Origin of the sequence: Dokdonella koreensis DS-123 (genome assembly GCF_001632775.1) — a bacterium.
Lineage (GTDB): Bacteria > Pseudomonadota > Gammaproteobacteria > Xanthomonadales > Rhodanobacteraceae > Dokdonella > Dokdonella koreensis.
The window spans coordinates 3500462-3556658 of record NZ_CP015249.1 but is presented as its reverse complement, the minus strand read 5'-3'; the positions used below and the strand labels follow the sequence as shown (position 1 = coordinate 3556658).

Below are 56197 nucleotides of genomic sequence, written 5' to 3'. Positions count from 1 at the left end.
AGTTCGTGAAGCTCGCGGCGATCAAGGAAGAGCCGGGCGTCCCGGACTGGCGCGGCATGGTCGAGCAGCTCGTCGACGGCCACGAGACGGCGGCCCGTACCGGCCGCGCCGTGTTCAAGGTGGCCGACAAGGCGGACGACCAGCCGACCGCGGACCTGGTCACGCAGCGGCTCGAGGCGCACGAGAAGACCGCCTGGATGCTGCGCTCGCTGCTCAAGTAGCCAATCGGGCCGGCGGGCGTGTCGTCCGCCGGCCGTCATTCAGCCCGCCGGTTCGAACCGCAGTCCGCCGGCGATCGGCACCGCCAGGTAGTGGTCGGCGAGCAGGAACGCGAACAGCACCATCAGGTAGACGATCGAGTAGTTGAACGTCTTCATCGCGAAGAACTCGTCCGGTGGGTTCAGCAGCACGATCGCGTGCCAGAGGAAGCCGGCGCCGAGCACCAGGGCGCCGCCGAGGTAGAACAGGCCGCTCATGCCGGTCAGGTACGGCAGCACCGTGACCAGGATCAGCAGGATCGTGTAGGCCAGCACGTGCCAGCGCGTGTAGACCACGCCATGGGTCACCGGCAGCATCGGCACCTGCGCCCGGGAGTAGTCGTCGCGGCGGAAGATCGCCAGCGCCCAGAAATGCGGCGGCGTCCAGATGAAGATGATCAGGAACAGCAGCAGCGCATAGGGGTGCACTTCGCCGGTCACCGCGGCCCAGCCCAGGACCGGAGGCGCGGCACCGGCGGCGCCGCCGATGACGATGTTCTGCGGCGTGGCGCGCTTGAGGTAGGCGGTATAGACCACCGCGTATCCGATCAGCGAGGCAAACGTCAGCGCGGCGGTCAGCGGGTTGACCAGGGCGATCAGGATCGCCATCGACAGCGTTCCCAGCGCAACGGCGAAGGCCAGCACCTGTGCCGGCGTCAGCGCGCCGGTCGCCAGGGGGCGGTGGGCGGTGCGCGCCATCAGGCGGTCGATGCGCTGGTCGATCAGGTGATTGATCGCGGCGGCCGATGCGGCCGCCAGCCAGATGCCGATGAAGCCGGCCACCGACTGGCGCAGCGGCGGCAGGCCGGGAACCGCCAGGAACATGCCGATGACCGCAGTGAACACGATCAGCGCGACCACGCGCGGCTTGGTCAGCTCCAGGTATTGGCGGGCGAGGCTGGGCATGCGGATGATCGCGAACGGGAGTGCGGGATGGGGCGGCTCAGGCGGCGGACGCAGGCGACTCGCGCGTGCGCACCAGCAGCGCCAGCAGCGAGAGCAGCAGCAGGGCCGCCACGCCATTGTGCGCCGTTGCGACCGGCAGCGGCAGGTCCAGCAGGACATTGCCGATACCGAGCGCGACCTGCAGGCACAGCAGGCCGCCGACGATCAGGCCCAGCCGGCGCTCGCCGCGGCGTACCGCCAGCCACGCCGTGGCGCCGACATGACCGAGCACGATCAAGGCGCCGATGCGGTGGGTCATCTGGATCGCCGTGCGCGCCGGCCCGTCGAGGATGCCGCCTTCGTAGTTGACGCCGATGCCGCGCCACAGGACGAAACCTTCCCTGAAATCCATCGGCGGCCACCAGCGGCCCTGGCAGGTCGGGAAGTCCAGGCCGCACGAGAGCGCGGCGTAGTTGGCGCTGACCCAGCCGCCCAGCGCGATCTGCGCCGCCAGCAGCACCAGGCCCACGACGACCATCGGCCGCAGCTGCCGTAGCGCCGCCGACGGGGAGGCGGTCCGCGAGACGGCGAGGGCCACGTAGCCGAGCAGGACCAGGGTCAGCAGGCCGCCGAGCAGGTGGGCCATGACGATGACCGGCTTCAGCAGCCAGGTCACCGTCCACATGCCGAGCATGGCCTGGAAGATGATGACCGAGAACGCGACGATGGCGATCCGCCACGGCGCCGGCCGCTCCAGCCGCCAGGCGGCGAGCAGCGGCAGGGCCATGCCGAGCGCCGCCAGCCAGCCGGACAGTTCCACCGCGCCCTGCATGTAGGCGCGTACCGCACAGGCCGCGGCCAGCGCCGCGATGCCGAGAACGGCCACCAGCCGCCACCGCCGCCACGCCGCGACGACCGCCAGGCCGAGCACCAGCAAGCCCAGCGTGCCGGCGATCATCCGGTGGACCTGTTCGCGCCAGGCACGATGCGTCTCGACCGGCCGGTCGAAATTCGCGTTCGCATGGGCGATCTCGTGCTCGTGGCCGGGCCAGGTCGCCTTGCCGTAGCAGGTCGGCCAGTCCGGGCAGGACAGGCCGGCGTTGGAAAGACGCACGAACGCGCCGAACACGATCACGCACAGCGCGAACACGGTGGCGGTCCAGGCGAGGCGGCGCAGCAGGAGGGAGGAGGGCATGTCAGTGCTGGGAGCGAATCAGGCGGGAGAGATCCTTGCGCAGGCCGGTGCCGTCGTAGCCGGCCTTGTAGCGCAGTGCATAGAAGCCGGAGGGGTCGACCAGGGCGGCGGCGACGTCGTCCGGGCCCGGCCGCAGCTCCGCGAACACGGCGTCCGGGTCGCTGCCGGCCATCATCGGTGCCAGCGCGGCGAGCTGATCCGGCGCGAGGGCGGTGTCGAGCACGACCAGGCGCAGGCGCGGGGCATTCTGGTTCAGCGTCAGCCGCGCGCGCCGCAGCTCGTCGAGCCGTTCGAGGCAGTGCCCGGCGCAGGCCGGCCCGGGAACCGCGAGCAGCGTCCAGTGATCGAGCTCGGGTTCCTTCCAGATCAGCGTGGCACCGTCGGCGAGCGTGATCGGATGCCCGCTGATGTCGCGGGCCGGCGTCAGCAGCTCGCCGTGGTTGCGCGTGTGCGACGGCTTCCAGCCGGACAGGAACAGCGCGTAGGAGCCGACGACCGGCACCACGAACAGGGCGGCGATCACGGTCAGCGCCAGGCGCTTGCGCCGTCTGGCCTCGGTCGGAGTAGCGTTCATGAAGATTCCTTGCGCCAGTGCAGGAGGGTGAAGATCGCCAGCGCAGCGACCACGAACGAGAACCACTGGAAGGCGTAGCCGCGATGCCGCTCGGGCGGCATCAGCTCCGGTGTCCAGATGCGCTCGAAGCCGCTGGCGGGATCGGGATCAAGCAGCAGCACGCGATCGTCGAGGGCGCGCCCGATGTCGGCCGCGATCTCGTCGGTGTCGAGGTAGATCGTCTTCTTGGGCCAGGTGGTCTGCCCCGGAAGCGCGTTGCCGCCCAGCCGCAGCCCGCTGCCGGGAACCGGAGCGTACAGCCCGGAGAGCGCGACCGGACCGGTTTCGGCGGCGGGAACCGGCATTTCCCGGTCTTCGCGGCGCGGCAGAAAGCCGCGGTTGACCAGCAGGGCGGGGCCGCCGCCGAGCGGCTCGAACACACCGTAGAGGATCACGCCGGTGCGCTGGCCGCGGATCTGGTCGTCGAGCAGGTAGGCGTGCGCCGTATCGAAACGGCCCTCCACGCGCACATGCGGAAAGTGCTGCGTGCTCGCGGTCCTGCGTGCTTCGGAGAGGCTAACGGGTGCGGTCTGCGCCGTTCGCGCGAAGGCGGCCAGCAGCTGTTCTTTTTCGGCGGCGCGGCGCAGCTGCCAGCTGCCGAGACTCGAGAACAGGGCGACGCCGCAGAGCGTGAGCGCCACGGCGAACCAGCCCGGACGGTGCCAGCGCCTGTTCACGGCAGGACTATACTGCGAGCGTTAGGGGACAGCGTCTGTCCCGTGGAACCCATGCACATGCTATTTGCCAAGATCGTGATCGTCGTCGCGCTGGCCGCGATCGTCTGGAACCTCGGCGCCGGCCTGTACTACATGATGACCGACAAGAGCGGCAGCGATCGCGTCGTCAAGGCGCTGACGCGCCGGATCGCCCTTTCCGTCGGGCTGATCGTGGTGGTCGCGATTCTGATCCTGACCGGGGTCATCCAGCCGCACGGCATCTGAGACGGTGGCGCCCGCCGCCCCGAAGGCGCGGCGGGCGCGGTGTGCCGGTCAGAGAACGTAGACGAACAGGAACAGGCCGAGCCAGACCACGTCGACGAAGTGCCAGTACCAGGCCACCGCTTCGAAGCCGAAGTGGTTGTCGCGGGTGAAATGGCCGCGTGCGCAGCGGAACCAGATGACCGTCAGCATGATCGCGCCGAGCGTGACGTGCAGGCCGTGGAAGCCGGTCAGCATGAAGAACGTCGAGCCGTAGACGCCGCTGCCCAGGGTCAGGTTGAGGTGCTGGTAGGCCTCGATGTACTCGTGGGCCTGGTAGTAGAGGAACACGGCGCCGAGCACGACGGTGGCCGCCAGCCAGACCAGCAGCGACTTGCGGTGCCCCGCGCGCAGCGCGTGATGCGCGATCGTGATCGTGACGCCCGACGCCAGCAGCAGCATCGTGTTCAGCAGCGGCAGGCCCCAGGCGGGAATCGTCTCGAACGTCCCGCCGACGTTGCCGGGGCCGTTGGTCGGCCACGCCGGCGTGAAGCCGTCCCAGATGAATTGGTTGGTCAGCGCGCCGTGGCCCTCGCCGCCGATCCACGGCACCGACAGCATGCGGGCATAGAACAGCGCGCCGAAGAACGCCGCGAAGAACATGATTTCCGAGAAGATGAACCACATCATCCCCATGCGGAACGAGATGTCGACCTGTTTGTTGTAGACGCCCGCCAGCGATTCGCGGATGACCGAGCCGAACCAGCCGAAGAACAGCACGATGAACACGGCGATGCCGGTGAACATCAGCGGCTGGCCCATCAGGCCGGTGGCATCGTTGATCCAGTTCGCCGCGCCGACCGTGGTCAACAGCATCGCCACCGATCCGACGGCGGGCCAGATGCTGTGGTGCGGGACGTAGTAGTGGTCTTGGCTGGTGGTGGCTTCGGACATGGCGTGAACCTCTCAAGAATCCGCCGGTCGACCCGCATCCGACGATGCGGGGACGGTTTCAGCGACCCGCCGGGTCGCCTCGGTGTTTTCGTAGAACGTGTAGGACAGCGTCAGCTCGGTGACGTCGCGGGGCAGTGCCGGATCGACGATGAAGCGTACCGGCATCCGCCGCGCCTCACCGGCGACCAGCAACTGCTCGGTGAAGCAGAAGCACTCGGTCTTGTTGAAGAAGGCCGATGCGGTGTTCGGCGCCACGCTCGGCACCGCGTTGCCGACGATCGGCCCGGCCGAGGTATTGGCCGCGTCGAACCAGACCTCGGTCAGCTCGCCCGGGTGCACGTCGATGCGGTTGAGCTCCGGGACGAAGGTCCAGGGCAGCTTGCTGTTGACGTTGGCGACGAACTGCACGCGGACGCGCCGGCTGGTGTCGACCGCCACGGCCTGCGCCGCCTTGGCCGTGGACGGCCCGCCCTCGAGCTTGATGCCCAGGACGTGCTCGCAGGCGATCCGGTACAGGGGAATCATCGCGAAGCCGAACAGGAACGCGCAGGCGCACACGATCAGCGTCACGCGGATCACGCCGCGCGCGTCGTGCCGGGGCGGGCTGGTCGCGTTCATCGGGCCAGGAACGCCTTGAGCAGCGCGCCGAGGTAGACCAGCAGCGCTACGCCGCCCACCAGCCATGCGGTGCGGCGGGCGCTTCTACGGCGGGCCTCGTCTGGATCGTGCATGGCGGGAGCGGGGTGATGGATCACGGCAGCCTTGGAGGGACCGGCGGTGCCGGTCCCGGATCGGGTCAATGCGAGACGTCGTCGTGGGCGAGCATGCCGGGCTTGAGCACCGGCGGCACCGAGAAGGTGTGGTGCGGCGCCGGCGACGGCACCTCCCACTCCAGTCCCTTGGCGTTCTCCCAGACGCGTGCCGTCGCCCGGACCTTGGAGAAGTACGCGCAGTGGACGATCACGCCGACGAAGATCAGCTGCGACAGGCCGAACCAGAAGCCGCCGATCGAGGAAATCATGTTGAAGTCGGCGAAGGCGACGTTGTAGTCGGGGATTCGCCGCGGCATGCCGGCCAGGCCGAGGAAGTGCTGCGGGAAGAACAGGACGTTGACCGAGATCACGCTCGACCAGAAATGGATCTTGCCCCAGCGCTCGCTGTACATGTTGCCGGTCCACTTCGGCAGCCAGTAGTAGGTCGCCGCCATGATCGAGAACACGGCGCCGGTGACCAGCACGTAGTGGAAGTGGGCGACGACGAAGTAGGTGTCGTGGTACTGGAAGTCCGCCGGAACGATCGCCAGCATGACGCCCGAGAAGCCGCCGATCGTGAACAGGATGACGAAGGCGATCGCGAACAGCATCGGCGTCTCGAAGGTCATCGAGCCTTCCCACATCGTGCTGACCCAGTTGAACACCTTCACGCCGGTGGGAATCGCGATCAGCATCGTCGCGTACATGAAGAACAGCTCGCCGCCGAGCGGCATGCCCACCGTGAACATGTGGTGGGCCCAGACGATGAACGACAGGAACGCGATCGAGGCGGTCGCGTAGACCATCGCCTGGTAGCCGAACAGCGGCTTGCGGGCGAAGGTCGGGATGATCTCGCTGACGATGCCGAACGCCGGCAGGATCATGATGTACACCTCGGGGTGCCCGAAGAACCAGAAGATGTGCTGGTACATCACCGGGTCGCCGCCGCCGGCCGCGTTGAAGAAGCTGGTGCCGAAGTACTTGTCGGTCAGCAGCATCGTGACCGCACCGGCCAGCACCGGCATCACCGCGATCAGCAGGAAGGCGGTGATCAGCCAGGTCCAGACGAAGACCGGCATCTTGAGCAGGTCCATGCCGGGCGCGCGCATGTTGAGGATGGTCGCGATGATGTTGATCGCGCCCATGATCGAGCTGACGCCGGCGACGTGGATCGCCAGGATCGAGAAGGCCACGCCGTTGCCGCCCTGCAGCGACAGCGGCGGATACAGCGTCCAGCCGCCCTGCGGGCCGCCGCCCGGCATGAACAGCGTCGACAGCAGCAGGGTGAACGCCACCGGCAGCAGCCAGAACGACCAGTTGTTCATGCGCGGCAGCGCCATGTCCGGCGCGCCGACCATCAGCGGGATCATCCAGTTGCCGAGGCCGACGAAGGCCGGCATGACCGCGCCGAAGATCATGACCAGGGCGTGCACCGAGGTCATCTCGTTGAAGAAGTGCGGCTCGACCAGCTGCATGCCGGGCTGGAACAGCTCGGCGCGGATGATCATCGCCATCGCGCCGCCGATGAAGAACATCAGCAGCGAGAAGAGCAGGTAGAGCGTGCCGATGTCCTTGTGGTTGGTCGAGAAGAACCAACGGGCGACGAAGCCCTGCGGCTTGTGGTCGTGGTGATCGTCGTGGGCGACGGGATCGTGGGTGGCTGCGTGCGCCATGGCCTTGGAACCTCTCGACTCTATATCCGGTTGATGCGCGTCAACCCTGCGTCTGCGACGCCGGGGCTGCAGTCTGGGCGGTGCCCGCCGAAGCGGCTGCGGCCTTGGCCGCCTGCTGCTCGGCCAGCCAGCGTTCGAACTCGTCCTTGGGCAGGGCCTTGACCACGATCGGCATGAAGCCGTGGTCCTTGCCGCACAGCTCGGCGCACTGCCCGCGGTAGGTGCCCGGCTCGTTGATCATGGCCCAGGCGCTGGTGACCATGCCGGGGATCGCGTCCTGCTTCCAGCCGAGCACCGGCACCCACCAGGAGTGGATCACGTCGTCGGCAGTGATCACGAAGCGGACCTTGACGCCTACCGGCAGCACCAGCGGGTTGTCGACGTCGAGCAGGTAGGTGGACTGGTCGCCGACCTTGACGCTGGCCGGGTCCAGGCCCGAGCCGAGCTGGCGGACGCGGTTGGAGTCGCGGTGCAGGGTCGACATGAAGCCGACGCCCGGGTTCTGCTCGTAGTAGTCGACGTACTCGTAGCGCCACTTCCACTGGTAGCCGGTGACCTTGACCGTCATGTCCGAATCGTCGGTGTGCGCCATGTCCACCAGCAGCCGGGTCGCCGGCCAGGCCATGACGATCAGGATGATGATCGGCGTCACCGTCCAGATCACCTCCAGCTTGGTGCTGTGGCTCCAGGTGGCCGGGACCGCGCCCTTGGATTTGCGGAAGCGGAACATCGCGTAGATCATCGCGCCGAAGACGAGGACGCCGATGCCCACGCAGACCCAGAGGCTGATCATGTGCATCGCGTGCACGCGCTCGGAGGTCGGCGTGACGCCCTTGGTCAGGTTCAGCTGCCACGGCTCCGGATTCGCCAGCGCCGCCACCGGTACCAGGCCGAGAACCGCCAGGCTTGTCGTCACGTAAGCGCGCCGCAGGCGCGCAATCCAGACTGAAATCATCGCCACCATCCCGATCGAGAACTTGTGATCGCCGCGGCGGGTGATCGGCCGCCGGCGGGTCGCCAACCGTATTCGCGAGCGCTGCAAAGGCGCAGCCTGGCATTGCGGGACGACGCCGTGGCGCCCGTTCCCTGCAACCGCCTCAAGTCCCCGATGCGCGACCCGCGAAACCCATGCATGATAGTGGACCCCTTGCGACACGGGCAAGGACGCAGGATGACGCAGCGGCACGCGCATGCGTCAATCGGCCGCAGACGCCGCAGGGGCCGGGCGTCCCGATCGACGCGGCCCTTGGACCCTTGGACGCGTCGTGGACCGGGCACGATCCGGACGGCTGTGTCCTGCCGCGCCGATGGGCCGGCGGACCGAGGCCGCGCCGTCGCCATCACGAGAAGCCCGCCCGGTCGGCTGCCGTGCCCCGCGCGCATCCCCGGGTCCGCCGGCTGCGCGGACGCGATCTGCGGCTCGATGCGCGTCCGGGGCACCTCGGAAAGGGGTGTCGTCCGTCCCTGTTCGGAGCTGGAACGTCGTCCGCAGGCGCCGTGGCCGTCGGCTCCGGCGGCGCTGCGCCAGGCGGCGACGTCCCGGGCCCGGCCCGGGGCCGCTCTCGCCCGTGTCCGGGGCGGCCTTGCCGCTCGGGGATGGACCGGTGTCCAGGTCCTCGTGCTTGCCGGGTCCCGAACGCGGGCGCGGCCTACCCGGGGATCGATGACACGCCCTAGACTATGCGGCTGCCGGTCCGGAACCGGCGCCGTGTCCGCGTTCCGCACCGCTTTCCTGCCCGAGAGTGCCGCCTTGAGCGAAATCCTGACCTCCGAACTCCCCGGCCCGGCCGATCCGGCGCGTGCGCGTATCACCGCCGCCTGGACCCGCGACGAGACCGAAGCCGTCAACGAGCTGCTGGCGCAGGCCAGCCTGCCGCCCGCCGAGCGCGAACTGGTGCTGGCCAGGGCGTCCGAGCTGGTCGCCCGCGTGCGCGCCAAGGCGTCCAACCAGAGCGCGGTGGAATCGTTCATGCGCGAGTACGACCTTTCCAGCGAGGAGGGCGTGCTGCTGATGTGCGTGGCCGAGGCGCTGCTGCGCATCCCCGATGCCGAGACCGCCGACAAGCTGATCCGCGACAAGCTCGGCGAGGCCGATTGGAAGAAGCACGTCGGCGCCAGTGAATCCCTGTTCGTCAATGCCTCGACCTGGGGACTGATGCTGACCGGGCGCCTCGTCGGCCTGGCCGAGGAGACCCGCAGCAACTTCACCGGCGCGCTCAAGCGCCTGATCGGCCGGGCCGGCGAGCCGGTGGTGCGGCTGGCCGTGCGCCAGGCGATGCGCATCATGGGGCACCAGTTCGTCATGGGGCGGACGATCGAGGAGGCCCAGGACCGTTCCGAGCAGAAGGACAATCGCGCCTACCGCTACTCCTACGACATGCTGGGCGAGGCCGCGCTGACCCAGGCCGATGCCGATCGCTACCTGCAGGCCTACCGCGACGCGATCGCCGCGCTCGGGCGGCGCGGACCGTGGCCGGACGTCATCGAGGCGCCGTCGATCTCGGTCAAGCTGTCGGCGATCCATCCGCGCTACGACGTCGCCAACCGGGCCCGCGTGCTGGCCGAGCTGACGCCGCGCGTGCTCGAGCTGGCGCAGCTGGCCAAGGCCAATGCCATCGGCATGACGGTGGACGCCGAGGAGGCCGACCGGCTCGAGCTGTCGCTGGACGTCATCGGCGCGGTGTTCGCCGACGCCTCGCTGGCCGGCTGGAACGGCTTCGGATTGGCCGTGCAGGCCTACCAGAAGCGCGCGCCGCTGGTCATCGACTGGCTCGCCGAGACCGCCCGCAAGGCCGGCCGCCGCTGGTGCGTGCGCCTGGTCAAGGGTGCCTACTGGGATTCGGAGATCAAGCGCGCCCAGGAGCAGGGGCTGTCCGGCTATCCGGTCTACACGCGCAAGCCGAACACCGACGTGTCCTATCTGGCCTGCGCGCGGCAGATGTTCGAGGCCGGTGCCGAGCTGATCTATCCGCAGTTCGCGACCCACAACGCCCACACCATCGCGGCGATCCACCACTACGCGCGCGGGCGGCCGTACGAGCACCAGCGGCTGCACGGCATGGGCGCCGACCTCTACGCCGAGGTCATCGGCTCCGCCAACCTCGGCGTGCCGTGCCGCGTCTATGCGCCGGTCGGCAGCCACGAGGACCTGCTGCCGTACCTGGTGCGCCGCCTGCTCGAGAACGGCGCCAACACCAGCTTCGTCAATCGGGTGGTCGACGAGGACGTATCGATCCGCGATCTGGTCGCCGATCCGTGCGAAGTCGTGCGCCATCTGGACATCAAGCCGCATCCGCGCATTCCCCAGCCGATCGCTCTGTTCGGCGAACAACGGAAGAACTCCATGGGCGCCAATCTCGCCAACGACATCGAACTTCGCACCCTGGCCGATCAGGTCAATGCCGCGCGGCGGCCCTGGATCGCGGCGCCGCTGGTGCCGGGCGCCGCGGCACCCGGACCGGCGAAAGCCGTCACCGATCCGTCCGACCGGCGGCGTGCGATCGGCGAGTACCATCCCGCCGACGCGGCGACGATCGAGAAGGCATTGGCGAACGCCGTCGCCGCACAGCCGGCATGGGATGCGCTGCCGGCGGCGAGCCGCGCCAAGATCCTCGAGCACGCTGCCGACCTGCTCGAGGCACGCCGTGCCGAGTTCATCGCGCTGGCGGTCCGCGAGGCCGGAAAGACGATTCCGGCCGCCGTTTCCGAAGTGCGCGAGGCGGCCGATTTCCTGCGCTACTACGCCGCGATGGCGCGCAAGCTGTTCGGCCAGCCCGAAGTCCTGCCGGGACCGACCGGCGAGTCGAACCAGCTGTTCCTGCACGGGCGCGGCGTGTTCGTCTGCATCAGTCCCTGGAACTTCCCGCTGGCGATCTTCATGGGCCAGGTCGTCGCCGCGCTGGCGGCCGGCAACGCCGTGCTGGCCAAGCCGGCCGAGCAGACGACGCTGATCGGCCATGCGGCGACGCGCCTGCTGCACGAGGCGGGCGTGCCCGAGGACGTGCTGCAGTTCATCCCGGGCAAGGGCTCGACGATCGGCAGCATCCTGCTGACGCGTCCGGAAGTCGCCGGCGTCTGCTTCACCGGCTCCACCGAGACCGCCTGGACGATCAACCGCACGCTCGCCGCCCGCAACGCGCCGATCGCCGCGCTGATCGCCGAGACCGGCGGCCAGAACGCGCTGATCGCCGACTCCTCGGCGCTGCCCGAGCAGCTGGTCAAGGACGTCGTCGCCTCGGCCTTCGATTCGGCCGGCCAGCGCTGCTCGGCGGCGCGCATCCTGTTCGTCCAGGAGGACATCGCCGACAAGGTCAAGACGATGCTGGCCGGCGCGATGCAGGAGCTGGCCGTCGGCGATCCGGGGCTGCTGTCCACCGACGTCGGCCCGGTCATCGACGAGGCCTCGCGCGAGATCCTGGCCGCGCATGCCGAGCGCATGGACCGCGAGGCGACCCCGATCGCCGAGGTGCGCCTGGGTGCCAGCGCCGCGCACGGCACGTTCTTCGCACCGCGCGCCTACGAACTGGCCTCGCTCGACGTCCTGACCCGCGAGGTGTTCGGCCCGATCCTGCACCTGGTGCGCTGGAAGGCCGACCAGCTCGACCAGGTCGTCGACGCGATCAACGCCACCGGCTACGGCCTGACGCTCGGCATCCACAGCCGCATCGACGACACGATCGACCACATCGTCCGGCGCGCGAAGGTCGGCAACTGCTACGTCAACCGCAACCAGATCGGTGCGGTCGTCGGCGTGCAGCCGTTCGGCGGCGAGAACCTGTCCGGCACCGGCCCGAAGGCCGGCGGGCCGCACTACCTGCTGCGTTTCGCGACCGAGCGCACGGTGACCGTCAACACCACTGCCGCCGGCGGCAACGCCTCGCTGCTGACGCTCGGCGAGTGACCCGTCCGCCGCGGCATGCCTCGAAGGCGAGGCGCTGACGGGCACCGGGCGCCCGCCGGACGGATGAAATGACCTTTGGGTCCGCCGGCGTTCCGTGGGTCCTGCTGCCCGGGCTGGACGGCAGCGGCGCCTTGTTCGAGCGGTTCCGCGAGGCGCTCCCGCGCGGGACCCGCTTGCGGATCGTCAGCTATCCGGACCGTTCCGCCTGGACGCTCGACGACTACGTCGAGCATGTCGAGCGATCATTGCCTCCCGGAGAACGGCCCTTGATCGTCGCCGAATCGTTCTCCGGGCCGATCGCGCTGCGCCTCCTGTGCCGGCGCGCCGACCTGGCGGGGCTGGTACTGGTTGCGAGCTTCGACGGGTGCCCGAATCCGCTGCTGGCTGTGGCGAATGCGATCCCGGCCGCGGTCGTCAAGGCAATCGCGACGTCTCCGCATCTGCTGCGCTTCTTCTGCCTCGGCCATGACGTGCCGCCCGAGGGGTTGTGGCCTTGCGTGACAGCATCCGCCGGCTGCCGCCGGCGTGCCTGCGTGGCCGGCTCGGTCTGCTGTGGTCTCTCGAGCCGGTTGGTGACCGGGTGCCGGTGACCCCCATCCTGTGCCTGGAGGCTGATCGCGACCGCCTGGTCGTGGCGCATGCGGCTGCCCATGCGCTTTCGCGTTTCGCGGACGTACGCCGTATCGACGGGCCGCATTTCCTGCTGCAGGCAAGGGCGGCCGAATGCGCCGCGGCGATCGTGGCCTGGCTGGCGGCCCGCGGCGGCGCGGGCCGCTCGCCGGAGTCAGGCCAGTAGCGTCGCGGAGCCCTGCTCGAGGATCACGTGCGGCACGAACCGTGCGCCGTCGCGCGTGATCGGCGAGGCGTCCTCGCGCATGCCGATGCCGCAGGCGCGGTCGCCGACGACCCAGCTGCCGACCAGGGCGTGGCGGCCGTCGAAGCAGGGCAGCGGGTGGAACGCCTGGCGGATCAGCGGGCCGCCGTAGGGGCCGTCCGAGACGGCCCGGCTGCCGTCGGGCAGGTGCATGGCGATGTTGGCGCCCTCGCGTGAATGCAGCGGCTTGCGCACCCAGCCGCGCGGCAGGTCGCCGATGCCGTCGTCGAAATAGGCCGGCAGCAGGTTCGGGTGACCTTCGTGCGCCTCCCACAGCAGCGGCAGGATGCCCTTGTTGCTGAGCACTGCCTTCCACGCCGGCTCGACCAGCAGCAGGCCCGAGGTCGGCAGGTGACGGCCGAAGTCCTCGCGGAACAGGTCCTCCAGCGGATACAGCTTGAACAGCGTGCCGATCACGTTGTCGTCGAGGTCGGTGTAGCGGCCGTCGGCGCTCAGGCCGATGTCCTCCAGTGCCAGGGCCGCGCAGTCGATGCCGGCCTGCAGCGCGCAGTCGCGCAGGTAGTCGCTGGTGCCCTGGTCCTCGACCGCATCGCGCAAGGCGGCGAAGCGGACCGGTCGCGGCAGGCGGCGTGCGATCGTCGCGAACGCCTCGACCAGCGACTCGTAGATGGAGTTGAACTGGTCGGCCATCGCCGGCAGGCGTCCGCCGCGCTGCTGGTCGTCCAGCCATTGCCACTGGAAGAACGCCGCTTCGAACAAGGCGGTCGGTGTGTCGTAGTTGAATTCGTAGAGCTTGGCCGGGCCGCTGCCGTCGTAGGCCAGGTCCATGCGCCCGTACACGTGCGGATCGCGCGCCTGCCAGCTGCGTGCGATCCAGTCCCAGCAGGACTCGGGAATGGCCAGCCGCTGCAGCTGGCTTTCGCTGGCGACGATGTCGCCGACCAGGTCGAGCGCGAGCGCATGCAGGTCCTGCGTCGGGGCCTCGATGTCCTCTTCGATCTGGCGCAGCGTGAACGCGTAGTACGCCGATTCGTCCCAATAGGGCTCGCCGTCGATCGTATGGAAGCGGAAGCCGCTCTCGGCTGCCCGTTCGCGCCAGTTCGCGCGGGCAGGGATCGCCAGGCGACGCATCAGCCGCCGCTGCTGTCGCTGCGCGATCCGAAGCCGCCGCGCGTGACCGTCGGGGCGCGGTCGGGTTGTGCGGTGACCGGCACCATCGCCGAAGCACCCGCGGCGCCGGGGCGGTAGACGCCGCCACCGGCGGCAGGGCCGGGCCGTTGCCAGTTGCCGGCCCGGTCGCGGAACGCCGGGCTGCCGGTCAGGCCGACCGTCTGGCCGCCGCGCAGCATCTGGCCCAGCAAAAAGCCGGTCATCAGCGGCATGAAGTACGAATGGCCGGCACCGTCGCTGCGCTGCTGGCACTGGTCGGCGCCGTGCGCGGCGATGCATTCCTCGCGCGAGGCGTAGCGCGGCGCCGTGGCCTCCGATTGCTGCGTGGCCTGGTCGAAGGCCTGCTGGCACGTGTAGCTGTCGTTGGTCTGCGCGATGCAGGCCTCCACCGAGGTGTAGAGGCCCTCGCTCTGGGTTTCCTGGCTGCACGAGGTCAAGGCCAGCGGGGAAGCGCCCATGATGAGCAGGGCGGCGGTGCGTGATCGCTTCATGGCGGTTTCGTCGAAGGGGTCCGGCAGGGAGCTTGCCTGTTTTCCTGTCGCGAGGGGAAGGGCTCAAAGCGGTGGGGCGGCATCATCGGCGGCCATGATGCCGGCCGGTGGCTGCACGGGCGCGGTCTCGGCCTGGGCCGACCACGCGGCGAACAGCCCCTGGATCTGCCGCTGCTGCTCGGGCTGCCAGTGGCCGGTGCGCTCAGCCAGTCCGCTGGGGCTGCCCCAGGCCGGGTTGGAGCGCACGGCGGTCGCATACCACGCCAGGGCGGTCTCGGCGTCACCGAGGGTCCAGTATGCGAGCGCGTAGGTGTAGGGGACCCAGCCCGGGCGACCGCCGTGCAGGTGTTCGCACAGCGTCCACGAGGTGAGGGCGCCGGTGATGTCGCCCATGTCGTAGAGGGCCCAGCCGTAAGCCCACAGGACTTGCCGGTGCGAGGGACTGCCGTGCTCGGCCAGCGTCAGGGCGTGTTCGAAGTCGCGGCGCGCGTTGGCCTCGTCACCGGCGCGCAGGAACAGATAGGCCCGATGGGACAGCAGGACCGGATGCGGCTGAGCCTGGATACGCTTGTTCAATGCGGCGCGCACTTCGCCCCGGCGTCCCGGCGGCGCCTTGTAGGCGGTGGCGGCGACATCCTCGTCCGGATACGTGTCGGCGGCGGGACCGGCAGCTGCCACCGGCAGGCACGCGAAGACCGAAAATATCAGCGAAACGATCCATCGGCCCATCACAGAACCCCTCATCGTGAATGTCGGCCGGGAAGTGTAGGGCGTATCCCGCTGCGCTCGGCGATCCTTCTCCAGGGATGCACCGACGTGGTGTTCCGGTTTCCACCCCCTCGTCGGCCCCCGTCCGCCACCGGACATTCGCGAACGTCCGCGGGCACCGCCGAACGGCTTTCCGGACGACCATGACTTCCGGACTAGCAACCCAAGTCGTTGTTCGTGCATCTCAATAGCGGCAAGTCACTCGCATGCCGGTGTTGGCACGCCGCTTGCGATACCTGACCTGCAAGCCGAAATCCCTAGGAGTCTGCCATGAACATCCGTACTTCCCTGGTCCCCCTCGTGGTGCTTCTCACGGGCCTCGGCGGAACGTTCGCCGCTGCCGTTGCCGGCGAGACGGCCGTGGTCGACGCCCGCGAGCCGCTGGCGGTGACGCTGCTGCCGACGGTCACGGTCACGGCCGATCCGGCCAACCCCGATGGCCCGACCCGCTGGAGCGTCGAGAAGGCCGCCCCGCTGCCGGTCACGCTGATGCCGACGGTGCACGTCACCGCGCGGCCCGAGCCGCTGGCGATGACGGTACTGCCGACGGTCCACGTGGTCGCCAAGGCCGATCCGCAGCCCGATGAGGGTCTCGCGGCGGCGCATCTGATCGACGGCGACGTCCCGTACGAAGCCCTGCCGCGGCCGTCGGATTTCCGTCAGGACCTGCGTGTGTGGTTGTCGCGCTGAGCGGGTGCCGGGTGACGGGTGGCGGAGCGATCACCCGCGACGCCGTGCGGTGAACGGCCGGGCGCCTGCGCCCGCCGTTCCGCCGGCGGGGAGGCGTGCGTTCGGAGCCGGGGGTGAAATCGGTTAGTCTGCACGCCCTTTTTCCGGAGACTCCGATGTCCCTGCTCACGGCCGTTTTCGCCACCGCGCGCGGCACGATCCGCGTCAAGCTGTTCGCCGACCAGGCGCCGATCACCGTCGCCAATTTCGTCAATCTGGCCCAGCGCGGCTTCTACAACGGATTGAACTTCCACCGCGTGATCAACGATTTCATGGTCCAGGGCGGCTGCCCCAGCGGGAGCGGGACCGGTGGGCCGGGCTACCGGTTCGACGACGAGATCGTGCCTTCGCTGCGGCACGACACCGCCGGTGTCCTGTCGATGGCCAATGCGGGCATCCAGGGTGGCAAGGGCACCAATGGCAGCCAGTTCTTCATCACGCATGGGCCCACGCCGTGGCTCGACGGCAAGCACAGCGTGTTCGGCGTCGTCGTCGGGCCGGAGGATCAGAAGGTTGTCGACGCGATCCGCCAGGGCGATGCGATCGAGTCGATCACGATCGAAGGCGATATGGCGGCGCTGTTCGAGAAGGCCGGTCCCCAGCTGGCCAGCTGGAACGCGGTACTCGACGCGCGTTGAGCCGGCAGCCGTCCGGCTTGCGCAGGCAGGCGCCCTCGGGCGCCTGCCTGCGACGGGCGCTCAGCGCTTGCGCGTGATGAGGCCGTAGAGGATCAGCAGCACGATCGCGCCGATCACCGAGCCGATGAAGCCCGCGGTCTGGCCGGGCTGGTACCAGCCCAGCGTCTTGCCGAGGAAGGTCGCCAGGAACGAGCCGGCGATACCGATCAGCGTCGTGATGATGAAACCGCCGGGATCCTTGCCGGGCTTGAGGAACTTCGCGACGATGCCGACCACCAGGCCGATGACGATCGTCATGATGATGCCGTAGGTGCCGCCGAATACTTCCATTGCTAGGTTCTCCGCTGGAAAGAGTGGTTCGTTGGTTTCGCGCGCTGCCGGACTGCGGGCCCCGGATCGAGCGGCGGCAAGCATACCGTGCACCGATGCCGTCGGGATGAAGGCGGCAGGCGCCCCGGCCTGACGTAACAATTCTTTGTGCGGTCGCAATGCGGTGCCGCCTCGCGATCCTGCCGCCTCGGCCGGCTCGGCAGCGGCGTGGCCGTGCTGTCGCGCCGGCGGACGCGCGGGTCGGCCAGCGGCGCAGTGCCGCGTGGCGTTCTGCAGTGATGCGGAGCACCATGCTAAAATGCGCTGTTACGAGCGTGACTTCCCCCGACCGTTTCCGCAGAGGTTTTCCATGCCTTCACTTGCCGCGCGCATGAGCCGCGCCAAGCCCAGCGCCATCATGGCCGTCGCCGAGAAGGCCAAGCGACTCAAGGCCGAAGGCCGCGACATCATCAGCTTCTCGATCGGCGTTCCCAATTTCCTGCCGGGCGACCACGTCTACCAGGCCGTGCGCGATGCGCTGACCAAGGATTCGGGCCAGTACGGGTCCAACCGCGGTCCCGACGCGCTGCTGGACGCCTTCATCAAGCACCTCGAAGAGAACGGCCTGACCGGCTACGGCCGCAAGAACGTCGCGACCGGTATCGGCGCCAAGCACATGCTGTACAACCTGGCCGAGGCGCTGCTCGATCCGGCCGACGTCATCGTGTTCCCGACGCCGTACTGGACCACCTACATGGACATCGCCGAGATCCTCGACGCGAAGGTCCGCCTGCTGCCGTGTCCGGCGACCCAGAACTACAAGCTGCTGCCGGCCCAGCTCGACGCCGCGCTGCCGGGTGCCAAGCTGTTCCTGTTCAACAATCCGTCCAACCCGACCGGCATGGTCTACACCAAGGACGAGATCGCCGCGCTGGCCGACGTGCTGGTGCGCCACCCGGACGTGTGGATCGTCTGCGACGACATCTACAACCGCATGGTGTTCGACGGCATCGGCTATCACAACTTCGTCAACGCCCGCCCGGAGCTGCGCGATCGCGTGATCCACGTCGATTCGCTGTCCAAGACCTACGGCATGCCAGGATGGCGGGTGGGCTTCGTCGCCGGCCCGGAGGTCGTGGCGCAGGCGATGGTGACGCTCAACTCCAACCACATCACGAACGTGCCCGAGGTGGTCAACGCCGCCGCGGTCGCGGCCTTGAGCGGACCGCAGGACGTGCCGGTCGCCAAGAACGCCGAGTTCTCGGCCAAGCGCGATATCGTCCTGGACGCGCTGGCGGCGATTCCCGGCCTGGTCTGCCCGCGTCCGCAGGGTGCGTTCTACGTCTTCCCCGACGTCGCCTTCGCGTTCGGCAAGTCGCACAACGGAACGTTGATCGCCAACGACGTCGATCTGTGCAATGCGCTGCTGGAGGCCAAGGGCGTCGCCTGCGTGCCCGGCAGCGCGTTCGGCGAGCCGCGCGCATTGCGGATCTCCTACACGTGCCCGACGCCGCAGCTCGTGCCGGGCATGCAGCGCATCCAGGAATTCTTCGCCGAGCTGCGCTGACGATGCTGCCGCGCCTGCTCGCAGGGCTGGTCGCCGCCGCCGCATTGGCCGGCTGCGAGCGCCAGCCGCGCGCCGACGCTTCGGCACTGCGCGACCTGATCGGCGCCGAGCCGGTGGTCCTGCTTTCCACGGACTGGTGCGGCTATTGCGGCAAGCTGCGCAACGACCTCGGTGCCTGGGGCGTGGACTATCGCGAGATCGACGTCGAGCGTTCCGCCGAAGGGCAGCAGGCTTTCGCGCTGCTGCGGTCGCCGGGCGTACCGGTCCTGCTGATCGGGGACGAGGTCGTGCACGGCTACACGCCGCGACGCATCCGCCGGCTGCTGGCCGATGCCGCATTGCTGCCCGGACGACCCGGCGTCGCGCCGGCCGTCCCGTGAATTCTCTCCCACGTCCCATCATGAGGTTGTTGCGATGAAAGCTCCCGTCCGCGTTGCCGTCACCGGCGCTGCCGGCCAGATCGGCTATGCCCTCCTGTTCCGTATCGCCGCCGGCGACATGCTGGGCCCGGACCAGCCGGTGATCCTGCATCTGCTGGAGATCACCCCGGCGCTGCCGGCGCTCAACGGCGTCGTCATGGAACTCAACGACTGTGCGTTCCCGACGCTGCACGGCGTGGTCGCCACCGACGACGTCAACGTGGCCTTCAAGGACGTGGATTTCGCCCTGCTGGTGGGCGCGCGGCCGCGCGGCCCGGGCATGGAGCGCAAGGATCTGCTCGAGGCGAACGGTGCGATCTTCGCGCCGCAGGGCAAGGCGATCAACGACCACGCCAAGCGCGACGTGCGCGTGCTGGTGGTCGGCAATCCCGCCAACACCAATGCCCTGATCGCGCAGCAGAACGCGCCGGACCTCGATCCGCGCCGGTTCACCGCGATGGTGCGCCTGGACCACAACCGCGCGATCAGCCAGCTCGCCGAGAAGACCGGCGCGCTCAACACCGACATCGCGAAGGTCACGATCTGGGGCAACCACAGCTCCACGCAGTATCCGGACATCCACCAGACCACCGTCAAGGGCAAGCCGGCGCTTTCGCTGGTCGACCAGACCTGGTACGAGAACGACTTCATCCCGGTGGTCCAGCAGCGCGGCGCGGCGATCATCAAGGCGCGCGGCGCCTCGTCGGCCGCCTCCGCGGCATCGGCGGCGATCGACCACATGCGCAACTGGGCGCTGGGTACCGCGGCCGGTGACTGGGTTTCGATGGGCATTCCTTCGGACGGCTCCTACGGCATCGAGCCGGGCGTGATCTACGGCTATCCGGTGACGGTCAGCAACGGCAGCTACGAAATCGTGCAGGGTCTGGAGATCAATGCGTTCTCGCGTGCCCGCATGGACGCGACCGACCGCGAACTGCGCGAGGAGCGCGCCGCGGTCGAGCACCTGTTCGCCAAGCGCTGACCCGCGCGCGAGCGTAAAGCGAGGCCCCTGGGCTGCAGGGGCCTTTCCTCCGCCGCATCGGCCGTGTTCGGGAGCGGATGCGGCCCGAAGGCATCCGGTGATCGACGACGATCCGAGTCGGTCGCCGGCCCCCGCAGGAGCCGGACGATGAGCTGGAGCCCGATCCGCCGCATCCGCGATTTCATGGACGGCGAGGCCGCCGGAGGCCTGGTCCTGATGGCGGCCGCGGCGGCCGCGCTGGTGATCGCCAATTCACCCTGGTCCGATGCCTACTTCGCCGCGCTGGCGGCGTACCTGGGTCCGCTGAGCGTCCTGCACTGGATCAACGACGGCCTGATGGCGGTGTTCTTCCTGCTGGTCGGCCTGGAGATCAAGCGCGAGGTGCTGAACGGCGAGCTGGCGACGGCGCGCAACCGGGTGTTGCCGGGCGTCGCCGCCGTGGGCGGCATGCTGGTGCCGGCGCTGATCTACGCCGGATTCAACCTCCACGATGCGGCGGCCCTCAAGGGCTGGGCGGTGCCCACCGCGACCGACATTGCCTTCGCGCTCGGCGTGCTGTCCCTGCTCGGCAACCGCGTGCCGGTATCGCTGAAGGTCTTCCTGACGGCGCTGGCGATCATCGACGATCTCGGCGCGGTCATCATCATCGCGCTGTTCTACACCGGCGGATTGTCACCGGCCTGGCTTGCCGCCGCGCTGGGAACGCTGGTCCTGCTCGGCGCGTTGAACCGGTTCGGCGTCGCACGCCTGTGGCCCTATCTCGTTCTCGGCGTCCTGCTGTGGGTCCTGGTGCTGCGCTCGGGCGTGCACGCCACGCTGGCCGGCGTCGCGCTGGCCCTGCTGATTCCATTGCGGCAGTCCGGTTCCGGCACCGCCGCGCTCGCGTCGGAGCACTCGCCGCTGTTGCGGCTGGAGCACGCCCTGCATCGCGTGGTGCCGTTCCTGATCATCCCGATCTTCGGCTTCGCCAACGCCGGGCTTTCGTTCGCGGGACTGAGTCCGGCGGCGCTGGTGGAGCCGTTGACCCTCGGCGTCGCCGGCGGCCTGCTCGTCGGCAAGGTGATCGGCGTGTTCGGATTCTCGGCGCTGGCGATCCGGTGCGGTGTCGCGACGCTGCCGCACGGCGCGCGCTGGATCCAGTTGTTCGGCGTCGCCCTGTTGTGCGGCATCGGCTTCACGATGAGCCTGTTCATCGGCCTGCTGGCCTTCGCCGATGCACCGCTCCTGCAGAGCGAGGTCAAGGTCGGCATCCTGTGCGGCTCGTTCCTTGCGGGCCTGAGCGGGTGGGCCGTGCTGCGCTGGGCCAGTCCCGGCCGCTAGGACGATCATCGCGTCCGGGATGTGTTGCGTATCGTCCGGCGCCGCGGGCGGCGTGACGGGACGCCCGCGGCGGGGCTGCCGCCGGAAGGTCCGCGACACGCAGGCACGCCGCGTGATGCAAGAATCAGGCGGCGCTAGTGCGTGCGCACGGAGCCTGCGGCAGGTGCGGCGTCGCTGCCGTCCTGCGTCAGCGGCGGCTGTTCTTCGCGGGCCTTGGCGATCCAGCCGAGCATCAGCGGCGCGAACGGGGAGCGCAGCGCCAGTCCGACCAGTGCACCGGCCGTCGACCCGGCCCGCGCGAATGCGCGCACCGGCAGCAGGCTGGCGAGGACGCCGGCCGCCAGCCCGCCACCGATGACCAGGGCGGTGCGGTGGCGGCGCCAGAAGCCGCGCAACGGACGGCTGCTCTGTACCAGTTCGTGCCTGGCCGTCACGGCGCGGATTTCCGCCGAGCGGGCGTGTTGGCGGTCGTTGCGAAGACTCATGCCTGGACCTCCTTGCGTGCCTGATCGAGCATCCGGCGCGTCCGTGGCAACGACAGGTCGCGCCAGCAGCGCCGCATCGCCAGCAGCACCCAGGCGATGCCGGCCCCGTTGGCCAGGGCGACGCTGCCGATGCCGACGAACAGGTTGCCGGTGAGTTGGTAGATGCCGGCCGCGATCGCGGCACTCGTCGCCAGCCAGGCACCGACCCCGAGGAAGACCAGCGCGAACCCGAGCCACACCAGCGCCAGCGCACTGCTGCGGGCGAGGCGGAACTCGGCGCGCAGCAGGGCCAGCGCGGCGCCGGCCGCGTCGATCGCCGCGTCCAGCGTGCGGCGCAACTCGGTCAGCGCCGCGCTTTCCTCGCCAGGCGGGGGAGCGTCTTCGTGCCGGTCCATGGCCGCGGCCCTAGCGCCGCAGCCAGCGGGTGACGATCATGCCGGCGGCGAAGGCGATGCCGAACGCGGCCAGCGGATGCGCGCGGATCTGCTCGGCCGCGGTATCGCCGAACTTGCGCGCGCCTTCGCCGAAGCGTCTGCCGGCGTCGCGCAACTCGTCCTCGAGGTGGGAGCCGTTGGCGCGCAGGCGATCGCCGAGGCGATGCAGTTCGTCGGCCGTTTCCTTGAGTCCTTCCTTGAGCGTGCTGCCGGCATTCTCGGCCGCTCCGGCAAGGTCGTCGGCCGCTTTGGAGGCACCCTGTTTCACGTCGCGTATGCTGGCCATGCTGGTCTCCATGAAATCACGGTAGGTACCGGCCGAACGGCCGATAGTGCCGGACTCTAGGCGCTGCCGGCTGAGGGAAACATGACCGGGGTCAACCGCGCAGGTCTTTCCGCCGATAGGTGCGGGGCCGATAGGTGCGGGAATGCCGATCCGGGACCAATACGGCCAATTGCCAATTGCGTCCACTCCTGCAAATTGCTGTACTCGCCGATACTGCGTTATGGTTGTTCGGCCAGCGGGCCACCAGGGGCAGTCAGGGGTGCCCGGCCGGGGCCGGGATCATCAGGGGGCACGGAATCGCTCGAAATCGTCAGCGGGCGTCAGTGTCCAGCCTTCGGGGGGGCTTTACGGCATGACCATCGAGTATCGACCGTTCCATCGTTTCCCGGCGCGCACGCAGCGCCGGCTCTTCGCCGCCGCGATCATGGCCGGTGTGATGTTCCTGGCCGCCTGCGGCGAGAAGACGCCTGAGGCGCCCGCCACGGTACAGCCGCCGCCTGCGGTGCCAGCCCCTGCGTCGCCAACGGCCGATGCGGCACCGGCAGAGGCGCCGGCTTCGGCTGCACCGTCCCTGGATGCGCTGAGTGTCGACGAACTGTTCCAGAAGGCGAATAAATCGGTTTCCGACAATCGGATTGCGGGTCCCGCCGGAGACAATGCGCTGGAGTACTACCTGGCGATCCTGGCCAAGGAGCCCGAGCGCGATGGTGCCCGCGACGGCCTGCGCGAGCTGTTCCCGTTCGCCATCGGCGTGGTGGAGCAGGCGATCAACCGCGGCGATGTCGATGAGGCCGGCCGCGTGATCGACCTCCTGGCGCGCGCCGATTCGAACAACTACAGCTTGACGATCCTGCGCAGCAAGCTCGATACCCGGCGCCGGCAGGTGGAACGGGAAACGGCGGCGGCCGCCGCCGCTGCGGCGCAGGCCGCCGCTCCGGCACCGGCCCGTACCGAGCCGGTGCCGCCGGCATCGCGCAGCGAACCGCCCGCGCCCGCGGCGACCCGCCCGGCTCCGGCGCCCGAAAGCGCCGTGTCGCCGCCGCCGGCGCCCCCGCCGGTCGCACCGGCGGTCGCGACGCCCGCGCCGGCTTCGGCGCCGGTCGGGGAGAGCCGCGACGCCGGCATCGTGTCCAGTGCCGCGCCCGAGTACCCGGTCCGCGCCTATCGCGATCGTCAGGAAGGCTGGGTGGAGGTCGAGTTCACGGTGGCGCCGGACGGCAGTCCGGGCGGCATCCGGGTCGTGCGGTCCAGCCAGGCACGGGTCTTCGATCGCGAAGCGATCCAGGCGATCCAGCGCTCGACCTTCCGCCCCCGCCTGGAGAACGGCGTGGCGGTCAGCTCGACCCTGCGCAGGCGTATCGAGTTCAAGATGGGCGAATGAGCCCGGACCGGCCCGCAGCCGGGGCCGGCCGGTGGCGCAACGGTTGAGACTTGCCGGCCGCTTGCCTAGAGTAGGCACCTGCTCGCGCAGGTGCCCCTCGACTTGAATCGAATCAATCGTTTTGCCGCTCGTACTTCATGTGCTTTGGCTTTTGCCCTGTTCCCGGCGATGGCCCTGCCCGAGGTTTCCGACCCGCAGGTGCTGGCGTTCGCCGCCGAGTTGGCGAAGAACGACGGGCTGGTCGAGTCCGAGGTGCTGGCCACGCTGGAGGAAGCCAGCGTGCAGCAGTCGATCCTCGACGCCATCGCCCGGCCGGCCGAGTCCAAGGCGTGGAAGGACTACCGGCCGATCTTCATCAGCGACCGCCGGATCGACGACGGCGTGGTGTTCTACGGACAGCATCGCGAGCTGATCGACCGCATCGCCGGTGAGTTCGGGGTGCCGGCCGAGATCATCGTCGCGATCATCGGCGTGGAGACCAACTACGGTCGCAACATCGGCCGCTACCGCGTGCTCGACGCGCTCTACACGCTGGCGTTCCACTATCCCCCGCGCTCGCCGTACTTCCGCGGCGAGCTGCGCCAGCTGTTCCTGCTCGGCAACGACCGCCTCGCCTATCCGATCGACCAGCTCAAGGGTTCCTATGCCGGGGCGATGGGGCTGGGCCAGTTCATGCCGACCAGCATCGCGACCTGGGCGCGCGACTACGACGGCGACGGCCGCATCGACCTGTGGAATTCCTACCCGGACATCGTGGCCAGCATCGCGAACTATTTCGTCGAGCACGGCTGGGAGCGCGATGCGCCGGTGACGGTGCGCGCCGTGCGCGACGCCACAGCCCGGCCGGTCGAGCGGACCACGCTCGAGCCGTTGCTGAGCGTGCAGCAGCTCGAGGCCTGGGGCTATGCGCCGACCGCTCCGGTCGACGCCGAGCGCGCCGCGACCCTGCTGACGCTGGAAGGTCCCGAGACCGAGGACTGGATCATCTTCCGCAATTTCTACGTGATTTCCCGCTACAACCGCAGTCCGCTCTATTCGATGGCGGTGTGGCAGCTGTCGCAGGCGATCGCGCGAGGCGCGGCGGGCGACCGCCCGTGATGCCATTGCGGAAATCGGCGCGGACGTTCGCGCTGGTTGCCGTCATTCTCGGCCTGACCGCCTGCGCCGGCGGCAAGAAGCGTCCCGACCGGCCGGTGGCGTCGTCGCCCGCGTCCGGACAGGAAAAAGGCAGCCGCGGCCAGGCGCACGAGACCAGCCGGCCCCAGTCATCGCGCTATCGTCACGAGCGTGACGGCGAGCCGACGCTGCCGGCGCCCGACATCGCCTCGCTGGCCGAGCCGGTGCCGCGCGCCGAGCCCCGTTCACGCTATGGCAACAAGACGCCGTATACGGTGCTCGGCCGCACCTACACCGTGCTGCCGACCGCCAAGGGTTATGTCGATCGGGGCATCTCCTCCTGGTACGGGCAGAAATTCCACGGCTACATGACATCGAGCTTCGAGCCCTACGACATGTACCAGTTCACCGCCGCGCACAAGTCGCTGCCGCTGCCGAGCTACGCGCGCGTGACCAACCTGGAGAACGGCAAGAGCGTCGTCGTGCGCGTCAACGACCGCGGTCCGTTCCACGAGAACCGCCTGGTCGACCTGTCCTATGCCGCCGCGGTCCGGATCGGCATCTGGCCCAAGGGGACCGGCCTGGTCGAGGTCCGCGCGATCGATCCGGAGCACCCGGAGGACCTGCCCGTCGCGGAACGTCCGCAGCCGGGGGCCTCCGGCCGCATGTACCTGCAGATCGGCGCCTATGCCGAGCCGGCCAATGCCGAACGCGTCCGCCGCGAGGTCCAGCAGGCCGGCATCGGGCCGGTCCGGATCGAAACGGTGGCGTCCGGCGGTCGGTCGGTCCATCGCGTGCGCGTCGGGCCGGTGGCCGATGTCGCCGAGGCCGACGCGCTGACACCGCGCATCCGGTCGCTGGGGCTGGGTTCGCCACGGGTGACGATCGATGACCGCTGACGCCCCGGTACCGCCGATGTCGCGGTTCCTTCCCTCTTTCCTTCGCTTCTCTCGAGATCTTCGCCACAGATGAAACGCATCGAGCTTCGTTCCGCCTTCCTGACTCCGGGCCGGCTGCCCCTGCTGTTGACGGCGGTGCTGTGCGCCGCGACTGCCGGCGCGCAGACGCCGGCCACGTCGACGCCGACGCCGGCCACGCCGACGCCCGCGCCGCGGCCGCAGCCGGCAGCGCCGGCCGCTGCGCCGGCCAACATGCCGACCCCGCCACCGCCGGCGATCGAAGGCACCAGCTGGGTGCTGATGGACTACGCGACCGGCCAGGTGCTGGCCGAGTCGAACGGCGACCTGCGCGTGGAGCCGGCGTCGATCACCAAGGTGATGACGTCCTACGTCGTCTCGGCCGAGCTGGCGCTGGGCAAGATCAAGCGGGATGACCAGGTGCAGATCTCGGAGAACGCCTGGCGGTCCGGCGGCGCGGGGACGGACGGGTCCACCAGCTTCCTGGTGCTCAACAGCCAGGTGCCGCTCGATGCGCTGCTGCACGGCATGATCATCCAGTCCGGCAACGATGCCGCCATCGCGCTGGCCGAGCACACGGCCGGCTCCGAACCGGTGTTCGCCGACCTGATGAACCGCTACGCGGCGAAGCTGGGCCTGGCCGGGACGCACTACGTCGATGCCAGCGGCCTGCCGCATCCGGACCACTACACGACGGCGCGCGACGTGGCGCTGCTTTCGCGCGCGCTGATCCGCGACTTCCCCGAGGACTACGCGATCTACGCGATCAAGGACTACGAGTGGAACGGCATCAAGCAGCACAACCGCAATTCGCTGCTCTGGCGCGACGCCACCGTGGACGGCATCAAGACCGGGCACACCAGTTCCGCGGGCTTCTGCCTGGTGACGTCGGCCAAGCGCGGCGACCAGCGGTTGATCGCGGTGGTGATGGGCTCGTCCAGCGAGAAGCGCCGGGCCGACGACAACCAGGCGCTGCTCAACTACGGTTTCCGCTTCTACGAGGCGCACAAGCTCTACGAGGCCGGCAAGCCGCTGGCCCAGCCGGAGCTGTGGAAGGGCACCACGGCCACGCTGCCGCTGGGGGTCGCCGAGGACGTGCTGGTGACGATGCCGCGCGGGCGCTACGACCAGCTCAAGGCCAGCCTCGAACTGCCTTCGCGGGTGATCGCGCCACTGCCGAAGGGACAGGCCGTGGGCACCTTGAAAATCGAGCTCGACGGCAAGACCTTGCTGGAGCGCCCGCTGGTCACGCTCGAGGACGCGCCGGAAGGCGGGTTCTTCAAGCGTCTCTACGACGGCGTATGGCTCTGGTTCAAGGGGGACGACGGCGGCAAGGTGTCGGCCGCTCCCGATGCATGACGATGAAGAATCTCGACGACATCCAGCCCACCAGCCCTGACCAGGGCTTCCAGTTCCCCGGCGTGTTCGAGGTCAGCGCGATCGGTAGCGCCGGCCACGGCATGGAATCGCGCGTGCCCGAGATCATCGCGGGCCTGGGGCTGTCGGTCGTCGACGGCAGCCGGCGTGTGCGTCCTTCGCGGGAAGGGCACTACCTCTCGGTCGCGATCAGCTTCAACTGCCCCTCGCGCGAGGCCTACGAACAGGTGCACGCGGCGCTGCGCGCCGACCCGGACATCCGTTGGACGCTGTGACGCCACGGCCGCTGCGGGTCCGGCGCCTCGGCCGCCAGCCCTACGAGCCGGTGCTGCAGGCGATGCGGCAGTTCACCGATGCGCGCGACGAAGGCACGTCCGACGAGCTGTGGCTGCTCGAGCACGAGCCGGTGTTCACCCTCGGCCAGGCCGGCAAGGACGAGCACGTGCTGGCACCGGGCGACATCCCGGTGGTGCGCGTGGAGCGGGGCGGGCAGGTGACCTACCACGGTCCCGGCCAGATCGTCGGCTATCCGCTGATCGACCTGCGCCGGCTCGGCATCGGCGTCCGCGACCTGGTCTGCCGGCTCGAGCAGGCGATCATCGACACCCTCGGCCACTGGAACATCGGTGCCGAGCGCCGGCCGGGCGCGCCCGGCGTCTACGTGGCCGACGCGAAGGTGGCCGCGCTGGGGCTGCGGGTGCGGCGGGGCTGCACCTTCCATGGCCTGGCCTTCAACGTGGCCATGGACCTGGAGCCGTTCCGGCGCATCAACCCGTGCGGCTACCAGGGGCTGGCGGTGACCCAGATGCTAGACTTGGGCGGCCCGGGTTCGCTGGCCGCCGTCGAGGATGTCCTCGTGGCGGAGCTGGCCCGGCAGTTCGGATACGCGCCGGTCACGGCCGCTGCGGACCTCTTTCAACCTGCGAGCACCGGCGAGCCAGTCGCCGCATCGGCATGAGCGCGACAACCAAAACGATTCCCCTGACCGTGGTCGGCGAGAAGCAGCTCGGCGAGGACAAGATCGCGCGCAACCGCGCCGGCTTCGCCGATGCACCGGTGCTGCGCAAGCCGTCCTGGATCCGCGTACGCATCCCGCCCGGCAACGCCGTCGCCAAGCTCAAGTCGCAGCTTCGCGCCAACCGTCTGGTGACGGTGTGCGAGGAGGCGTCCTGCCCGAACATCCACGAATGCTTCGGCAAGGGCACGGCCACGTTCATGGTCCTCGGCGAGGTCTGCACGCGGCGCTGCTCGTTCTGCGACGTCGCCCACGGCCGGCCCAAGGCGCCCGATCCGATGGAGCCGATCCACCTGGCCGAGACGATCCGCGACATGCGCCTGCGCTACGTCGTCATCACCTCGGTCGACCGCGACGACCTGCGCGACGGCGGCGCGGCGCATTTCGCCGCCTGCATCCGCGCGGTGCGGTTCGAGAGCCCGGGCATCCGCATCGAGATCCTCACCCCCGACTTCCGCGGCCGCGGCCGCATGGAGCGCGCGCTGGAGCTGCTGGCCGCCGATCCGCCGGACGTCTTCAACCACAACATCGAAACCGTCCGCGAGCTCTACCGCGAGGTGCGTCCCGGCGCCGACTACGACTGGTCGCTCGACCTGTTGCGCCGGTTCAAGGCGCAGCATCCGGACGTGCCGACCAAGTCCGGGATCATGCTCGGCCTCGGCGAGACGATGGAGCAGGTGGTCGGCGCGTTGAACGATCTGCGTGCGCACGATGTCGACATGGTGACGGTCGGCCAGTACCTGCAGCCGACCGCGCACCATCACCCGGTGCTCCGCTACTGGACGCCGGATGAGTTCAAGGCGATCGAGGAGGTCGGCTACCGACTCGGTTTCCAGCATGTGGCTTCCGGTCCGCTGGTCAGGTCGTCCTACCATGCGGACCAGATGGCGCATGCGGCAGGTTTCGTTCAGGTGGCCTGACAGGACAATCGCCGCACGTCCGCCAGGCCCGCTCTTCCGGAGAACACCATGCGTCGTATCCTCATCGCCCTGGCCCTGGTCTCGCTGATCGCCGTCGCGCAAGCGAAGCCGGCCGCCGATGCAGGCTCGCCCGTCCTCAAGCCGACGCCGACCCAGGCCGAAGCGGCCGTCTGGTCGGCGCGCTTCCTGACGCGCTTCCACTACACGCCGGTGCCGCTCGACAAGGCGATGTCGGAGAAGATCTTCGACAACTACCTCGAGTCGCTGGACGGCGAGAAGCTGTTCTTCACCGAAGCGGACATCAACCGGTTCGGCGCCTCGCGCGACAAGCTCGACGAAGCGATCTACAACAAGGACCTCGCCGCGCCGTTCGCGATCTACAACATCTACCTGCAACGGGTCGGCGAGCGCGTCGCCTACGCCCGCTCGCTGCTCGCCAAGGGCTTCGATTTCTCCGCCCAGGAGAGCTATCGCTTCGACCGCGCCAAGGCGCCGTGGCCCAAGGACGACGCCGAGATCGAGGACCAGTGGCGGCAGCGGATCAAGAACGACTGGCTGCGCCTGAAGCTGACCGGCAAGTCCGACAAGGAGATCCGCGAGACGCTCGACAAGCGCTACGCCAACTACCTGGACCGGGTCCACCAGATCAACAGCGAGGACGTCTTCCAGACGTTCATGAACGCCTACGCGACGGCGATCGAACCGCATACCAACTACCTCGGCCCGCGCGCGAGCGAGAACTTCGACATCGCGATGAAGCTCTCGGTCGAGGGCATCGGCGCGGTCCTGCAGCGCGACAACGAGTACACCGCGATCCGCGAGATCGTGCCCGGCGGCCCGGCCGCGATCTCGGGCAAGATCCAGGTCGGCGACCGCATCCTCGGCGTGGGCCAGGGCGCCAACTCGGCGCTGCAGGACGTGATCGGCTGGCGCCTGGACGACGTGGTCGACAAGATCCGCGGGCCGCGGGACACCGTGGTGCGGCTGGAGGTCCTGCCGGCCGATGCCGGCCAGGACGGAAAATCCTTCACGATCGAGCTGGTGCGCAAGAAGGTCACGACCGAGGCGCAGGCGGCCAAGAAGTCGGTCATCGAGGTCAAGGACGGCGAGGCGACGCGCCGGATCGGCGTGATCTCGCTGCCGACGTTCTACCAGGACTTCGAGGCGCGCCGGCGCGGCGACCGCGACTACAAGAGCGCGACGCGCGACGTCGAGCGGCTGCTCGGCGAGCTCAAGCAGGAGCGCGTCGACGGCGTCGTGGTCGATCTTCGCAACAACGGCGGCGGCTCGCTGTCCGAGGCCACCGACCTGACGGGCCTCTTCATCGAGCGCGGCCCGGTGGTCCAGGTGCGCAATGCGGCCGGCCGCGTGGACGTGGAGAACTCGACCTCGCGCACGATGGCCTGGGACGGTCCGCTGGCGGTGGTCGTCAACCGCGTCTCGGCGTCCGCGTCGGAGATCTTCGCCGCGGCGATCCAGGACTACGGCCGCGGCATCATCATCGGCGAGCCGACGTTCGGCAAGGGCACCGTGCAGAACCTGGTCGACCTGGACGACGTCGCGCAGAGCGAGTCGACCTCGCTGGGCGAGCTGAAGATGACGATCGCGCAGTTCTTCCGCATCAACGGCGGCTCGACCCAGCTGCGCGGCGTGTCGCCGGACATCAGCTTCCCGATCACGATCGGCGCCGAGGAATTCGGCGAGTCCAGCTACAACAACGCACTGCCGTGGACCTCGATTCCCGCCGCGCGCTACCAGCCGCTGGCCGATCTTTCGGCGATCGTGCCGCAGCTGATCACGCGTCACGAGCAGCGCACGGCGCAGAGCCGGGACTGGAAGAATTTCCGCGAAGACCTGGCCGATGCGCGCAAGCTGCGCGAGGAAAAGACCGTCTCGCTCAACGAAGCGGTGCGCCGCAAGGAGCGTGACGAGCAGGAAGCCAAGCGCAAGGCGCGCCAGGCCGAGACCGACAAGGTCGCCGCAGCCGAGGACAGCAAGGACCGCAAGGAAAAGTCCGACCTCCAGGCCAAGCGCGGCGCCGATGCCGACACCGCCGTCGAGGGTGCCGAGGGTGCCGTCGCGCTGCAGGACGACGGCCTCCAGGCCGACGAGCGCAGCATCCGCGAGGACGTCCGCCGCGAGCAGGCGCGCAAGGACAAGCCGGATTTCATCCTGATCGAGGCGGCCCACATCCTGGCCGACGAGATCGCCCTGGTGCGTGCCGACACCAAGCTCGCCTCCCGCGTGCTGCCCTACAGCGCGACGTTCCGCGTCAACTGAGCCTTGCCTCGCCGGGACCGGTGGCCGCTTCGCGCGGTCCCGGCCCGGGATCCTGCGGCCGGCGCGGCGCCGGCTTGCTACCATCGCGGTCCCGTTCCCGCTTCCGGCTGCTTGCGATCCATGAAAACCCTGCTCGTCACCGGCGGTGCCGGCTTCATCGGCGGAAACTTCGTGCACGCGGTGCTGGCGGGCGGCGGCTACCGCATCGTCAACCTCGATGCGCTGACCTATGCCGGCAATCCCGACACGCTGGCCGACCTCGAGCGTCATGCCGGCCACGTCTTCGTGCACGGCGACATCGGTGACCGCGAGCGCGTGCAGGCCCTGCTGGCCGAGCATCAGCCATCCGCCATCGTCAATTTCGCCGCCGAATCGCACGTGGACCGGTCGATCGACGGCCCGGCCGCCTTCGTGCAGACCAATGTCGTCGGCACGCTGGCCCTGCTCGAATGCGCGCTGGCGTACTGGCGCGCGCTGCCGATCGACCGCCAGGACGCCTTCCGCTTCCTGCACGTTTCCACCGACGAGGTCTACGGGTCGCTGGGCCCGCTCGGCCGTTTCACCGAGGCCTCGCCGTACCAGCCCAACTCGCCGTATTCGGCCTCGAAGGCCGCCTCGGACCACCTGGTGCGGGCGTTCCATCACACCTACGGCCTGCCGACGCTGACGACGAACTGCTCGAACAACTACGGGCCGTACCAGTTCCCGGAAAAGCTCATCCCGCTGATGATCCAGAAGGCGCTCGACGGCGAGGACCTGCCGGTCTACGGCGACGGCCGCAATGTCCGCGACTGGCTGTACGTGGTCGACCATTGCCATGCGATCCAGCGCGTGCTGGAGATCGGCCGCACCGGCGAGGTCTACAACATCGGCGGCGACGCCGAGCGCGAGAACCTGGAGGTCGTCGGGGCGATCTGCGCGCTGCTCGATGCGCGCCGCCCGCTGGCCGACGGCCGTCCGCGCCGGGCCCTGATCCGCCACGTCGCCGACCGGCCGGGACATGACCGCCGTTACGCGATCGACGCCTCCAAGATCCGCCGCGAGCTGGGCTGGCGGCCGGCCGAGAGCTTCGAGACCGGCATCGCGCGGACCGTGGACTGGTATCTGGAGCACCAGGACTGGGTCGGGCGCGTGCTCGACGGCAGCTACCGGATGGAACGCCTCGGCGGCGTGGCCTGATCGCGGACCGCCGCGGATGGACGCCGACCGGCTCCAGCGCATCTGGTACGGCGGTGCGGCCGTGCCGTGGTGGCTGTCGGCGCTGACCCCGGTCTACCGCGCGCTGCGCGGCGCACACCAGCTGCCGTACCGGCTCGGCTGGCGCCGGGCGCAGGCGCTGGGAGTCCCGGTGATCGTGGTCGGCAACCTCACCGTCGGCGGCAGCGGCAAGACGCCGCTGGTCATCGCCCTGGCATCGGCGCTGCGCCGGCGCGGCTGGCGGCCGGGCGTCGTCAGCCGTGGCTACGGCGGCCGGGCGCGTGTGCCGATGCTGCTCGACGCGCACCCCGATCCTGCGCTGGTCGGCGACGAACCGGCCCTGATCCGCCGGCGCGCCGGCGTGCCGGTGGCCATCGGCCGCGATCGCGTGGCGGCCGCCCGGCGGCTGCTGGCCGAAGGCGTCGACGTGGTGATCGCCGACGACGGGCTGCAGAACCCGTCGCTGGCGCGCGACGTCGAGATCTGCGTGATCGACGGCGACCGCCGTTTCGGCAACGGCCGTCTTCTGCCGGCCGGGCCGCTGCGCGAGCCGCTGGCACGGCTGGCGACCCTGCCGCTGCGGGTCTGCAATGGCGGGCAGCCCGAGGCCGGCGAAACACCGATGGCGCTGCAGGGCGAGCAGGCGGTGAACCTGGTCGACGGCGCCTCGCGCCCGCTCGCGGACTTCGCCGGCACGCCGGTGCACGCGATCGCCGGCATCGGCCATCCCGAGCGCTTCTTCGGTGCGTTGCGCGCGCGCGGCATCGAGGTCCTCGCCCATGCGTTCGCGGACCATCACGCCTATCGGCCGGAGGATCTCGCGTTCGGCGACGAGCGGCCGGTGCTGATGACCGAGAAGGACGCGATCAAGTGCGAGGTCTTCGCCTCCGGCCGCTGCTGGCGCGTGCCGGTCGACGCCTGCCTGCCGCCGGCCTTCGAGGCGGCCGTGGCGGCCGCCGTGGCGGAAGCCGCACGCCGTTGAGGCGCGCCGGCCGCGAGCGGCAGGGTGCCTCGCGCCAGCCGCGCCACGGCCTGGCGCGCGTGCTGTCCAAGCGCGGCATCTGTTCGCGCAGCCAGGCCGCCGCATTGATCGTCGCCGGCCGCGTCAGCGTCAACGGCACCCTCGTGCGCGATCCGGAATGGCCCACCGATGCGCAGGCCGACCGCCTGGCCATCGACGGTGCCGCGGTGGCGGCCGCCGCGCCGGCGGTCTATGTCGCGCTCAACAAGCCGCGCGGCCTGGTGACCAGTGCCGCCGACGAGCAGGGCCGGCCGACCGTCTACACCGTCTTCGACGGCGCGGACCTGCCGTGGATCGGGCCGGTGGGCCGGCTCGACCGTGCCAGCGAGGGCTTGCTGCTGTTCACCAACGACACCGCCTGGGCGGCCGCGGTCACGGCGCCGTCCTCGCATCTGGACAAGACCTATCACGTGCAGGTCGACCGGGTACCGGACGGTGCCCTGCTGGCGGCGCTGACGGACGGGACCGACGTGGACGGCGAACGGCTCGCCGTCAAGGCCGCGACGCTGCTTCGCAGCGGCCGTCGCAATGCGTGGCTCGAGATCGTGCTCGACGAGGGCCGCAACCGGCAGATCCGGCGCCTGCTCGCGGCGTTCGAGGTCGGCGTGCTGCGCCTGGTGCGGATCGCGATCGGGCCGGTGCAGCTGGGCGAGCTGCCCAAGGGCGGCTGGCGCCACCTGAGCGACGCGGAGGTTGCCGCGCTGCGTCCGGGCCGCTGAGTGTCCGGGCGCGTTCCCGGCGACCGGCCGGTCCGTGTGCCTACGCACGGCGTGCCTTCTGCGGTAGTGTTCGCCCTCCAAGTGAGCGGGGAGTCTCGATGAGCACTGCTGCAGCACCGCAATTGACCGTTCGCGCGGTCATCCTTTCGATCGTGCTGGCCGTCATTCTGGCGGCCGCCAACACCTATCTGGGCCTGTTCGCCGGCATGACCATCGCCTCGGCGATTCCGGCGGCCGTGGTGTCGATGGGCGTGCTGCGCCTGCTCGGCGGCGGCGGCATCCTCGAGAACAACATCGTGCAGACCGGTGCATCGGCCGGCTCGTCGATCGCTTCCGGTGTGATCTTCACGATTCCCGCGCTCGTGATCCTCGGCTACTGGGATGCGTTCAAGTACTCCTGGGTGCTGGCGATCGCCGGCCTCGGCGGCCTGCTCGGCGTGATCTTCTCGGTGCCGTTGCGCCGTTCGCTGATCGTCGACCAGGGGCTGGCCTTCCCCGAGGGCAAGGCGGCGGCCGAGGTGCTCAAGACCGGCGAGAACCCGGGGCAGGGCATCCGTACGCTCGGCGTCGCGGCCACGCTCGGCGGCCTGGCCAAGCTCGGTGCCGAAAGCGGCCTGCGCCTGTTTCCGGACGCGGCCGCTTCGGCGGCCTGGGTCGGCAAGGGCATCGCCTATGTCGGCACCAACCTGTCGCCGGCCCTGCTCGGCGTCGGCTACATCGTCGGCCTCAACATCGGCATCGTCGTCCTGCTCGGCGGCATCATCGGCTGGAACGTCGCGATTCCGATCTACAGCGCGTTCTTCCTCGACAGCGATCCGGCGCTCGCGGCCCGCCTCGCCGGTGCCAGCGCCGCCGAGGCGGCCGGCGCGATCTGGTCGGCGCAGATCCGCTACCTCGGCGTCGGCGCCATGCTGATCGGCGGCATCTGGACCCTGATCTCGCTGCGCAAGTCGCTGTTCTCGGGCATTCGCAGCGGCTTCGCGGCGACGCGTGCCGGCGCCGACGGCATCGTCGCCGAGACCGAGCGGGACATCCCGATGAAGCTGATCGCGATCGGCCTGGTCGTGTTCACGCTGCCGCTGCTCGCGCTGTACCAGAACATCGTCGGCCAGTGGAGCGCCAGCGTGCCGATGACGATCATCATGATCGTCGCCGGCTTCCTGTTCGTCTCGGTCTCGGCCTACATGGCCGGCCTGGTCGGCTCGTCGAACAACCCGGTGTCGGGCATCACGATCTCGACGATCCTGTTCGCGGCGATCGTGCTGGTGGTCCTGCTGGGGCGCGAATCGTCGATCGGCGCGGTGGCCGCGATCATGATCGGTGCGGTGGTGTGCTGCGCGGCCTGCATCGGCGGCGACAACCTGCAGGACCTCAAGGCCGGCCACATCGTCGGGGCGACGCCGTGGAAGCAGCAGGTCATGCTGGCGATCGGCGCGGTGTCCTCGGCACTGATCATGGCGCCGATCCTCAACCTCCTGATGACCGCCTACGGTGTCGCCGGCGCGCCCGGCTCCGAAGCGTTCCCGCGCCCGCTGCCGGCGCCGCAGGCCAACCTGATGGCGTCGGTCGCCAAGGGCATCTTCGGCGGCCAGCTGCCGTGGAACACGATCGGCGTCGGTGCCGCGATCGGCGCGGTCATCATCGCCGTGGATTCCTGGCTCAAGGCCACCGGCAAGAAGTTCCGCATCCCGGTGCTGGCCTGCGCGATCGGCATCTACCTGCCGATCGAGCTGATGGTGCCGATCTTCCTCGGCGGCCTGCTGTCGCACATCGTCGAGCGCAGGCTCGGCGGCGCCAAGAACGAGGAGGAGCACGGCCGCATCCACCGCAAGGGCATGCTGTTCGCCGCCGGCCTGATCACCGGCGAGGCACTGATGGGCATCTTCATCGCGATCCCGATCGTCGTGACCGAGAACAAGGACGTGCTGGCGCTGCCGGCGTCGCTGCACTTCGGCGGCTGGCTGGGCCTGGCCCTGCTCGCGTTCATCGCCTGGCTGCTCTATCGCTACGCGATCCGGCGCGACCCGGCCTGACCGGATCGCGCATCGGGCCGCCGCCGGGGAGATGACCACCGGCGGTTGGCCTCTCCCGGTCGAGCCCGTACCATGCCTGTCCCCTTGGTATTGCCGAGCAGCCCGATGAAGTTCTCCTGCGCACTGCTGGTCCTGGCCGCCGCCTCGGCGTCGGCCGCGCCGCGGCCGTTCGACGTCCGTGACCTCGCCACCCTCGACCGCGTCAGCGACCAGGTGCTCTCGCCCGACGGCCGCCGGGCGGCGGTGCACCTGCGCGAGACCGACTACGAGGCCAACCGGGGCGCCAACGGCATCTGGACGGTCGCCACCGATGGCCGCGGCGCGCCGGTACGGCTCACCGACAAGGCGCTCAACGCGACGGCGCCGCGCTGGTCGGCGGACGGCGCATCGGTCTATTTCCTCGCGCCGAAGGACGGCGTCAACCAGCTCTGGCGCGTGCCGGCCGCGGGCGGCGAGGCGATCCAGGTCAGCCGGCTGCCGCTCGACGTCGGCAGCTACAAGCTGGCGCCGGACGGCAAGCGCGTGGCGCTGACGCTGGAGGTCTTCGTCGATTGCCAGGACCTGGCCTGCACGCGCGAGCGGCTGGACAAGACCGAGAAGAGCAAGGCCAGCGGCCGCGTCTACGACGCGCTGTTCGTGCGCCACTGGGACACCTGGTCCGACGGCCGCCGCTCGCAGCTGTTCGTCGCCGACGTCGGTGCCGACGGCCTGCTCGCCGGTGAGCCGCGCCGCCTGTCACGCGGTATCGACAACGACATCCCGTCCAAGCCGTTCGGCGACGACAGCGAGTACGCGTTCGCGCCGGACGGGAGCACGGTCTACTTCGGCGCGCGCAACGCCGCCGGCAGCGCCGAGGCCTCCTCGACCAACTTCGACCTCTACGCCGTTGCCGTCGAGGGCACGTCGGCACCGAAGAACCTGACCGCCGCCAACCCGGCCTGGGATGCCTATCCGCTGCCCTCGCGCGACGGCAAGACGCTGTACTACCTCGCGATGAAGCGCCCGGGCTTCGAGGCCGACCGCTTCGATATCCGCGCGCTGGACCTGGCGAGCGGCCAGGTCCGCGAGATCGCGCCGGCCTGGGACCGCTCGGCGTCGGCGCTGAAGGAATCGTTCGACGGGCGTACGCTCTACACCGCCGCGGACGACTGGGGCCAGCACCCGCTGTTCGCCGTCGACGTCGCCAGCGGCAAGGTCAGCAAGCTCGTCGACGGTGGAACCGTGGCCGGCTTCGATGTCGGCGCCCGGCAGCTGCTGGTGGCCCGGCAGACGCTGAAGCGGCCGAGCGACCTGTTCGTCGCCGGCCTGAAGGGCGGCAAGCTGCGCCAGATCACGCGCTTCAACGCCGAGCGCCTGGCCGGGCTGAAGGTCGGCGATGCCGAGTTCTTCACGTTCAAGGGCTGGAACGAGGAAACCGTGCAGGGCTACGTCGTCAAGCCGGTGGACTTCCAGCCCGGCCGCAGCTACCCGGTCGCCTTCATCATCCACGGCGGTCCGCAGGGCGCGATGAACGACGGCTGGAGCTACCGCTGGAACCCGCAGACCTATGCCGGGCAGGGGTTCGCCGTGGTCACGATCAACTTCCACGGGTCGACCGGCTACGGTCAGGCCTTCACCGACTCGATCTCCGGCGACTGGGGCGGCAAGCCGCTGGAAGATCTCAAGCGCGGCTGGCAGGCCGCGCTGGCGCGCTACGACTTCCTCGACGCCGACCGTGCTTGCGCGCTCGGCGCCTCGTACGGCGGCTACATGATCAACTGGATCGCCGGCAACTGGAACGAGCCGTGGAAGTGCCTGGTCAACCACGACGGCGTGTTCGATACCCGTTCGATGGGCTACGTGACCGAGGAGCTGTGGTTCACCGACTGGGAGAACGGCGGCGCGCCGTTCGCCGAGCCGGAGAACTACGAGCGTTTCAATCCGGTCAACCACGTCGCCCAGTGGCGCGTGCCGATGCTGGTCGTGCAGGGCGAGAAGGACTACCGCGTGCCGATCGACCAGGGGCTGTCGACCTTCACCGCGTTGCAGCGGCGCGGCATCCCGAGCCGGTTGCTGTACTTCCCCGACGAGAACCACTGGGTGCTCAAGCCGCAGAACAGCGTGACCTGGCACGAGACGGTCAACGCCTGGCTCAAGCGCTGGACCGCCCAACCCTGACGAGCCCGACCCGATGAACGCCGCCGCTTTGCCGCCTGCCGAGACGATTGCCGAAGACGTGCGGCGTGCGCTGGCCGAAGACATCGGCAGCGGCGACGTCACTGCCGACCTGCTGCCGGCTGTCGCCCATGCGCGCGCGCGCGTCATCACGCGCGAGGCGGCGGTGCTCTGCGGCCAGGCCTGGTTCGAGCAGTGCTTCCAGGCGCTCGATGCCGGCGTGGTCGTCGACTGGGCCTGTGCCGAAGGCCAGGCCGTCACGGCCGGCTCGGTCCTGTGCCGGTTGACCGGTCCGGCGCGGGCGCTGGTGACCGCCGAGCGTGCCGCGCTCAACTTCCTGCAGACGCTGTCGGCGACCGCCACGGCGGCGGCCGGCTACGTCGAGGCGGTGCGCGGCACGCGCACGACGATCCTGGACACGCGCAAGACGCTGCCGGGCCTGCGCCAGGCGCAAAAGTACGCCGTGCGCGTGGGCGGTGCCGCCAACCACCGGCTCGGTCTCTACGACATGGTCCTGGTCAAGGAGAACCACATCGCCGCGGCCGGCTCGATCACCGCGGCGGTGGCACGCGCGCGCAGCCTGCACCCGGGCATCCCGGTCGAGGTCGAGACCGAGAACTTCGCCGAGCTGCGCGAGGCCCTGGCCGCCGGCGCCGATCGCATCATGCTCGACGAGTTCGAGCTGCACGAACTGGCGCAGGCCGTCGCCGAGGTGGACGGCCGCGCATTGCTCGAAGTCTCCGGCGGCATCAGCCTCGACCGTGTGCGGGCGATCGCGCAGACCGGCGTGGACTTCATCTCGGTCGGCGCACTGACCAAGCACGTCCGCGCGGTCGACCTGTCGATGCGGATCGAGGTCGGCGCGGCAGGCTGACGCGTTCGCCGGCCGCATACGCGGCGGCCGTCCCTCAGTGCGGGATCACGCCGCCGAACCACAACGCGGCGGCCACCAGGGCGATGCCGGCGATCGCCACGCCGATCAGCAGGCCGGTCCGCGCCGGGCTTGCGCCGGCCGCCGGCGTTTCGCCGGCGGTCGCGCCGCCGGTGCCGTGCTGGAGCTCGGCGCCCGGCGTCAGCAGCAGGAAGCGCACGGTATCCAGGCGCAGTTCCTCGCCGGTCTTGAGCAGGCCGCTCTGCACGCGCTTGCCGCCGATGTAGGTGCCATTGGCGGAGCCGAGATCCTCCACCAGCAGGCCTTCGACGGTGGCCTGCACGCGGGCGTGGTGGCGCGAGACCTCCTCGGTCGCGACGGTGATGTCGCAATCGGCCTGGCGGCCGATCGTCATCGTGCCGTGGATCGGGAAGGCCTTGCCGAAGGTCGGCCCCGAGACGCCGCGCAGCACGAAGCGCGGCAGTGCGATGCGCAGGCGCGTGCTGCCGCTTTCGTCCACCGCGGGCCGGGCGGCGGCCGGTGCCACCGCGCCGGCGCGCTCGACCGCGGCGAGCCGGCAGCCGACCGTCGCGACCGTGATGAGGTCGCCCGGCTTGAGCGGCGTCTCCGCGGCCACCGGGCGCCCGTTCACGGCGACCGGCGCGTCCGGTGCCAGCGGTTGCACGCTGGCGATGCCGTTCTTGATCTGGAACTGTGCATGCCGCGCGGCCACGCCGGGCAGGGCGACCACGATCGCGCAGTCGGCAGCCGACCCGATCGTCCAGCGGCCCTCGGCCAGGTCGACCGAGGCGTGTTCCCCGTTCGGAAAGATCAGCTTCATCGGTGTGCAGTCCCCCTGCTGTTCACGGTGCGATCTCGCGCGCCACGCGGAATCCCACGCTGTTCAAGGCCACGTCGTCGCCGAAGCTGTCGACGTTGCCGACGTTTTCCTTGGAAGGCACCGACAGCCAGCCGCGCCCCTTGACGGTATGGTCGCGACAGGCCGCCGTCAGCGGCGTCCCCTTCCCGCAGCCGGCCACCCATTCGCGGACGTTGCCGTCGAGGTCGAAGACCCCGACCGAGATCGCCGGGAAGCGGCCGACCGGCGAGGTGCCGGCAGCGCCGTCGTCGCATTCCTGGCCCTGCAAGGTCTCGTAGCGGCGGCGGTAGGACTGGTCGGCGAGGTTCGCCGTGCGGCAGTCGGGCGTGGTCGCCGAGCGGGCGATGCGGTCCCATTCGCCCGGTGTCAGCAGCCGGTAGCGGTGGCCGGTACGCTCGCTGAGCCAGGCCGCGTAGGCCTGCGCCTGGGCGAAGCCGACGCAGACCGCCGGATGGCTGTCGTCCTGGTCGATGTCGGGCTTCTGCCAGGTCCGGTTGCGCGAGGAGCGGAAGAACGATTCGCGGTCGCGGCACGCGGGCTGCGCGACGGTGCGGGCCGATCCGCCGGCCTGCCACCAGCGCGTGAACTCACCGCGCGTGACCGGAAACTGTGCGACGGCCAGCGTGCCGTCGAGCACGACCAGCGCCGGGCCGGCAGTGCCGTCGGCCAGGCGGTCGCGGAAGACGTAGCCGGGCGCACCGACCCGCTGCAGCCGGCGCTGGGCCTCCAGCACCGTGGCATTGCCCGGGTCGAACGCCAGCGCACGCTCGTACAGCGCGGCGGCACCGGCCTTGTCCCAGGCATCGACCAGCGGGCGGGCTTCCTCGACCAGCCGGTCGGCCTCGCGGCCGCGGCGTGCGCGGATGGCCGCGGCGACTTCCGTGCCTTCCTCGCCGGCCGCCACGGCCACTTCGGCCGCCTTGTCCAGGTGCGCGGCGAACTCCGGGCTGTTGCCGGCCTGGTAGGCGCTTTCGGCCAGCTCCAGGTACGCGCGCGCGACCTGGACGATGCCTTCGCGGGCCGGCCGCGTGCGCGGGTTGATCTTCAACGCCAACTGGAAGCGCTCCAGCGCGTTGCGCTCGGGCGGCAGGGTCAGCCGCTGCGCCGCGAGATCGGCCCGTCCGAGACGGACCAGTTCGACCACCGGGTCGACGACGGTCGGCACCTGGCGCAGATCCAGCGGTGCGATCGGCCGGCCGTCGGCATCGAGCCGCGGGTCGGAGAGGAAGTCCGGCTCGGATGGCGGCACGACCGGCGGTGCATCGATCGCCGCATCCGCCGCCGGCGGCGCCGGTTCGGCCGGCTCGGCGCCTTCGTTCGTGGCGACGGGGATCGGCGCCGCCGGGGCCGGTGTCCGCGATGACCACACGCCGTAGCCGACACCACCGATCAGCAGCAGGCCGAAGGCGGCGATGACGAGCGGGAGCCAGCTGCCCGGCGCCGTTTCCTCGGCGGCCGGTAGCGGCCGTTCCGGTGCGGCGGATGGGGGCGGCGGTGTCGCGACGCGGAGGTTGGTCTCGTTGGTGCCCGTGGCAGCCGGCGGTACGGCGGCCCGTGCCGGCACGACCGCCGCGGCGCGCTGGGCCGGGGCCGGTACCGCGGCCGGGCCGGCTGTCGTCGGGATGTCGACCGAGGCCAGTGCCGCCAGCAGCGCTTCGGCGCTCTGGAAGCGCTTATTGGGATCGGTGGCCATTGCCTTGTCGATCAGCGACTGCCAATGCGCCCGCTCGGGCGGCAGCCGCGGAATCGGCGACTTGGCATCGCCGGCCTCGCTCGGCGAGCGGCCGCTCAGGCCGAAGAACGCCACGGCACCCAGGCTGAAGATGTCCGAGCGCGCGTCGGGCGCATCGCCGCGCGCCACCTCGGGACTGGCGTAGCCGTCGGCCGAAGGCGGCGCCGTATCGGTGTCGGCGGCCAGCTTGCGCCGTGCGGCCAGCAGGCCGAAGTCGCTGAGGATCGCCGTGTCGTTGGGATCGAACAGGATGTTGCTCGGGCTGATGCCGCCGTGCACGTGGCGGCGCCGGTGGATGTAGCCGAGCGCGCGCGCGATGCTCTCGAGGATGCGCCGCAGCTCGCGCTCGTCCAGGCCGCGCCGGACGCGGCTGGCCAGGTTTCCGCCGGACAGGTACTGCATCGCGTAGTACGGCGCCGGCTCGAGCCCGATGTCGTAGACCTGGACCACGTTGGGGTGGGCGAGCGAGGCGAGCATGCGCGCCGACTGCAGGAACTGCTCGCTGATGTCCGGGTCGGCGGCCGGGCCGGGCGACAGGATCTTGAGCGCCACGTCGCGCTCCAGCGACGTCTGCGTCGCCAGCCTGACGCTGGCCAGCCGGCCCGAGCCGATCTTGTCGACCGGTCGATAGTCGGGGATGTCGATCGTCGCCATGTCCGGATCAGCGCACCCCCGGGATGGGGAGGGTGCCCACGCGCCCCTGATTCTGATAGGGGGATTCTAGCGAAATCGGCACCGCGCGCCGTGACCGGCTGCCGGCTGCGTGCATTTGCCGGTCGGATCGGTCCTTGCAAGGGCGCACCGGCGTCTCCACACTCGGGCGATGCTGGCCCAATGGATTCCCCTGCTTCTCATCGGCGCCGCGATCGCGCTGTGGCTGCGCGCGCTCAAGGCGCGCGAGCGTGCCGGCGCCCTCGCGCGCGACCTGTGCCGCCGTGCCGGCGTGCAGCTGCTCGACCAGACCGTCGCGCTGCGCCGCCTGGGCTGGACCCGTGTCGACGGCCGCCTGCGGCTCAAGCGCCGCTACGGCTTCGAGGTCAGTACCGACGGGCACAACCGGCATCCGGGCCATCTCGACCTGCTCGGCGACGCGCTGCAGACCTGGAGCATCCCGATGCCGCAACAGGCGTCGGCCTTGACCGATCGGGTCGATCCGCCGCTGCCGCTAGGCGCGGCCGGCCGCCGCGTCCCGCCGCTGACCCTCATCGACGGCGGTGTGGAAACGCGCCGCCTGGCGGTGGAAGCGCAGCGTCAGCAGTACGGCGGCCATGCTGAGACCGGCGATCAGGCCGATCCACATGCCGCGCGCACCGAACCCGCCGGGGAAGGTCAGCCACCAGCCGACCGGCATGCCGACGCCCCAGTACGCTAGCAGCGTGATGACCATCGGCGTGCGCGTGTCCTTGAGACCGCGCAGCGCGCCGTTGGCGGCCACCTGGATGCCGTCGGACAACTGGAACATGCCGGCCAGCACCAGCAGCTGCGCGGCGAGCGCGATCACCACCGCATCGCGGGTATAGAGCGCGGCGATGGCGTGCGGGAAGCCGAAGAAGATGCCGGCCGAGACGCACTGGATCGCCAGCGTCAGCGCGAAGCCGGCCAGGCCCGCCATCTTCACGCCTTCGCCGTCGTTGCGGCCGACCGCGTGACCGACCCGCACGGTGGTCGCCATGGCGATGCCGAGCGGAATCATGAAGGCGCAGGAGGCGACGTTGATCGCCACCTGGTGGCTGGCGACCACGTCGGCGCCGAGGCGTCCGATGATCAGCGCGACGGCGACGAACAGGCTCGCTTCCATGAATACGGTGACGCCCATCGGCGCACCGATCCGCAGCAGTTCGCCGATCGCGCGCGGGTTGGGCCGTTCCCTGCGCCCGAACGGCTGCAGGTGCCGGTACGCCGGGTGATGCGCGATGTAGCACAGCATGCACAGCATCTGTACCCACAGCGCGAGCGCGGTGGCGATGCCGGCACCGGCCGCGCCCAGCGCCGGCAGTCCCAATCGGCCGTACATCAGCACATAGCCGACCGGCGCCAGCAAGGCCGGGCCGAGCAGGCCGAAGTACATCGTCGGCCGCGTCAGGCCGATGCCTTCGCTGAGACCGCGCAATGCGAAGTACAGGGCCATCGCCGGCGCGCCGAAGGCGATCGCGTGCAGGAAATGGCGTACGTCGGTGGCCAGCACCGGGTCGACGCCGATCAGGTCGAACAACAAGGGGCCGCCGAACGCCGTCGCCAGCCCGAGCACGACGCCCATGCTGCCGGCCAGCCACAGCGCCTGGCGCAGCAGGGCGCCGATCGCGCCGTGCCGGCCCGCGCCGTGCAGCTGTGCCACCGACGGCGGTACCGCCATCATCACGCCGAGCGACAGCACCAGCGTCAGCGACCAGATGCTGGTGCCGACCGCCACCGCGGCCAGCGTGCGCGCATTGAGATGGCCCGCCAGCACCGTGTCGATCACGTTCATGCCGACAGCCGACAGCTGGCCGAGCACCAGCGGTCCGGCCAGGCGCAGCGTGTCCTTCAGCTCGCGCCCCAGGCGCTGCCGGTCGAGGAAAGGGTGGCGGGTCATCGCGACTGGGCGCAGCAGGGTATTCCGGTCCGCCAGTCTACCAGCGCCCTCGGCGGCGTCCGCTTCAGCCGCGGATACAGAGTGTTTCCCGGCGCGCATGCGGCCGCTACCGGGCCCCCGATCGCGAACAAAAACCGGTATCGTCCGCAGCCTGGCGAGCGGCGTCGCCGATCGGGGAGCGCGAAGTTTCGGTATGAGCAGCGGCGCGGAAGATCCTCTGGAACCGGCCAAGGCAGCGGCCCTTCGGGACGCCGGCAGCGCGCGCGTGCCGGCAGTGCTGGACGTGCCGGTGGCCGAGCCGGTTGCGCCGGCGCCCACCTTCCCGTCCTGCGGCAATTGCGGCGAGCCGATGTACGGCAGCTACTGCTACCGCTGCGGCCAGCCCGAGAAGGGCATGATCCGCAGCCTGCGCGAAGTGGGGTCGGACTTGGCCGACATCGTCTTCAACGTCGATTCGCGCATCTTCCGTTCGATATTCGACCTGTACTTCCGTCCCGGCTTCCTGACGACCGAGTACTGTGCCGGCCGGCGCGTTCGCTACGTCACGCCGTTCCGGCTGTTCTTCGTGCTGTGCGTGCTGTCGATCTTCGCGGTGCAGGTCGCATTGGAGGACCAGTTCGTCAACAGCGCCATCGTGGTGGCCGACGACGATCGGCCGCCGCCGGTTACCGATACCGCCACCGGCCAGGCCGCGGCGCCGCCCGCGGCGCCGCCGGATTCGTCCGCACCCGGGAAGGGAGGACCGGGGAAGGCCGGGTCGGACAAGGCGGGAACGGACAAGGCGGGAACGGACAAGGCGGGAACGGACAAGGCGGGAACGGACAAGGCGGGAACGGACAAGGCGGGAACGAAGGACGGGGAGAACGACGCGACGGCAATGGAGCGGGTGTTCAACGCGGTCTTCAGCTTCAACGGTCAGCCCTGGGATGCGAAGACCAATCCGGTCGAAGTCACCTGGCTGCCGCAGGCCGCCAACCGGCGCATCAACGTCGCCCTCGGGCACATGCTCGAGAACACGCGCATGGCCGCCCGCAAGCCGGCCCTATTGGGCACCGCGATGTTCTCGGTGCTGCCGCAGACGCTGTTCGTGCTGATGCCGCTGTTCGCGGTGCTGCTGAAGATCGTCTACATCTTCAAGCGCCGCCTCTATATGGAGCACCTGATGGTGGCGCTGCACAGCCACGCCTTCATCTTCCTCTCGCTGCTGGTCCTGATCCTGCTCTACGCGCTGCGCGACGCGGCGATCGGCCTGCCGGGGGTCAGCACGCCGATCGGCTGGCTGATCGTCGCCGCCTGGGTCTGGCTGCCGCTGTACCTGCTGCTGATGCAGAAGCGCGTCTACCGGCAAGGCTGGATCATGGGCGTGCTGGCCTACGGCGTGATCGGCATGTGCTACTCGTTCCTGCTGTCGCTGGGCCTGGTGGCCGCCCTGGTCGTCGGCATGGCCGTGGCCTGAGCTCCGAAGGCGCAGCCGGAGGTGTTGTCAAGTCTTTTGTGCACAGGCAGCACGGGGCCGCGGCGACCGCCCGCGAATGTCACGCGGCCGTCATCGTTGGTCCGAGCTTGTTTCCCAAGCACCTGTTTGTATTGATGTATTTCAGATTGGTTAAAGATTCGCCAAGGTGGCGCGCGGCGCGCCGCTGTGCGCTCCGCTCCCTGCTCCCGACCGTTGGTCCACAGACTTATCCACAACGCTTGTGGATAAGCGGCAAATGCCCGGTGTGGCAGCCACTTGGCGTCAGTTTCCGTGAGCGAGGGTGAGAAGGTCCCGCTAAGCCCTGCCGCTCGCCGGTGCGGCGGATAGACTTGCCCGATGTCCGATGATCTTCCGGCAGCCCCGCAGGCGATCGTTCGCGTCGCGGTTCCGGTACCCCTCGCCCAGGCCTTCGACTACGCGGTTCCCGCCGGCGTTCCGATCCCGGCGCGCGGCTGCCGGGTGCGTGTCCCGTTCGGTCGCCGCGATACGGTCGGCGTCGTGGTCGGCCATGCCGAGGCCGCCGCCGTCGCCCCGGGCCGGCTCAAGCCGATCGGGGAGGTCCTCGACCCGGCGCCGTGGCTGACCGAGGAACTGCTCGGCAGCCTCGAATGGGCGTCGCGCTACTACCACCACCCGCTCGGCGAGGTCCTGGAGGCGGCGCTGCCGCAGGCCCTGCGCAGTGCGCGGACGCCGCCCACCGAGGATGAGGAAGTGTGGTTCCTCGAGGACGCCGGCCGCCAGGCGCGCGAGAATCCCGGGCGCCGGCGTGGCACCCGCCCCGACCGCCTGCTCGACCAGCTCGCCGAAGGCGCCGTCGCGGCGGCCCTGCTCGACCTGCGCCTGCCCGGCTGGCGGGCAGCGGCGCGCAGCCTGCGCCAGCGCGGCTGGGTCGGCTGCCGTCGCGTGCCGGTCGCCAGTGCGCCGCCGCGGCCGAGCCCCGGGCCACCCCTCAACACCGAGCAGGCCGCCGTGGTCGCCGCGGTGGCGGCCGAGCCGGACCGCTTCGTGCCGATCCTGCTCCACGGTGTCACCGGCAGCGGCAAGACCGAGGTCTACCTGGACCTGATCGGCAGCTGCATCGCGCGCGGCCGGCAGGCCCTGGTGCTGGTGCCGGAGATCGCGCTGACGCCGCAGATGCTGCGGCGGTTCCGCGAGCGGCTGGGCGTCACGATCGCGGTCCTGCACTCGGGCCTGGGCGAGGTCGAGCGTGCACGCGCCTGGCTGGCGGCCGCGCGCGGCGACGCACCGGTGGTGCTGGGAACGCGTTCGGCGGTCTTCGTGCCGCTGCCGCGGCCGGGCCTGCTGGTCGTGGACGAGGAACACGACACTTCGTACAAGCAGCAGGAAGGCTTCCGCTACCACGCGCGCGACCTGGCCCTGGTGCGCGCCAAGGCCTTGCAGGTACCGGTCGTGCTCGGATCGGCCACGCCGTCGCTCGAATCGCTGGCCAATGCCGAGGCGGGCCGTTACCGGCACCTGCACCTGCGGCAGCGCGCCGGCAGCGCGCGGCCGCCGGACCTGCACATCGTGGACCTGCGCCGGCAGCCGCTGCAGCACGGGCTGGCGGAGCCGGCGCTGGCGGCCATCCGCGCCTGCCTCGATCGCGGCGAACAGGCGCTGGTCTTCCGCAACCGCCGCGGCTACGCACCGGTGCTGCAATGCCGGGACTGCGGCTGGAGCGCGCAGTGCCGGCGCTGCGACCGGCCGATGACGCTGCATCGCGGGCGTTCCCGGCTGATCTGCCACCACTGCGGCGCGGAGCAGCCGGTGCCGCCGGGGTGTCCGGCCTGCGGCGGGCTGGCGATCGTGCCGCAGGGACACGGCACCGAACGCCTGGAAGACGTGCTGCGCGCGCGCTTCCCGGACGTGCCGATCGTGCGGATCGACCGCGACACCACACGCAGCCGGCGCGCGCGCGATGCCTTGCTCGACGGCCTCGCCGACGAGGCGCCGCGCATCCTGGTCGGCACGCAGATCCTCGCCAAAGGGCATGACCTGGCGCGGTTGAGCCTGGTCGTGCTGGTCAGCATCGACGAGGGCCTGTTCAGTGTGGACTTCCGCGCCGGCGAGCGCCTCGGCCAGCTGATCGTCCAGGTGGCCGGCCGCGCCGGCCGTGCATCGCGGCCCGGCCAGGTCTGGTTGCAGACCCATCATCCGGATCACCCGCTGCTGGCGACCTTGCGCGGCGGCGGCTATCGCGCGCTGGCGCAGGCCCTGCTGGAGGAGCGGCGGCAGGCACAACTGCCACCGTACGGCTATCTGGCCTTGCTGCGTGCCGAGGCGGAGGACCCGGCGCTCCTGGAGCAGTTCCTGTCCGCCGCCTGCCGCGTACGGCCGGCACCGGAGGGCGTCCGCCTGCAGGGGCCGCTGTCGGCACCGATGCCGCGGCGGGCCGGCGCGCATCGCGGCCAGGTCATCGTCGAGGCCGACGAGCGCGGGCCGCTGCAGGGCTACCTGACGTCATGGCTGCCGCAGGTCGCCGCGCTTCCGGGCGGGCGGCAGCTGCGCTGGTCGATCGACGTCGATCCGATCGACCTGTTCTGAAGCCGGCAGTCGGTTCCCGAAAACGACGACGGCCCCGTCGAGGGGCCGTCGTGACTACGGGGAATACGCGGCTCAGGCGACGAACAGCGTGCGCATCTTCTTCATCGCATTGGCCTCGATCTGGCGGATGCGCTCGGCCGAAACGCCGTACTCGTCCGCCAGCTCCTGCAGCGTCGCCTTGTCGCCGTCGCGCAGCCAGCGGCGCTGGATGATGTCGCGCGAGCGGGTGTCGAGTTTCTCCAGGCCGCGATGCAGCGTGTCGAGGCTCGATTCCTCTTCCGATTCGCTTTCGACGGCGCTGTACGGATCGGCGCTGTGGTCGATCAGGAACATCGCCGGCGACGGCTTGGCGTCCTCGTCATCATCGGTCGGCGCATCGAACGCGATGTCCTTGCCGGACAGGCGCGCTTCCATCTCCAGCACCGTGGCCGCCGGCACGCCGAGCTCGCGGGCGACCGTGTTGACCTCTTCGGCGTTCATCCAGCCCAGGCGCTTCTTCGACTTGCGCAGATTGAAGAACAGCTTGCGCTGCGCCTTGGTGGTCGCGATCTTGACGATGCGCCAGTTGCGCAGGATGAACTCGTGCATCTCGGCACGGATCCAGTGCACCGCGAAGGACACCAGGCGCACGCCCTGGTCCGGGTCGAAGCGCTTGACCGCCTTCATCAGGCCGATGTTGCCTTCCTGGATCAGGTCGCCCAGCTGCAGTCCGTAGCCGGAATAGCCGCGGGCGACATGGACGACGAAGCGCAGGTGCGACATCACCAGCTGCTTGGCCGCGTCGAGGTCGTCGGCTTCGATGAAACGGCGGGCCAGCGACTGCTCGTCGTCCTGGCTCAGCATTGGAAAACGGTGAACCGCCGATACATAGGCATCGAGGCTGCCGATCGCACTCGGAACCGGCAGGTTCGAGATCGGCAAGGCGCTGGCGACCACGGCATTGCTCATGAGGGTGTTCTCCTGATCGATGGCGAATTAGCACTCTTGTTATGGGAGTGCTAACAGTGCCGGAAGTTCCCCCGAAGGGTGACGACCGGCGGCCTTTTCTGAACTGACCGGTATACTACACCCGAATTCGTGAATCGGCCGTTATTTCTCTGGTGCGCCTGCGTGAACAATCGGCGCGCCGGGCCGCCGGATCAGATCGCCAGCTGGTCGGCCGGCGGCAGCCGCCAGTCGATCGGCGCCTGGCCATGCTGCTGCAAGTACTCGTTTGTACGAGAGAAATGGCCGCAGCCGATGAAGCCGCGGTGCGCCGAAAGCGGCGAGGGGTGGGGCGCCTTCAGGACGCGGTGGCGGCGTCCGTCGATCAGCTTGCCCTTGGCCTGGGCATAGCTGCCCCAGAGCAGGAAGACCAGGTTCTCGCGCTCGCGGTTGAGCGCGTCCACGCAGGCGTCGGTGAAGCCCTCCCAGCCCTTGCCCTGGTGCGAACCGGCCTGGCCGCGCTCCACGGTGAGGACGGCGTTGAGCAGCAGCACGCCCTGGCGGGCCCAGGGGATCAGGCAGCCGTGGTCCGGCCGGGCGATGCCCAGGTCGCGCTCGATCTCCTTGAAGATGTTCTCCAGCGACGGCGGTACCGCCACGCCGGGCAGCACCGAGAAGCACAGGCCGTGCGCCTGGCGCGGCCCGTGATACGGGTCCTGGCCGAGGATCACCACCTTGACCGCGTCGAACGGCGTCGTATCGAGCGCGGCGAAGATCTGCGAGCCGGGCGGGTAGATCACCTTGCCGGCCTGCTTCTCCTCGCGCAGAAACCGGCTGAGCGCGATCATCTCCGGGCGCTCGAACCAGGCGCCCACCCGCTGCTTCCAGCTGGGCTCCAGTTTGACCCGGGAGGCAGCGTCGCCGTCGGTCGGTGCATTCATGCGTCGGTGCCTCGATGGTGTCTGCGCAGGTGCTGGCTGACGCGCAGCTGGAACTGCAGCTTGGTCACCAGCAGGCGTTCGTCGATGGGCTTGCTGACCAGGTCGTTGGCGCCGGCGCGCAGCAGCAGGGTCTGGCTGCGCGGGTTGTCGTCGCCGGTCATCACCAGCACCGGCAGCAGGCCCTTGCCGAAGCCGCCGCCGGTGCGGATGCGGTCGAGCAGGTCGCCGCCGGTCAGGGCGCCCTTGAGGCTGACGTCGGTCAGCACCAGGTCCACCGGCGGCAGGCCGTCGGGATCGCGCTCGTTCTCGACGATCGCGATCGCCTCCTCGGCGCTGACCACGTGGCGCACCGACAGGCCGTGCCGGTCGAGGATGCGCGAGGTCGCCAGCGCCACCACGCGGCTGTCCTCGACGTAGAGCACGCGGCCGGCTATGCGCTCGACCGGGTGCACGTAGCCGCGGATGAAGGTGGCCAGCGCCTGGAAGCCGAGCGACTTGTCGAAGTAGTCGGTCACGTCGTCGCCGAGCGTGCGCGCGGTCAGGCGCTCCTGTGCCGAGCCGGACACGACCACGATCGGGATGTAGGCCTGCGGCGTCTGCTCGCGGATGTGGCGCGCCAGTTCGGCGCCGTCCATGTCGGGCAGGCGCAGGGCGGTGGTCACGAAGTCGAAACTGCCGTCCTGCAGCTCGGCCAGGGCGTCCCGGCCGCTGCCGCAGGCGACCACCGTCACATCCGGCAGCTCGGCCTGCAGCACCTGCTCGATCAGGCGGCGCGCGACGCGCGAACCGTCCACGACGAGCACCCGCGGCCGCAGGCCGATCTCGCCGAGCGCGGTCATGCCGTCCTTCCCAGCTGGTGCGTGCTGGCGATCCAGGCGCCGATCCAGCCCAGCGCCGCGCCGCCGGCGACGGTCGCCAGCGCGGCCAGCGGCGCCAGGCCGCGGAACGTCACGTGGCCGCCGTAGCTGGCGATCAGATGGTCGAGCGGGCCGCCCAGGGCGATGCGCACGCCGAGGACCGCGACGATCGCCAGCAGCGCGCCGAGCAGGCCGTACCAGAGGCCGGCGTACACGAACGGGCGCCGCACGAAGCCGTTGCCGGCGCCCATCAACTGCATGATCGCGATTTCCTCGGCGCGTCCCTGGATGTCCAGGCGCACGGTGTTGCCGACCACCAGCAGCGTCGCCAGGCCCAGCAGCGCGGCCAGCGCGAGCGCGGCGCGTTCGCCGAAGGCCATGATCGCCGACAGCCGCCGGCGCCAGGCCGCGTCGTACTGGACCAGGTCGGTGCGGGCATCCGCCTCGATGGCGGCGACCAGGGCTTCGTCGCGGCCGGCGTCGGCCGTCGCGCTGGCCGGTGCGACGACCAGCACGGTCGGCAGCGGATTGGATTCGAGCACGTCCAGCGCCTCGGCGAAGCCGGAGAGCTGGCGGAACTCGGCCAGGCCCTGTTCGGGCGTACGCACGGTCACCTCGGCGACGTCCGCGCGCCGGCGCAGGTCGGCGGCCATCGCCGCTGCGGCGCCGGCGTCGACCTTCGGATCGAGGAAGACGGTGATCTCGCGCGCCTCGCGCAGGCCGCCGGAGACCGCGCGCACGTTGTCGAGCACGACGTGCAGCAGCAGCGGCAGCGCCAGCGCGATGCCGATGACCGCCACTGTCAGCACGGTGGCCAGCGGCCGGGCCGTGAGCCGGCCGAGGCTGGAGAACAGGCCGTACAGGTGCTGGTCGCGCCAGCTTCCCAGGCGCGCACCGGCGCCGATGCGCGGCGGCTTGGGCAGCTTGGCCGGCTTGGCCGCGGCGCGCTGGTTGCGCGAAGGGCGGCGCGCGTTCATGCCGTGGCCTGCTGCGGCCGGAAGTCGTCGATCAGGCGGCCGTGGTCGAGCACCAGCACGCGCTGGTTCATGCGCTTGATCAGGTGCAGGTCGTGGCTGGCGACCAGCACCGCGGTGCCGACCTGCGCGAACTCGGCGAACAGCTGCATGATGCCGACCGACAGCTGCGGGTCGAGGTTGCCGGTCGGCTCGTCGGCGATGATCAGCGGCGGCTTGCCGACGATCGCACGGGCGATGCCCACGCGCTGCTGCTCGCCGGCGGACAGGGTCGTCGGCTCGGCCTTCTCGCGCGCCAGCAGGCCGACCTTGTCGAGCGCGGCGCGCACGCGCTTGGCCGCCTCGATGCGGGGCACGCCGGCGATCACCAGCGGCAGTGCCACGTTGTCGAAGACGCTGCGGTCCATCAGCAGCCGGTGGTCCTGGAACACCATGCCGATGCCGCGCCGCACCTGCGGCACGCGCCGCCGCCGCACCCGCGCCAGATCGACGCCGTGGACCTGCACCTGGCCGCGCGAGGGCCGCTCGACCAGGCTCAGCAGCTTCAGCAGCGTGCTCTTGCCGGCGCCGGAGTGGCCGGTCACGAAGACCATCTCGCCGGCGGCGACCTCGAAGCTGACGTCGATCAGCGCATCGAGCCCGGCCGCATAGCGCTTGCCGACCTGTTCGAAACGGATCATCGGCCCTCCGGGCAACGCCGGCCGGTCATCGGGCCGGGCGCATCGGCTGCCGTCCGCCTGCGGCATCCGCCGCGCAGCTCGGTCATTTCACCATCCTGTTCATTTCGAAGATCGGCAGCAGGATCGCCAGCACGATGAACAGCACCAGGGCGCCGACGATGAGGATCACCAGCGGTCCGAGCACGGTCGTCAGGGCGGTCAGCCAGCGCTCCAGTTCGCGCTGCTGCTGGCGCGCGGCCTGGTCCAGCATGCGCGGCAGCTGGCCGGAGCGTTCGCCGCTGGCGATCAGGCGCAGCGCCACCGGCGGGAAATGGCCGCTGTCGGCCAGCGCGCGGGCGAAGGCGGTGCCCTCGCGCACGCGCACCGCCGCCCGCCGCAGCGCTTCGCGCATCGGCAGGTTCGGCACCACCTGGGCGGTGATCGACAGCGCGTCGAGCAGCGGCACTGCGCTGCCGGACAGCAGTGCCAGCGTCCGCGCCGCGCGGGCGGTATTGGCGGCGCGGGTCAGGCGCCCCAGCAAGGGCAGGCGCAGCACGGTCGCGTGCCAGCGATGGCGGATCGTGTCGCGCCGCAGTGCGAGCGCGGCGCCGACCACGGCGCCGGCCAGGACCAGCAGCAGCAGCCAGCCCCAGGCACGCAGGAAATCGGACACCGCCAGCAGCACGCGGGTGGCCAGCGGCAGGGCCTGGCCGGTGCCCTGGAACACGCTGACGATCTGCGGCACCACGAACGCCAGCAGGCCGGTCACGACGGCCGCCGCCACGAGGGTCAGCAGCAGGGGGTAGGCGAGCGCGCCGATCAGCTTCTGCGCGAGCGCGTCGCGCGCCTCGGCATGGTCGGCCAGCTTCTCCAGCACGGTGTCGAGCTGGCCGGACTGCTCGCCGGCGGCCACCGAGGCGCGGTACACGTCCGGGAACGTCTCCGGGAACTCGGCCATCGCCTGCGCCAGCGCGGCGCCTTCCATCACGCGTGCACGCAGCGCCACGGTCAATGCACGCTGGCGTTCACCGTCGCTCTGCTCGGACAGCGCGGCCAGCGCCTCGTCGATCGGCAGGCCGGCACCGATCAGGGTCGCCAGCTGGCGCGTCAGCAGCGCCAGCTGGGCGCCGCCGAGCCCGCGCGAGGCGAACAGGCCGCGGCTGCCGCGGTCCCCGGCCACCTCCTCGACCGCCAGCGGACTCAGGCCGCGCTCGCGCAGGCTGCCGCGCACAGCGCGGGCGGTATCGCCCTGCAGCACGCCGCGGCAGGTGCGTCCGTTGGCGTCCAGGGCCTGGTAGGCGAAAGCCGGCATGGGCGAAGAGTCGTTCGGCGTCGTCGCTGGAAGCGGGCATTGTCGCCGGAAGCGGTGAATCTGTCTCGGGGGTGTGCAGCGTTCGCGCCGGAGCGACTATCATTGCCGGCCAAGCGCCGCGCCTGGACGGACGCGCACTCCTGATGGAGGTTCTCGCATGTGTGGAATCGTCGCTGCCGCGGCCCAGCGTGATGTGGTGCCGATCCTGATCGCCGGCCTCAGGGCGCTCGAATACCGAGGCTACGATTCAGCCGGCCTGTCGGTGCTGACGAAAGGCGAGCTGACGCGCGCCCGTACCGTCGGCAAGGTGCGCGAGCTGGAAAACCGCCTGGCCGAATCGCCGCTCGCCGGCGTCAGCGGCATTGCCCATACCCGCTGGGCCACGCACGGCGTGCCGAACGAGGCCAATGCGCATCCGCACCTGTCCACCGGTACGGTCGCCGTGGTCCACAACGGCATCATCGAGAACCACGCGCAGCTGCGCGAGGAGCTCAAGGCGCTCGGCTACGCGTTCACCTCCGACACCGACACCGAGGTCATCGCGCACCTGGTCCATCACCTGATGAGCGGTGGCAACGGCCTGCGCGAGGCGGTGCAGACGGCGATCCGGCGCCTGCACGGCGCCTATGCGATCGCGGTCATCAGCAGCGAGGCACCCGGCCACGTCGTCGGCGCCCGCCGCGGCAGCCCGCTGGTGGTCGGCATCGGCATCGGCGAGCATTTCCTCGGCTCGGACGTGCAGGCCCTGATCAAGGTCACCAACCGCTTCGTCTACCTCGACGAGGGCGACCTGGTCGAGATCACGCGCGAGGAAATGCAGGTCTACGACCTGGACGGCCAACCGGTCGAGCGGCGCGTGCACACCAGCGAGCTGTCGGCCGACGCGGTCGAGCGCGGCGAGTACCGCCACTACATGCTCAAGGAGATCTTCGAGCAGCCGCGCGCGATCAACGACACGCTCGAAGGCCGCATCGCCGACGGCCACATCCTGCCGAACATCTTCGGCGTCGACGCCGAGGCGCTGCTGCAGCGTGTCCGCCACGTGCAGATCGTCGCCTGCGGCACCAGCTTCCACGCCGGCCTGGTCGCGCGCTACTGGCTGGAAGGCATCGCCGGCATCCCGTGCTCGATCGAGGTGGCCAGCGAGTACCGCTACCGCCGCGCCGTGGTGCCGGCCGACAGCCTGTTCCTGACGATCTCCCAGTCCGGCGAGACCGCCGACACGCTGGCTGCGCTGCGCGAGGGTCGGCAGCGCGGCTACCTCGGCTCGTTCGCGGTGTGCAACGTGCCCGAGTCGAGCCTGGTGCGCGAGTCCGACCTGGTGCTGATGACGCGCGCCGGGCCGGAGATCGGCGTGGCCTCGACCAAGGCGTTCACGACGCAGCTCGCCGCGCTGGCGCTGCTGGTGCTGGAACTGGCGCGGATCAACGGCATCGCCGAGGACAAGTACCGCAAGCTGGTCGCCGAGCTGGCCAGCCTGCCGCGCCTGCTCAAGGACGTGCTGGCGCTGGAGCCGACGATCGCCGAGCTGGCCGAGCGCTTCGTCAGCAAGCACCACGCGCTGTTCCTCGGCCGGGGCGTCAACTACCCGGTGGCGCTGGAAGGCGCGCTCAAGCTCAAGGAAATCTCCTACATCCACGCCGAGGCCTACCCGGCCGGCGAGCTCAAGCACGGCCCGCTGGCCCTGGTCGACGAGGACATGCCGGTCATCACGGTGGCGCCGAACAACCAGCTGCTCGAGAAGC

At 70.1% G+C, this 56197-nt stretch carries 52 protein-coding genes and 1 pseudogene (2 of these 53 cut by a window edge); 29 read left to right on the top strand and 24 right to left on the bottom strand.

The genetic code is table 11. From position 1 onward, the window contains the following. On the top strand, positions 1 to 221 hold the final stretch of the coding sequence (locus I596_RS14525; RefSeq protein ID WP_067649453.1) for a Dps family protein. 247 nt of this gene lie to the left of the window's left edge; the window shows 221 of its 468 coding nt (coding positions 248-468); its start codon lies off the left edge, out of view; it ends in the stop codon at positions 219 to 221. A 39-nt stretch (positions 222 to 260) separates the two neighbouring features. On the opposite strand, the gene cyoE is transcribed toward I596_RS14525, so the two are convergent. The 4 genes from cyoE to I596_RS14505 are packed head-to-tail and all read right to left on the bottom strand — an operon-like array spanning position 261 to position 3627. After that, the gene (cyoE, locus tag I596_RS14520; RefSeq protein WP_067649450.1) at positions 261 to 1163 is read right to left on the bottom strand and encodes a heme o synthase; all 903 of its coding nucleotides are present in this window, start codon (positions 1161 to 1163) and stop codon (positions 261 to 263) included. Between the two features lie 37 nt (positions 1164 to 1200). Further along, positions 1201 to 2337 carry a COX15/CtaA family protein gene (locus I596_RS14515; protein WP_067649447.1) on the bottom strand — a complete coding sequence of 379 codons (1137 nt, stop codon included), beginning with the start codon at positions 2335 to 2337 and terminating at the stop codon, positions 1201 to 1203. 1 nt (position 2338) lies between these two features. Further along, the gene (locus I596_RS14510; RefSeq protein WP_067649444.1) at positions 2339 to 2911 is read right to left on the bottom strand and encodes a hypothetical protein; all 573 of its coding nucleotides are present in this window, start codon (positions 2909 to 2911) and stop codon (positions 2339 to 2341) included. After that, the gene (locus tag I596_RS14505; protein WP_067649442.1) at positions 2908 to 3627 is read right to left on the bottom strand and encodes an SURF1 family protein; all 720 of its coding nucleotides are present in this window, start codon (positions 3625 to 3627) and stop codon (positions 2908 to 2910) included. Before I596_RS14505 ends, I596_RS14510 begins: the two co-directional genes overlap by 4 nt. Positions 3628 to 3684: 57 nt before the next feature. Here I596_RS14505 and I596_RS14500 point away from each other — a divergent pair, with 57 nt between their 5' ends. Beyond that, positions 3685 to 3891 carry a twin transmembrane helix small protein gene (locus I596_RS14500; protein ID WP_223303841.1) on the top strand — a complete coding sequence of 69 codons (207 nt, stop codon included), beginning with the start codon at positions 3685 to 3687 and terminating at the stop codon, positions 3889 to 3891. 48 nt (positions 3892 to 3939) lie between these two features. Here I596_RS14500 and I596_RS14495 read toward each other — a convergent pair whose 3' ends face one another. The 4 genes from I596_RS14495 to coxB form a co-directional block, all read right to left on the bottom strand. Continuing rightward, the gene (locus tag I596_RS14495) at positions 3940 to 4821 is read right to left on the bottom strand and encodes a cytochrome c oxidase subunit 3 (protein ID WP_067649437.1); all 882 of its coding nucleotides are present in this window, start codon (positions 4819 to 4821) and stop codon (positions 3940 to 3942) included. Positions 4822 to 4833: 12 nt separating this feature from the next. Beyond that, a complete protein-coding gene (locus tag I596_RS14490) occupies positions 4834 to 5439 on the bottom strand; it encodes a cytochrome c oxidase assembly protein (RefSeq protein WP_067649434.1) in 606 nt (201 codons plus the stop codon). A 178-nt stretch (positions 5440 to 5617) separates the two neighbouring features. Then, positions 5618 to 7246, bottom strand: coding sequence for a cytochrome c oxidase subunit I (ctaD, locus tag I596_RS14485; protein WP_067649431.1), 1629 nt, complete (start codon positions 7244 to 7246; stop codon positions 5618 to 5620). A gap of 40 nt (positions 7247 to 7286) precedes the next feature. Further along, the gene (gene coxB, locus I596_RS14480; RefSeq protein ID WP_425478778.1) at positions 7287 to 8207 is read right to left on the bottom strand and encodes a cytochrome c oxidase subunit II; all 921 of its coding nucleotides are present in this window, start codon (positions 8205 to 8207) and stop codon (positions 7287 to 7289) included. A gap of 702 nt (positions 8208 to 8909) precedes the next feature. Between coxB and putA the strand changes: the two genes are divergently transcribed. The 3 genes from putA to I596_RS14465 all read left to right on the top strand — a co-directional run bounded on the left by putA (position 8910) and on the right by I596_RS14465 (position 12942). Further along, positions 8910 to 12146 carry a bifunctional proline dehydrogenase/L-glutamate gamma-semialdehyde dehydrogenase PutA gene (gene putA, locus I596_RS14475; RefSeq protein WP_083965606.1) on the top strand — a complete coding sequence of 1079 codons (3237 nt, stop codon included), beginning with the start codon at positions 8910 to 8912 and terminating at the stop codon, positions 12144 to 12146. 131 nt (positions 12147 to 12277) lie between these two features. Next, positions 12278 to 12736 carry an alpha/beta fold hydrolase gene (locus I596_RS14470; protein ID WP_150132183.1) on the top strand — a complete coding sequence of 153 codons (459 nt, stop codon included), beginning with the start codon at positions 12278 to 12280 and terminating at the stop codon, positions 12734 to 12736. Continuing rightward, positions 12733 to 12942 carry a hypothetical protein gene (locus tag I596_RS14465; protein ID WP_150132182.1) on the top strand — a complete coding sequence of 70 codons (210 nt, stop codon included), beginning with the start codon at positions 12733 to 12735 and terminating at the stop codon, positions 12940 to 12942. Before I596_RS14470 ends, I596_RS14465 begins: the two co-directional genes overlap by 4 nt. Here I596_RS14465 and I596_RS14460 read toward each other — a convergent pair. From I596_RS14460 to I596_RS14450, 3 genes are all read right to left on the bottom strand, one after another. Further along, positions 12931 to 14112, bottom strand: a complete 1182-nt coding sequence (locus tag I596_RS14460; RefSeq protein WP_067649422.1) for a glutathionylspermidine synthase family protein — start codon at positions 14110 to 14112, stop codon at positions 12931 to 12933. The two genes, I596_RS14465 and I596_RS14460, sit on opposite strands and share 12 nt — an antisense overlap. Further along, positions 14112 to 14642 (bottom strand): DUF1190 domain-containing protein, encoded by a 531-nt coding sequence (locus tag I596_RS14455; RefSeq protein ID WP_067649420.1) that lies wholly within the window; start codon positions 14640 to 14642, stop codon positions 14112 to 14114. The genes I596_RS14460 and I596_RS14455 overlap by 1 nt, the downstream gene beginning before the upstream one ends. Positions 14643 to 14705: 63 nt before the next feature. Further along, positions 14706 to 15371 carry a tetratricopeptide repeat protein gene (locus I596_RS14450; protein ID WP_067649417.1) on the bottom strand — a complete coding sequence of 222 codons (666 nt, stop codon included), beginning with the start codon at positions 15369 to 15371 and terminating at the stop codon, positions 14706 to 14708. Between the two features lie 309 nt (positions 15372 to 15680). On the opposite strand from I596_RS14450, the gene I596_RS14445 reads away from it, so the two are divergent. Together I596_RS14445 and I596_RS14440 are read left to right on the top strand one after the other, a co-directional pair. Then, positions 15681 to 16100, top strand: a complete 420-nt coding sequence (locus tag I596_RS14445; protein ID WP_067649414.1) for a hypothetical protein — start codon at positions 15681 to 15683, stop codon at positions 16098 to 16100. A 155-nt stretch (positions 16101 to 16255) separates the two neighbouring features. Further along, positions 16256 to 16777, top strand: a complete 522-nt coding sequence (locus I596_RS14440; RefSeq protein ID WP_067649411.1) for a peptidylprolyl isomerase — start codon at positions 16256 to 16258, stop codon at positions 16775 to 16777. A 60-nt stretch (positions 16778 to 16837) separates the two neighbouring features. Here I596_RS14440 and I596_RS14435 read toward each other — a convergent pair whose 3' ends face one another. After that, entirely contained in the window at positions 16838 to 17107 is a 270-nt protein-coding gene (locus tag I596_RS14435; RefSeq protein WP_067649408.1) for a GlsB/YeaQ/YmgE family stress response membrane protein, read from the bottom strand. 349 nt (positions 17108 to 17456) lie between these two features. Between I596_RS14435 and I596_RS14430 the strand changes: the two genes are divergently transcribed. The 4 genes from I596_RS14430 to nhaA all read left to right on the top strand — a co-directional run bounded on the left by I596_RS14430 (position 17457) and on the right by nhaA (position 21374). Then, complete coding sequence (locus I596_RS14430) at positions 17457 to 18653, top strand: pyridoxal phosphate-dependent aminotransferase (RefSeq protein ID WP_067649405.1); 1197 nt, start codon at positions 17457 to 17459, stop codon at positions 18651 to 18653. Positions 18654 to 18655: 2 nt separating this feature from the next. Beyond that, positions 18656 to 19033 (top strand): glutaredoxin family protein, encoded by a 378-nt coding sequence (locus I596_RS14425; protein WP_067649402.1) that lies wholly within the window; start codon positions 18656 to 18658, stop codon positions 19031 to 19033. Positions 19034 to 19067: 34 nt separating this feature from the next. Continuing rightward, entirely contained in the window at positions 19068 to 20054 is a 987-nt protein-coding gene (locus I596_RS14420; protein ID WP_067649399.1) for a malate dehydrogenase, read from the top strand. Between the two features lie 147 nt (positions 20055 to 20201). Further along, the gene (gene nhaA, locus I596_RS14415; protein WP_067649396.1) at positions 20202 to 21374 is read left to right on the top strand and encodes a Na+/H+ antiporter NhaA; all 1173 of its coding nucleotides are present in this window, start codon (positions 20202 to 20204) and stop codon (positions 21372 to 21374) included. Between the two features lie 134 nt (positions 21375 to 21508). Here nhaA and I596_RS14410 read toward each other — a convergent pair whose 3' ends face one another. The 3 genes from I596_RS14410 to I596_RS14400 are packed head-to-tail and all read right to left on the bottom strand — an operon-like array spanning position 21509 to position 22579. Continuing rightward, the gene (locus tag I596_RS14410) at positions 21509 to 21859 is read right to left on the bottom strand and encodes a hypothetical protein (RefSeq protein ID WP_067649393.1); all 351 of its coding nucleotides are present in this window, start codon (positions 21857 to 21859) and stop codon (positions 21509 to 21511) included. Further along, the gene (locus I596_RS14405) at positions 21856 to 22254 is read right to left on the bottom strand and encodes a hypothetical protein (protein ID WP_067649390.1); all 399 of its coding nucleotides are present in this window, start codon (positions 22252 to 22254) and stop codon (positions 21856 to 21858) included. The genes I596_RS14410 and I596_RS14405 overlap by 4 nt, the downstream gene beginning before the upstream one ends. A gap of 10 nt (positions 22255 to 22264) precedes the next feature. Then, on the bottom strand, positions 22265 to 22579 hold the full coding sequence (locus tag I596_RS14400; RefSeq protein ID WP_150132180.1) for a hypothetical protein: 315 nt from the start codon (positions 22577 to 22579) through the stop codon (positions 22265 to 22267). 142 nt (positions 22580 to 22721) lie between these two features. Here I596_RS14400 and I596_RS14395 point away from each other — a divergent pair, with 142 nt between their 5' ends. The 14 genes from I596_RS14395 (at position 22722) to nadC (ending at position 39583) form a co-directional block, all read left to right on the top strand. Further along, positions 22722 to 23960 (top strand): energy transducer TonB, encoded by a 1239-nt coding sequence (locus tag I596_RS14395; protein ID WP_083965605.1) that lies wholly within the window; start codon positions 22722 to 22724, stop codon positions 23958 to 23960. A 168-nt stretch (positions 23961 to 24128) separates the two neighbouring features. After that, on the top strand, positions 24129 to 25058 hold the full coding sequence (gene mltB, locus I596_RS14390; RefSeq protein WP_067649382.1) for a lytic murein transglycosylase B: 930 nt from the start codon (positions 24129 to 24131) through the stop codon (positions 25056 to 25058). Next, a complete protein-coding gene (locus I596_RS14385) occupies positions 25058 to 25975 on the top strand; it encodes a septal ring lytic transglycosylase RlpA family protein (RefSeq protein WP_067649379.1) in 918 nt (305 codons plus the stop codon). The genes mltB and I596_RS14385 overlap by 1 nt, the downstream gene beginning before the upstream one ends. A 69-nt stretch (positions 25976 to 26044) precedes the next feature. Further along, complete coding sequence (locus I596_RS14380; protein ID WP_067649376.1) at positions 26045 to 27352, top strand: D-alanyl-D-alanine carboxypeptidase family protein; 1308 nt, start codon at positions 26045 to 26047, stop codon at positions 27350 to 27352. A gap of 2 nt (positions 27353 to 27354) precedes the next feature. After that, positions 27355 to 27645 (top strand): DUF493 family protein, encoded by a 291-nt coding sequence (locus I596_RS14375; RefSeq protein WP_067649373.1) that lies wholly within the window; start codon positions 27355 to 27357, stop codon positions 27643 to 27645. Then, a complete protein-coding gene (lipB, locus tag I596_RS14370) occupies positions 27633 to 28328 on the top strand; it encodes a lipoyl(octanoyl) transferase LipB (RefSeq protein WP_067649370.1) in 696 nt (231 codons plus the stop codon). Before I596_RS14375 ends, lipB begins: the two co-directional genes overlap by 13 nt. Beyond that, positions 28325 to 29305: a lipoyl synthase gene (lipA, locus tag I596_RS14365; protein ID WP_067649367.1), complete on the top strand. Its 981-nt coding sequence runs from the start codon at positions 28325 to 28327 to the stop codon at positions 29303 to 29305. Before lipB ends, lipA begins: the two co-directional genes overlap by 4 nt. A 48-nt stretch (positions 29306 to 29353) precedes the next feature. Beyond that, a complete protein-coding gene (locus tag I596_RS14360) occupies positions 29354 to 31585 on the top strand; it encodes a carboxy terminal-processing peptidase (protein WP_067649364.1) in 2232 nt (743 codons plus the stop codon). A gap of 120 nt (positions 31586 to 31705) precedes the next feature. Further along, positions 31706 to 32764 (top strand): dTDP-glucose 4,6-dehydratase, encoded by a 1059-nt coding sequence (gene rfbB / locus I596_RS14355; RefSeq protein WP_067649361.1) that lies wholly within the window; start codon positions 31706 to 31708, stop codon positions 32762 to 32764. A 16-nt stretch (positions 32765 to 32780) separates the two neighbouring features. Then, positions 32781 to 33764 (top strand): tetraacyldisaccharide 4'-kinase, encoded by a 984-nt coding sequence (gene lpxK / locus I596_RS14350; protein WP_067649358.1) that lies wholly within the window; start codon positions 32781 to 32783, stop codon positions 33762 to 33764. Continuing rightward, positions 33701 to 34522 carry a pseudouridine synthase gene (locus tag I596_RS14345; RefSeq protein ID WP_425478810.1) on the top strand — a complete coding sequence of 274 codons (822 nt, stop codon included), beginning with the start codon at positions 33701 to 33703 and terminating at the stop codon, positions 34520 to 34522. The genes lpxK and I596_RS14345 overlap by 64 nt, the downstream gene beginning before the upstream one ends. Positions 34523 to 34620: 98 nt before the next feature. Continuing rightward, positions 34621 to 36555 (top strand): OPT family oligopeptide transporter, encoded by a 1935-nt coding sequence (locus I596_RS14340; RefSeq protein ID WP_067649352.1) that lies wholly within the window; start codon positions 34621 to 34623, stop codon positions 36553 to 36555. 105 nt (positions 36556 to 36660) lie between these two features. Continuing rightward, complete coding sequence (locus tag I596_RS14335; protein ID WP_067649349.1) at positions 36661 to 38712, top strand: alpha/beta hydrolase family protein; 2052 nt, start codon at positions 36661 to 36663, stop codon at positions 38710 to 38712. 13 nt (positions 38713 to 38725) lie between these two features. Next, on the top strand, positions 38726 to 39583 hold the full coding sequence (gene nadC, locus I596_RS14330) for a carboxylating nicotinate-nucleotide diphosphorylase (protein WP_067649345.1): 858 nt from the start codon (positions 38726 to 38728) through the stop codon (positions 39581 to 39583). A 34-nt stretch (positions 39584 to 39617) separates the two neighbouring features. On the opposite strand, the gene I596_RS14325 is transcribed toward nadC, so the two are convergent. Together I596_RS14325 and I596_RS14320 are read right to left on the bottom strand one after the other, a co-directional pair. Next, positions 39618 to 40421, bottom strand: a complete 804-nt coding sequence (locus tag I596_RS14325) for an FHA domain-containing protein (RefSeq protein ID WP_067649342.1) — start codon at positions 40419 to 40421, stop codon at positions 39618 to 39620. Between the two features lie 22 nt (positions 40422 to 40443). Continuing rightward, entirely contained in the window at positions 40444 to 42846 is a 2403-nt protein-coding gene (locus tag I596_RS14320; protein WP_067649339.1) for a bifunctional serine/threonine-protein kinase/formylglycine-generating enzyme family protein, read from the bottom strand. Positions 42847 to 43015: 169 nt separating this feature from the next. On the opposite strand from I596_RS14320, the pseudogene I596_RS19310 reads away from it, so the two are divergent. Next, positions 43016 to 43246 (top strand): annotated as a pseudogene (locus tag I596_RS19310) (DUF3301 domain-containing protein); the annotation flags it as partial. Between the two features lie 111 nt (positions 43247 to 43357). Here I596_RS19310 and I596_RS14310 read toward each other — a convergent pair. Beyond that, positions 43358 to 44764 (bottom strand): MATE family efflux transporter, encoded by a 1407-nt coding sequence (locus I596_RS14310; RefSeq protein WP_067649333.1) that lies wholly within the window; start codon positions 44762 to 44764, stop codon positions 43358 to 43360. 193 nt (positions 44765 to 44957) lie between these two features. On the opposite strand from I596_RS14310, the gene I596_RS18530 reads away from it, so the two are divergent. Both I596_RS18530 and I596_RS14300 read left to right on the top strand, forming a co-directional pair. Beyond that, positions 44958 to 46220, top strand: a complete 1263-nt coding sequence (locus I596_RS18530) for a DUF3667 domain-containing protein (protein WP_067649331.1) — start codon at positions 44958 to 44960, stop codon at positions 46218 to 46220. Positions 46221 to 46577: 357 nt separating this feature from the next. Continuing rightward, positions 46578 to 48785 (top strand): primosomal protein N', encoded by a 2208-nt coding sequence (locus I596_RS14300; protein ID WP_067649328.1) that lies wholly within the window; start codon positions 46578 to 46580, stop codon positions 48783 to 48785. 72 nt (positions 48786 to 48857) lie between these two features. Here the strand turns inward: I596_RS14300 and rpoH are convergent, their stop codons facing one another. The 6 genes from rpoH to gspF form a co-directional block, all read right to left on the bottom strand. Continuing rightward, positions 48858 to 49733 (bottom strand): RNA polymerase sigma factor RpoH, encoded by an 876-nt coding sequence (gene rpoH, locus I596_RS14295; protein WP_067649325.1) that lies wholly within the window; start codon positions 49731 to 49733, stop codon positions 48858 to 48860. Positions 49734 to 49924: 191 nt separating this feature from the next. Beyond that, positions 49925 to 50650 (bottom strand): uracil-DNA glycosylase, encoded by a 726-nt coding sequence (gene ung / locus I596_RS14290; protein ID WP_067649322.1) that lies wholly within the window; start codon positions 50648 to 50650, stop codon positions 49925 to 49927. Then, positions 50647 to 51489, bottom strand: coding sequence for a response regulator (locus I596_RS14285; protein ID WP_067649318.1), 843 nt, complete (start codon positions 51487 to 51489; stop codon positions 50647 to 50649). The genes ung and I596_RS14285 overlap by 4 nt, the downstream gene beginning before the upstream one ends. Continuing rightward, positions 51486 to 52484 (bottom strand): permease-like cell division protein FtsX, encoded by a 999-nt coding sequence (ftsX, locus tag I596_RS14280; protein WP_190278920.1) that lies wholly within the window; start codon positions 52482 to 52484, stop codon positions 51486 to 51488. Before ftsX ends, I596_RS14285 begins: the two co-directional genes overlap by 4 nt. Beyond that, positions 52481 to 53161 (bottom strand): cell division ATP-binding protein FtsE, encoded by a 681-nt coding sequence (gene ftsE / locus I596_RS14275; protein ID WP_067649315.1) that lies wholly within the window; start codon positions 53159 to 53161, stop codon positions 52481 to 52483. The genes ftsX and ftsE overlap by 4 nt, the downstream gene beginning before the upstream one ends. Before the next feature lie 82 nt (positions 53162 to 53243). Next, complete coding sequence (gspF, locus tag I596_RS14270) at positions 53244 to 54452, bottom strand: type II secretion system inner membrane protein GspF (protein ID WP_067649313.1); 1209 nt, start codon at positions 54450 to 54452, stop codon at positions 53244 to 53246. Positions 54453 to 54609: 157 nt separating this feature from the next. Between gspF and glmS the strand changes: the two genes are divergently transcribed. Beyond that, positions 54610 to 56197, top strand: the 5' portion of a protein-coding gene (gene glmS, locus I596_RS14265) for a glutamine--fructose-6-phosphate transaminase (isomerizing) (protein WP_067649310.1). Its footprint extends 245 nt past the window's final position; only the first 1588 of its 1833 coding nucleotides appear in the window; its start codon is at positions 54610 to 54612; its stop codon lies off the right edge, out of view.

Excerpts from the sequence above, each read along its gene's own strand:
- cyoE (WP_067649450.1), bottom strand. The coding sequence starts at position 1,163 with ATGCCCAGCCTCGCCCGCCAATACCTGGAGCTGACCAAGCCGCGCGTG.
- I596_RS14515 (WP_067649447.1), bottom strand. The coding sequence starts at position 2,337 with ATGCCCTCCTCCCTCCTGCTGCGCCGCCTCGCCTGGACCGCCACCGTG.
- I596_RS14510 (WP_067649444.1), bottom strand. The coding sequence starts at position 2,911 with ATGAACGCTACTCCGACCGAGGCCAGACGGCGCAAGCGCCTGGCGCTG.
- I596_RS14500 (WP_223303841.1), top strand. The coding sequence starts at position 3,685 with ATGCTATTTGCCAAGATCGTGATCGTCGTCGCGCTGGCCGCGATCGTC.
- I596_RS14495 (WP_067649437.1), bottom strand. The coding sequence starts at position 4,821 with ATGTCCGAAGCCACCACCAGCCAAGACCACTACTACGTCCCGCACCAC.
- I596_RS14490 (WP_067649434.1), bottom strand. The coding sequence starts at position 5,439 with ATGAACGCGACCAGCCCGCCCCGGCACGACGCGCGCGGCGTGATCCGC.
- ctaD (WP_067649431.1), bottom strand. The coding sequence starts at position 7,246 with ATGGCGCACGCAGCCACCCACGATCCCGTCGCCCACGACGATCACCAC.
- putA (WP_083965606.1), top strand. The coding sequence starts at position 8,910 with ATGACACGCCCTAGACTATGCGGCTGCCGGTCCGGAACCGGCGCCGTG.
- I596_RS14460 (WP_067649422.1), bottom strand. The coding sequence starts at position 14,112 with ATGCGTCGCCTGGCGATCCCTGCCCGCGCGAACTGGCGCGAACGGGCA.
- I596_RS14455 (WP_067649420.1), bottom strand. The coding sequence starts at position 14,642 with ATGAAGCGATCACGCACCGCCGCCCTGCTCATCATGGGCGCTTCCCCG.
- I596_RS14450 (WP_067649417.1), bottom strand. The coding sequence starts at position 15,371 with ATGGGCCGATGGATCGTTTCGCTGATATTTTCGGTCTTCGCGTGCCTG.
- I596_RS14445 (WP_067649414.1), top strand. The coding sequence starts at position 15,681 with ATGAACATCCGTACTTCCCTGGTCCCCCTCGTGGTGCTTCTCACGGGC.
- I596_RS14440 (WP_067649411.1), top strand. The coding sequence starts at position 16,256 with ATGTCCCTGCTCACGGCCGTTTTCGCCACCGCGCGCGGCACGATCCGC.
- I596_RS14435 (WP_067649408.1), bottom strand. The coding sequence starts at position 17,107 with ATGGAAGTATTCGGCGGCACCTACGGCATCATCATGACGATCGTCATC.
- I596_RS14430 (WP_067649405.1), top strand. The coding sequence starts at position 17,457 with ATGCCTTCACTTGCCGCGCGCATGAGCCGCGCCAAGCCCAGCGCCATC.
- I596_RS14425 (WP_067649402.1), top strand. The coding sequence starts at position 18,656 with ATGCTGCCGCGCCTGCTCGCAGGGCTGGTCGCCGCCGCCGCATTGGCC.
- I596_RS14420 (WP_067649399.1), top strand. The coding sequence starts at position 19,068 with ATGAAAGCTCCCGTCCGCGTTGCCGTCACCGGCGCTGCCGGCCAGATC.
- nhaA (WP_067649396.1), top strand. The coding sequence starts at position 20,202 with ATGAGCTGGAGCCCGATCCGCCGCATCCGCGATTTCATGGACGGCGAG.
- I596_RS14410 (WP_067649393.1), bottom strand. The coding sequence starts at position 21,859 with ATGAGTCTTCGCAACGACCGCCAACACGCCCGCTCGGCGGAAATCCGC.
- I596_RS14405 (WP_067649390.1), bottom strand. The coding sequence starts at position 22,254 with ATGGACCGGCACGAAGACGCTCCCCCGCCTGGCGAGGAAAGCGCGGCG.
- I596_RS14400 (WP_150132180.1), bottom strand. The coding sequence starts at position 22,579 with ATGGCCAGCATACGCGACGTGAAACAGGGTGCCTCCAAAGCGGCCGAC.
- I596_RS14395 (WP_083965605.1), top strand. The coding sequence starts at position 22,722 with ATGCCGATCCGGGACCAATACGGCCAATTGCCAATTGCGTCCACTCCT.
- mltB (WP_067649382.1), top strand. The coding sequence starts at position 24,129 with ATGGCCCTGCCCGAGGTTTCCGACCCGCAGGTGCTGGCGTTCGCCGCC.
- I596_RS14385 (WP_067649379.1), top strand. The coding sequence starts at position 25,058 with ATGCCATTGCGGAAATCGGCGCGGACGTTCGCGCTGGTTGCCGTCATT.
- I596_RS14380 (WP_067649376.1), top strand. The coding sequence starts at position 26,045 with ATGAAACGCATCGAGCTTCGTTCCGCCTTCCTGACTCCGGGCCGGCTG.
- I596_RS14375 (WP_067649373.1), top strand. The coding sequence starts at position 27,355 with ATGAAGAATCTCGACGACATCCAGCCCACCAGCCCTGACCAGGGCTTC.
- lipA (WP_067649367.1), top strand. The coding sequence starts at position 28,325 with ATGAGCGCGACAACCAAAACGATTCCCCTGACCGTGGTCGGCGAGAAG.
- I596_RS14360 (WP_067649364.1), top strand. The coding sequence starts at position 29,354 with ATGCGTCGTATCCTCATCGCCCTGGCCCTGGTCTCGCTGATCGCCGTC.
- rfbB (WP_067649361.1), top strand. The coding sequence starts at position 31,706 with ATGAAAACCCTGCTCGTCACCGGCGGTGCCGGCTTCATCGGCGGAAAC.
- lpxK (WP_067649358.1), top strand. The coding sequence starts at position 32,781 with ATGGACGCCGACCGGCTCCAGCGCATCTGGTACGGCGGTGCGGCCGTG.
- I596_RS14340 (WP_067649352.1), top strand. The coding sequence starts at position 34,621 with ATGAGCACTGCTGCAGCACCGCAATTGACCGTTCGCGCGGTCATCCTT.
- I596_RS14335 (WP_067649349.1), top strand. The coding sequence starts at position 36,661 with ATGAAGTTCTCCTGCGCACTGCTGGTCCTGGCCGCCGCCTCGGCGTCG.
- nadC (WP_067649345.1), top strand. The coding sequence starts at position 38,726 with ATGAACGCCGCCGCTTTGCCGCCTGCCGAGACGATTGCCGAAGACGTG.
- I596_RS14325 (WP_067649342.1), bottom strand. The coding sequence starts at position 40,421 with ATGAAGCTGATCTTTCCGAACGGGGAACACGCCTCGGTCGACCTGGCC.
- I596_RS14320 (WP_067649339.1), bottom strand. The coding sequence starts at position 42,846 with ATGGCGACGATCGACATCCCCGACTATCGACCGGTCGACAAGATCGGC.
- I596_RS14310 (WP_067649333.1), bottom strand. The coding sequence starts at position 44,764 with ATGACCCGCCACCCTTTCCTCGACCGGCAGCGCCTGGGGCGCGAGCTG.
- I596_RS18530 (WP_067649331.1), top strand. The coding sequence starts at position 44,958 with ATGAGCAGCGGCGCGGAAGATCCTCTGGAACCGGCCAAGGCAGCGGCC.
- I596_RS14300 (WP_067649328.1), top strand. The coding sequence starts at position 46,578 with ATGTCCGATGATCTTCCGGCAGCCCCGCAGGCGATCGTTCGCGTCGCG.
- rpoH (WP_067649325.1), bottom strand. The coding sequence starts at position 49,733 with ATGAGCAATGCCGTGGTCGCCAGCGCCTTGCCGATCTCGAACCTGCCG.
- ung (WP_067649322.1), bottom strand. The coding sequence starts at position 50,650 with ATGAATGCACCGACCGACGGCGACGCTGCCTCCCGGGTCAAACTGGAG.
- I596_RS14285 (WP_067649318.1), bottom strand. The coding sequence starts at position 51,489 with ATGACCGCGCTCGGCGAGATCGGCCTGCGGCCGCGGGTGCTCGTCGTG.
- ftsX (WP_190278920.1), bottom strand. The coding sequence starts at position 52,484 with ATGAACGCGCGCCGCCCTTCGCGCAACCAGCGCGCCGCGGCCAAGCCG.
- ftsE (WP_067649315.1), bottom strand. The coding sequence starts at position 53,161 with ATGATCCGTTTCGAACAGGTCGGCAAGCGCTATGCGGCCGGGCTCGAT.
- gspF (WP_067649313.1), bottom strand. The coding sequence starts at position 54,452 with ATGCCGGCTTTCGCCTACCAGGCCCTGGACGCCAACGGACGCACCTGC.